Below are 57,671 nucleotides of genomic sequence, written 5' to 3'. Positions count from 1 at the left end.
TCATGGTAGTCAATCTTTACTCAAAAGTCGATTGTCCTTTATGCGAAAAAGCGAAAGCAGTCTTGCAAGAGTTGCAAAAAGAGTACGATTTTCAAATCAATGAAATTGATATTTACAGCGACGATGCATTATTAGAAAAATACCAGTTAATGATTCCGGTCGTCGAAATTGATGGGGAGGAAATCGACTATGGGATGATTCAAAAAGAAATTGTAAGAAAGCGTTTACTTCGGGAGTTGAATAGTTGAAGATTTATGTTACTCCTGTTACAATAAAAATGTAGCAGGAGTAATTTTTTTCACACAAGCGGGACATAATAAGTCATAGCGGGACATTTTAGGTCCATGTATATTCTGTGCAAGGAGAAGGGAATACATGCAGTCTTTAATTGAGGCCCAGAAGAAATTATTACCTGACCTTCTTGATGTTATGCAAAAACGGTACCGTATTTTGCAATACATTCGTCTTATGCAACCGATCGGTAGAAGAGTGTTATCCAATAGTTTGGGGATCAGTGAGCGCGTGCTTCGCTCCGAAGTGCAGTTTTTAAAAGAGCAAAACCTGTTGATCATGAGTTCCGCTGGCATGAGCGTGACGTCGGAAGGAAACGAATTGTTGCATATTCTTGAAGACGTCATGAGAGAAGTTTTAGGTCTAAAAGATTTAGAAAAAAAATTAAAGCACACACTTCATATTGAAGATGTCATTGTAGTCGCTGGTGATAGTGACCTTTCTCCTTGGGTGAAAAAAGAAATGGGAAGAGCTTGTGTGGCCTGTATGAAAGAAAGATTGACAGACAAAAACATTGTCGCTGTTACAGGGGGAACGACGCTCGCTGCTGTAGCGGAGATGATGACTCCTGATTCCAAACAAAGCGATGTTTTATTCGTTCCAGCACGAGGCGGCTTAGGAGAAGATGTAAAAAACCAAGCGAACACCATTTGTGCCAAAATGGCAGAAAAAACGATGGGAAATTATCGGCTTCTTCATGTTCCTGATCATCTCAGCAATGAAGCGTATCAGTCACTCATTGAAGAGCCGACGGTAAAAGAAGTGCTTCAGCTCATTAAATCATCGAGTATGGTTATTCATGGAATCGGGGATGCTATAACAATGGCAGAACGTCGAAAAACTCCTGAAGAGGATATGGAAAAAATCAAAGCACGTTATGCTGTGGCCGAAGCATTTGGTTATTACTTTAACCAAGAAGGCGAAGTTGTGCATAAAGTCAAAACAGTTGGCATTCAGCTTGAGGACCTAGAGCATGTCCAACATGTCATTGCTGTTGCTGGCGGTGCTTCAAAGGCAAAAGCGATTAAGGCGTATATGAAACAAGCTCCTCATTCCATTTTAATTACCGATGAAGGAGCAGCCCGAGCGTTAATAAGGGAGTAACATCCCTGAAAATATAACATTTTTATCATTAAAGGAGGAACTAAACATGGCAGTGAAAATTGGTATTAACGGTTTTGGTCGTATCGGTCGTAACGTTTTCCGCGCTGCGTTAAAAAATCCTAACGTCGAAGTTGTTGCTGTCAACGACTTAACAGACGCAAAAACATTAGCACATCTTTTAAAATATGACTCTGTTCATGGCACATTAGATGCCGAAGTGTCTGTAAACGGCAATAATCTTGTCGTCAACGGAAAAGAAATCGTTGTAAAAGCAGAGCGTGACCCAGCTCAATTAGCTTGGGGCGAATTAGGCGTTGAAATCGTTGTTGAATCAACTGGTCGCTTCACAAACCGTGAAGATGCTGCGAAACATTTAGAAGCAGGTGCGAAAAAAGTAATTATCTCTGCACCAGCTAAAAATGAAGACATCACAATCGTTATGGGCGTAAACCAAGATAAATACGACCCAGCAAACCATCATGTGATTTCAAACGCTTCTTGTACAACAAACTGCTTAGCACCATTTGCAAAAGTATTACATGAAAAATTTGGTATCGTTCGCGGTATGATGACAACCGTTCACTCATACACAAACGACCAACAAATTCTTGATTTACCTCACAAAGATTTACGTCGTGCTCGTGCAGCGGCTGAGTCTATCATTCCAACAACAACAGGTGCGGCAAAAGCAGTAGCTCTTGTATTACCTGAGTTAAAAGGAAAATTAAACGGTATGGCAATGCGCGTACCAACTCCAAACGTATCTGTTGTTGACCTTGTTGCAGAGCTAGAAAAAGAAGTTACAGTCGAAGAAGTAAACGCAGCATTAAAAGCAGCAGCAGAAGGCGAATTAAAAGGCATTTTAGCATATAACGAAGAGCCATTAGTATCTCGTGACTACAATGGCAACACAGCTTCTTCTACAATCGATGCACTTTCTACAATGGTCATGGAAGGAAAAATGGTGAAAGTTATTTCTTGGTACGATAACGAAACAGGTTACTCTCACCGTGTTGTTGACCTTGCTGCATATATCGCATCAAAAGGTTTATAATCATTGTCTTAGTCGCTCAATCAAGTCTATAATAGAGAAATGGAGAGGGGAGCGGGGGTCATCCCCACTCCCTTTCGTATGGCGAAGACGATATTGTCTAAAAAGGAGGCGTTTTGCCATGAACAAAAAAACTGTCCGTGACGTTGATGTCAAAGGAAAACGTGTGTTTTGCCGCGTTGACTTCAACGTGCCGATGCAAGATGGCAAAGTCACAGATGACACGCGCATTCGCGCAGCTTTACCAACGATTCAATATTTAGTCGAACAAGGGGCAAAAGTCATTTTAGCGAGCCATCTTGGTCGTCCGAAAGGAAAAGTCGTTGAAGAAATGCGTCTCAATGCTGTTGCTGAGCGCTTAAGTGAGCTTCTTGGCAAAAATGTTGTGAAAACGGATGAAGCGTATGGCGATGCGGTCAAAGCAGCGATTGCAGAAATGAACGAAGGCGACGTATTGCTTCTTGAAAACGTTCGTTTCTATCCTGGTGAAGAGAAAAATGACCCAGAATTGGCTAAAGCATTTGCAGAGTTAGCGGATATTTATGTAAACGATGCATTTGGTGCAGCTCACCGCGCTCATGCTTCTACAGAAGGAATTGCTCACTATTTACCAGCGGTTGCGGGCTTTTTAATGGAAAAAGAAATTGAAGTATTAGGAAAAGCTCTTTCTAACCCAGATCGTCCATTCACTGCAATCATCGGTGGAGCGAAAGTAAAAGACAAAATTGGCGTTATTGAAAACTTATTAGATAAAGTCGATAACTTAATTATTGGCGGCGGTCTTGCTTACACATTCGTGAAAGCACTAGGCCATGAAATTGGTAAGTCTTTGCTTGAGGAAGACAAAATTGAGCTTGCAAAATCGTTTATGGAGAAGGCAAAGGAAAAGGGCGTAAACTTCTACATGCCTGTGGACGTTGTTGTAGCTGATGACTTCTCAAACGATGCGAATAAAAAAGTCGTTGATATTGATGCAATTCCAAGCGATTGGGAAGCATTGGATATTGGTCCGAAAACGCGTGAGCTTTATCGCGATATTATTATGAAGTCAAAACTCGTTGTTTGGAACGGACCAATGGGCGTATTCGAAATGGATGCGTTTGCTGAAGGAACAAAAGCTGTCGCTCAAGCGTTAGCGGATGCGAAAGATACATATTCCGTCATCGGCGGCGGTGATTCAGCGGCTGCAGTTGAAAAGTTTGGTCTTGCTGATCGAATGGATCACATTTCAACTGGCGGAGGAGCTTCGCTTGAGTTTATGGAAGGAAAGCAACTTCCTGGGGTTGTCGCTTTAAATGATAAATAAATGACTCAATTCCCTATAGAAAGGAAGGGATCAACAGATGCGAAAACGAATTATTGCAGGAAACTGGAAAATGCATAAAACGCTGGCGGAAGCCGTGAGCTTTGTCGAGGAAGTAAAAGGGCTTGTCCCTTCTGCTGATAAAGTGGATTCCGTTATATGCGCACCAGCGTTATTTTTAGAACGTTTAGTACAAAACACACAAGGCTCTGATTTGAAAATTGGAGCGCAAAATATGCATTTCCAAGAAAGCGGTGCGTATACGGGAGAAATCAGCCCAGTGGCATTAAAAGATATCGGTGTTACTTATGTCATTATCGGGCACTCTGAACGCCGCGAAATGTTTGCAGAGACGGACGAAACGGTAAACAAAAAAACCATTTCTGCATTTAAACACGGCTTAATTCCAATTGTTTGCTGCGGTGAAACGTTAGAGGAACGAGAAAGCGGAAAAACAAATGAAGTAGTTGGTTCTCAAGTTGAAAAGGCGCTTGAAGGCTTGACCGAAGCGGATGCAAAACAAGTAGTAATCGCGTATGAGCCGATTTGGGCCATCGGTACGGGCAAATCTTCAACTGCGGAAGATGCTAACGAAGTGTGCGGGCATATTCGCTCTGTGATTGCGAAAAAATTCTCGCAGGAAGTGGCGGATGCTGTGCGTATCCAGTATGGGGGCAGCGTCAAGCCAGACAACATTAAAGAATTTTTGGCGCAAGAACACATTGACGGCGCCTTAGTGGGCGGCGCTAGCCTAGATCCAAAATCGTTTTTACAACTAGTGGAGGCAGGACGCCATGAGTAAACAACCTGTTGCATTAATTATTTTAGATGGTTTTGCCCTTCGTGAAGAAACGTATGGAAATGCTGTAGCGCAAGCGAAAAAACCGAATTTTGACCGTTACTGGAATGAATATCCTCATGCGACATTAACGGCTTGCGGAGAAGCAGTTGGTCTACCGGAAGGCCAAATGGGAAACTCTGAGGTCGGTCATTTAAATATCGGGGCAGGTCGCATCGTTTACCAAAGCCTTACACGTGTGAATATCGCCATTCGCGAAGGCGAGTTTGAACGTAATGAAACGTTTTTAGCGGCGATGAATCATGTGAAAGAAAAGGGCACAAATTTACACATTTTTGGTCTTCTTTCTGACGGCGGTGTGCATAGTCATATTAACCATCTTTATGCATTGCTAAAATTAGCTGCAAAAGAAGGTGTGAAAAACGTTTACATTCACGGCTTCCTAGATGGTCGCGATGTCGGACCGCAAACTGCACCGAAATATATTAAAGAATTGCAAGAGAAAATCAAGGAGTACGGTGTTGGGGAAATCGCGACATTGTCCGGCCGCTATTATTCCATGGACCGTGATAAGCGTTGGGAGCGCGTCGAAAAAGCCTATCGTGCGATGGTTTATGCAGAAGGACCAACGTATCAAGATCCGCTTGAATGTATTGAAGACTCTTATAAAAACGGCATTTTTGACGAATTCGTTCTTCCGTCTGTCATCGTGCGAGAAGATGGTTCTCCAGTAGCAACCATTAAAGATGAAGACGCTGTGATTTTCTACAACTTCCGTCCAGACCGGGCGATTCAAATTTCAAATACATTTACAAACGATGATTTCCGTTCGTTTGACCGTGGACCGAAGCATCCAAAAAACTTGTTCTTTGTATGCTTAACGCATTTCAGTGAAACAGTAAAAGGGTATGTAGCGTTTAAACCAACAAATCTCGATAACACTCTTGGTGAAGTGTTATCGCAAAACGGCTTAAAGCAACTTCGTATTGCTGAAACGGAAAAATATCCGCACGTCACATTCTTTATGAGCGGCGGACGCGAAGAAAAATTTCCGGGTGAAGACCGCATTTTAATTAACTCGCCGAAAGTAGCGACATACGACTTAAAACCGGAAATGAGCGCTTACGAAGTAACGGATGCGCTATTAAAAGAAATTGAAGCTGATAAGTATGATGCGATTATTTTAAACTACGCAAACCCAGATATGGTTGGCCATTCCGGTAAATTGGAGCCAACGATTAAAGCGGTTGAAGCGGTAGACGAGTGTCTTGGAAAAGTTGTGGATGCGATCCTTGCTAAAGGCGGTATTGCGATTATTACCGCAGACCATGGAAACGCTGATGAAGTCATTACTCCAGATGGAAATCCACAAACTGCTCATACGACTAACCCGGTTCCTGTTATCGTGACAAAGAAAGGAATCGAGCTTCGTAAAGATGGAATCTTAGGTGATTTAGCGCCAACGATGCTTGATCTTCTTGGTTTAGAACAGCCAAAAGAGATGACAGGAAAAACGTTAATTGTTAAATAAAAAAGAAAAGGAGAGATTCATTATGCCAATTATCGTCGATGTATATGCACGTGAAGTATTAGATTCTCGTGGAAATCCAACAGTAGAAGTCGAAGTATATACGGAGTCTGGTGCCTTTGGCCGCGCGTTAGTACCAAGCGGTGCTTCCACAGGTGAATACGAAGCGGTAGAATTGCGCGATGGTGACAAAAGCCGCTATCTTGGCAAGGGAGTATTAAAAGCGGTTGAAAACGTGAACGAAATCATCGCTCCAGCCATTATCGGCTTTGATGTAACTGACCAAGTGGGTATCGATAAAACATTAATTGAGCTTGACGGAACAGAAAACAAAGGAAAATTAGGCGCAAACGCGATTTTAGGCGTTTCGATGGCCGTTGCTCGCGCTGCAGCTGATTACTTAGAAGTACCTTTATACCAATATCTCGGTGGATTTAACGCCAAAACACTTCCAGTTCCAATGATGAACATCTTAAACGGCGGCGCACACGCTGACAACAACGTCGACATTCAAGAATTTATGATCATGCCTGTTGGTGCTCCAACGTTCCGTGAAGCGCTTCGCATGGGTGCGGAAATTTTCCATAGCTTAAAAGCAGTATTAAAAGCAAAAGGTTACAACACAGCGGTTGGTGACGAAGGTGGATTCGCGCCAAACTTAAAATCAAACGAAGAAGCATTGCAAACCATCATCGAAGCGATTGAAAAAGCGGGTTACAAGCCAGGCGAAGAAGTCATGCTTGCAATGGACGTAGCATCTTCTGAGCTTTACAACAAAGAAGATGGCAAATATCATTTAGAAGGCGAAGGCGTTGTGAAAACGTCTGAAGAAATGGTTGCATGGTATGAAGAGCTTGTCTCTAAATATCCAATCATCTCTATTGAAGATGGTCTTGATGAAAACGACTGGGATGGACACAAACTATTAACAGAACGTCTTGGTAAAAAAGTTCAGCTTGTTGGTGACGACTTATTCGTAACAAATACGAAAAAACTTGCGGAAGGTATTGAAAAAGGCGTTGGCAACTCGATTCTAATCAAAGTCAACCAAATCGGTACGCTTACGGAAACATTTGACGCGATTGAAATGGCAAAACGTGCTGGCTATACAGCGGTGATCTCTCACCGTTCTGGTGAAACAGAAGACAGCACGATCGCTGATATTGCTGTTGCAACAAACGCTGGTCAAATCAAAACAGGTGCACCTTCTCGTACAGACCGCGTTGCTAAATACAATCAATTGCTTCGCATCGAAGATCAACTTGGCGATACAGCTATTTATAATGGCATCAAATCATTCTACAATTTGAAAAAATAATACTGCCATCTACAAAAAGGCCTAACCGGACAATCGGTTAGGCCTTTTTAACAAAATAAAAAACTCGAAAGCGCGCGCAATTATGACTCGGATGGTGTGGAAATACTTTCTTATTGCCAATAAAAAAACATATAATAAACATAGACAGTGTAAAAACACAGTCCCGGTCGGTAGTCCGGGCGCACTCGAGTGAAGAGTGTCAGTAACCTTCCCCTCCTTGGGATGTCCGCCGTTGTCGGTAATTTTTAAAGGAGCGTCCTTTCATGAAATTGACGGTTTTACGATGGGGAATTCTGGATGGATTTGGTTGAGCAACAGAAAGGAGAAGCTTTAAAAGCGGTTCGCTACGTGCTTGGTTCAGAACCGAAATCGGAAGAAGTGGTAGCGTTTGTCAATGGACCGATGCGATCGTTACTGTGCAGATGACACACACCAATCTCTGTGCCGCTTGAAATGCAAAAGCACAAAAAAACAAGGAAAACATTGTGGAAGGGAATACAGCGTTGGATATCTTGCTTTCAAGACATCTGCTTTCGTATTTCCTGAAGGGAAACGCTATTGTGTAATGAGCCAATTTATGATACATTAAAATTATTGCAATGTGCGTTTTTTTAGGAGGTGGAGTGGAACATGCATACTCTGCTTGTGACGTTATTAGTGATTGTATCAATTGCGATGATTGCTGTCGTGTTATTGCAATCAGGAAAAAGTGCAGGACTTTCCGGTGCAATTACAGGCGGTGCTGAGCAATTGTTTGGAAAGCAAAAAGCACGTGGATTAGATGCGGTATTACAGCGCATTACGATTGTGTTAGCCATTTTATTTTTTGCTTTATCCATTGCCGTGACGTATTTGCAATTTTAACCTTAAAAAGGGGGCGGTCCATCGATAAAAGGGGCTGCCTTTTCTGTTTCATGAAAAAGAAAGGGGTTATACATCATGAAATTAGTTTCACCTAAGCCGTTTACATTTGAAGCAGGAGAACGAGCGGTTTTATTGCTCCATGGATTTACTGGAAACTCATCAGACGTGCGAATGTTAGGGCGCTTTCTTGAATCAAAAGGATATACATGCCATGCGCCGATTTATAAAGGACATGGTGTTCCGCCGGAAGAACTTGTACATACCGGTCCTAATGATTGGTGGCAAGATGTGATGAACGCCTATGAATTTTTAAAAAATAAGGGCTACGAAAAAATTGCTGTTGTTGGATTATCGCTTGGTGGCGTATTTTCCCTCAAATTAGGTTACACTGTACCTGTAGTAGGGATCGTTCCGATGTGTGCACCAATGTATATTAAAAGTGAGGAAACGATGTACCAGGGAGTTTTACAATATGCGCGCGAATATAAAAAACGTGAAGGAAAAACCCCTGAGCAAATTGAAAAAGAAATGGAAGAGTTTAAACAGACGCCGATGAAAACGTTAAAAGCACTGCAACAGCTCATTGCCGAAGTCCGCGACCATATCGATTTAATCTATGCGCCGACATTTGTCGTTCAAGCGCGCCATGATGACATGATTAATACTGATAGTGCAAATATTATTTATAACGGTGTTGAATCACCGGTGAAAAAAATCAAATGGTACGAACAATCAGGGCATGTCATTACATTAGATAAGGAGAAAGATCAGCTTCACGAAGATATTTATGAGTTTTTAGAGTCATTAGATTGGTAATCCCCGAAAGGAGGGAACAGGATGGAACAATCGCTAGTCGATCGAATTTTAGCTTTTATGAGAGATGAAGCGTACAAGCCGCTAACGGTTCAAGAATTGGAAGAAGTATTCGGTATCACAGACGCAGCTGAATTTAAAGAATTCGTTAAAGCGCTTGTTGCGATGGAAGAACAAGGGCTTGTCGTACGCACGAGGAGCAATCGTTACGGCGTGCCGGAAAAAATGAATTTAGTGCGCGGAAAAGTCACTGGTCACGCTAAAGGATTTGCGTTCGTTGTTCCCGAAGACCCGACACTTGATGATATTTTTATCCCGCCTTCCGAGTTGAAAAACGCGATGCATGGAGATACGGTGTTAGTGCGCGTGAGCTCACAAGCGTCCGGTGCACGCAAGGAAGGAACAATTGTTCGTATTTTAGAACGCGGCGTGACGGAAGTCGTGGGCACATACACGGAAAGCAGACATTTTGGTTTTGTCATTCCTGACGACAAAAAAATCGTCAATGACATTTTTATTCCGAAGCATGCGGCAAATGGCGCGGTAGAAGGACATAAAGTTGTCGTAAGATTAACGACATACCCAGAAGGGCGGATCAGTGCCGAAGGGGAAGTCATCAAAATCCTCGGCCATAAAAACGACCCCGGTGTCGATATTTTATCGATCATTCATAAACATGGTCTGCCGCTTCAATTTCCGGAGGATGTCCTTGCTCATGCTAACAGCATTCCGGATACGATTTCGGAAGAAGATTTACAAGGCCGCCGCGATTTGCGCGACCAAATGATTGTCACCATCGACGGAGAAGACGCAAAAGACTTAGACGATGCCGTCACTGTGACGAAGCTAGACAACGGTCACTATAAATTAGGGGTTCATATCGCCGATGTGAGCCATTATGTAAAAGAAGGCTCGCCGATTGACCGAGAAGCATATGAACGAGGTACAAGCGTCTATTTAGTCGACCGCGTTATTCCAATGATTCCTCACCGTCTATCGAACGGCATTTGTTCACTCAACCCGAAAGTGGATCGGTTGACGCTTTCATGCGAAATGGAAGTTAATGAACATGGCGAAGTCGTCAGCCATGAAATTTTTCAAAGTGTCATTCGTACAACTGAACGCATGACGTATTCGGATGTTAACAAAATTCTTGTCGATAAAGACGAAGAATTGCGCAAAAAATACGAACCGCTTGTACCAATGTTTGAACTGATGGCCGAACTTGCGGAAATTTTACGCAATAAGCGGATGAAACGCGGCGCGATCGATTTTGATTTTAAAGAAGCAAAAGTATTAGTTGACGAAGATGGAAAACCGTACGACGTTGTGTTGCGTGAACGTTCGGTGGCTGAACGCCTTATTGAGGAATTTATGCTGCTTGCGAATGAAACGGTCGCAGAGCACTTCCATTGGCTGAACGTCCCGTTTATTTACCGAGTTCATGAAGATCCAAAACCGGAAAAATTGCAGCGTTTCCTTGAATTTATTACGAATTTCGGCTATATCGTTAAAGGAACAGGAAATCAAATCCATCCGCGTGCACTGCAAGAAATTTTAGAAGCCGTACGCGGCGAACCGGAAGAAATGGTTGTATCGACCGTCATGCTTCGCTCGATGAAACAAGCGCGTTACGATGCAGAGAGTCTCGGTCACTATGGACTATCCACCGACTTTTATACACATTTTACGTCACCGATCCGCCGTTACCCGGATTTAATTGTCCACCGTCTCATTCGCACGTATTTAATTAACGGACAATTAGACGAACAGACACAACAAAAATGGGCGGAAAAGCTTCCTGATATTGCTGAACATGCTTCAAATATGGAACGCCGTGCTGTTGAGGCAGAGCGTGAAACGGATGACTTGAAGAAAACAGAATTTATGGAAGACAAAATCGGCATGGAGTTTGACGGAATCATTAGCTCAGTGACGAATTTCGGTTTATTTGTCGAGCTGCCGAATACGATTGAAGGTCTTGTCCATGTCAGCTACTTAACAGATGACTACTACCGCTATGACGAGCGCCATTACGCCATGATCGGCGAACGAACAGGAAAAGTATACCGCATCGGCGACGAAATCACTGTTCGTGTCATTAATGTCAACAAAGATGAACGTATTGTTGATTTTGAAATCGTCGGCATGAAAGGTCGTCGCCCCAAAGAAGCAAAACGAACTCCACTTGTGATTGAGGGGAAAAAAGAACGGAAAAAATCGAAGAACAAAAAATTTTACGAAGACGTTCCGCATTTGAAAGCGAAAAAGAAGAAAAAGAAGAAGAAACGATAACGAAAGCCTCTTGCATTGAGAGGCTTTCTCCTTCATTGAGTTTTTTAAGGATTTTTGTTAAAATATCATTTGTCTTTACAAGGGGAGGAAGAGCGCGATGCCAAAAGGTGAAGGGAAACTTATTGCTCAAAATAAAAAAGCGCATCACGATTATTTCATCGAAGAAACGTATGAAGCAGGAATCGTTTTACAAGGAACAGAAATTAAATCAATTCGTGCCGGAAAGGTGAACTTAAAAGATTCATTTGCCAAAGTCGAAAAAGGCGAAGTATTTGTTCACAATATGCATATTAGTCCGTATGAACAAGGAAACCGCTATAACCATGATCCATTGCGGACAAGAAAGCTTCTTCTTCACCGCCGCGAAATCAATAAACTGATTGGCTATACGAAAGAACAAGGCTATACTCTTGTTCCGTTAAAATTATATATTAAGAATGGTTTTGCGAAGTTGTTGTTAGGAGTCGGCAAAGGGAAGAAGAAATACGACAAACGCGAAGATATGAAACGGAAAGAAGCACAACGCGAAGTTGAACGCGCCTTCCGTGAACGGCAAAAAATATAACACCAAAACTTTACAATTGAAAAATAAAGCTGCTGTGCTATAATAATTAGTGTCAATGCCAGTTCATCTAGGCTTAAGCTTGTCTCATGAACGTTTCTCCAACACGGGGACGTTACGGATTCGACAGGGGTAGATCGAGCTTAAGCTGCGAGCCGAGGGGATCGTCCTCGTAAAAACGTCACCTAAAGATAACTGGCAAAGAAAATTACGCTTTAGCTGCCTAATAACCGCAGCTAGCTCCTCCCGCCATCGCCCATGTGGTGGGTCAGGGGTTCATAACAAGTGGGCTACGCCCAAGTCCGCCGTCTGAGGACGAGGGAAGAGACGAATCAGACTAGCTGCTCGGAGGCCTGTCGGTAGGCGGAAGATGCAGCGAAGATAAAATATACCGACTACGCTCGTAGATGCTTAAGTGGCGATATCTCTGGACGTGGGTTCGACTCCCACCGTCTCCACCATACATAAAAAATGGGATGTAAAGCATATTGGCTTAAACCATAAATTTGTCACTTTGACAAGTTGATATTTAAAAAACTTACGGCAAATATATACTTCAACATGTAGTGAATAAAGAGGGTGTCCCATTTCTACTTTGGGGACACCCTCTTTTTTATGATTGAAATGACTTTCTGGTAAATGTGAAATCATATATTTATCATCCAATTGTGATTTTCACAATATATTTTCCTAAACGTTACGTATATGTACGCTTACATTATAAACTAATATGTACACGACTATCTTTTTAACACCAACCATTTGGTAAATTATTCTATGTTCTTGCAAAAACCCGGTTTTTGTAAACGGCAAAATCTTGTAACATTGTTCGCCTTCTTTCTAACTAACTTTATATCGTCACATCGAGACAGGATTCACTCATATATAAATCTACATTTTAGAGCTAATTCTAAGGTCAGGAGGTTCTTTGACAAAATGTCATAAACTTTATTCACGGCAGACCAAAAGAAGTTATTTACGAGTTGACAACACAAACTGTAATCATTATTATTACATTTAGGAGGAAGGTTCATTATGAATAGCGATTTTTCGATTGCCGTTCACTGCGTTGCTTATTTAGCCAAAAAGCAAAACCAACGAGTGACCAGTGAAGACATCGCTCAAAGTGTTTCTGTCCACCCAGTAAGGTTAAGGAAAATTTTGAGCATATTAAGGAAAGAAAATATTATTACTTCCAAAGAAGGGGCAAAAGGCGGATTCTCTTTAAACGCTCAGCCTGAACATATTACGTTAGACAAAATATTTAAAGTCACTAGTGAGGAAACGCTTGTACCGAAATGTCCCGATTCCAATGAGAATTGCCCAATAGGTAAACACCTATCAGATATACTCATTCGCGTTTGTCACAATGCGGAAGAGCACTTTTTAAACTATTTAAAAAGTGTCACGATCAAAGATATCATTGATGAAATCAATAATAGTTAGTTTTACAAGCACAACTAATCCTTTGTGTTAGTTGTGCACCATAAATTTTTTTTGAATATAACTGTAATAAAAAATATTTCAGTTAAAGAGAGGTGAATAAGGTTGAAGAAAAAACGAGTTGTCGTCGGAATGTCTGGCGGAGTAGATTCCTCTGTGGCTGCTTACCTTCTTAAAAAAGAAGGATACGACGTCATCGGTGTATTTATGAAAAACTGGGATGATACGAATGATGATGGTGTATGTACGGCAACGGAAGATTATGAAGATGTTAAGAGAGTAGCCAATCAACTTGGGATTCCTTACTATAGTGTGAACTTTGAAAAAGAATATTGGGATCGTGTATTTACGTACTTCATGGATGAGCTGAAGCGAGGGCGAACACCTAATCCAGATGTATTATGTAATACCGAAATTAAATTTAAAGCGTTCGTTGATTACGCCCTTTCACTAGATGCTGATTATATCGCGACTGGTCATTACGCAAGAATCAACAGAGAAAATGGACAAATCACCTTACTACGTGGAAAAGACTCCAATAAAGATCAAACTTATTTTCTTAGCCAATTAACGGCGGACCATTTGTCGAAAGTTCTGTTTCCACTAGGAGAATTAACGAAGGATGAGGTGCGAAAAATCGCTCAAGAATTGAACCTTATTACCGCCAATAAAAAAGATAGTACTGGAATCTGTTTTATTGGAGAAAGAAATTTCAAAAGCTTTTTAAAGAATTTTCTACCTGCACAGCCCGGAGAAATTCGTTCACTTAATGGGGAAGTGATAGGTACTCATGATGGATTAATGTATTACACAATTGGCCAACGAAAAGGACTTGGCATCGGTGGCAAAGGAACAGGTGAACCTTGGTATGTCGTCGATAAAGATTTAGAAAATAATGTTTTACTTGTCGCTCAAGGAAAAAATCATCCGGCATTGTTCTCGACCGGTCTTATTGCATCTAACCTTAACTTGATAAATGGGGATGCTCGTCCGGGTACGTTTGTATGTACAGCTAAATTCCGCTACCGTCAAGAAGATCAAAAGGTACGTGTTCATATTCGTCCGGATGGATCGGTCTTTGTAGAATTTGAAGAACCAGTTAAAGCTGTGACTCCAGGACAAGTAGCGGTATTTTATGACAATGAGGTTTGTCTTGGCAGTGCCATTATTGACAACGTGATAAAAGATGAGGCAGTCATTGCCGCTGTCGCATCGTAAAAGGAATAGTTATGGAAATTCAAGGTTTTTTCTATATATATTGTTTTTTTACAAAATATAAATATTGTTCATATCAGTGTTCAACAGGACTATATGTATCGGCTGGATCTAACAGAGGTTTTCAGCTTTCAAGTGTGGCATAACGAATTATTTTAAGCGGGAGTCATTCCTTTATGTATGGCTCACCTTTTCTTAAGGAGTGGTAACAATGGAAAAATTTAAAAATCATAAAGGGTATTCACGCATGTATCAAGAAAACAAACTGACTTTAGGGCTGTTCTTTCCAATTGAATCGTATATGGGTGACGTCCCTGAGATGAATATAGAAAAGCAAATGAAGTTAGCAAAGCGAGCAGAAGAACTCAACTTCGCTTCATTATTTGTCAGAGATGTACCGTTACGCGATCCAAATTTCGGTGATGTCGGGCAAATGTATGATCCGTTTGCGTATTTAGGGTATGTCGCTGCCCATACAAAAAAGATTGCCTTAGGAACGGGAAGTATTATTTTAACGTTGCGCCACCCTCTTCATGTCGCAAAAGCGGCAGCTTCTGTAGACAGACTATCTGGTGAAAGACTTATTCTCGGTGTCGCAACAGGTGACCGTCCAATCGAGTTCCCGGCATTCTCTGTGAATCCGGAAGATCGGAGCGAATTATTCCGGGAATCAGTGTCTGTCATGAGAAAAGTATGGCGCGAGCATTTTCCATCGATTGATTCTGCACGAGTGCATATGACAAGTGGAGATATGTTACCAAAACCAAAATTGTCGGACATACCATTAATGGTGACAGGTCACAGTGGACAGTCTCCAGAATGGATTGCTGAACATAGTGATGGTTGGATTTACTATCCACGTGGACTCAAATTTCAAAAAGCATTAATCGACAATTGGCGTTCGTTAACAGAGGAATTTAAGCCATTTACTCAATCGCTCTATATTGATTTAACGGAAGACCCAAACCATGTACCAATACCAATTCATCTTGGATTCCGTACGGGACGAAATTTTGTTATCGAATTTCTAGCAGCTTTACAAGATGCAGGTGTGAATCATGTCATTATCAACTTAAAATATGGACAACGCCCAGTAGAAGAAGTGATCGAAGAATTAGGTGAATATGTGCTTCCACATTTTCCAGCTTTATCATGATGAGAGACCAGCTTCAATCAATATGAAGAAAGGGAGGATATAAATGAAAGTTTTGGTCATTGGCGCCAATGGACAAGTAGGTCAACAAGTAGTAAACATGCTTCATGCGCATAAACAGCACACGGTTCGTGCGATGGTGAGAAAACAAGAGCAATTGGAGGCTTTTCAGCAAAAAGGAATTGAAGCGGTACTCGCTGATCTTGAAGGTACTGTCGATGAAATTGCCGAAGCAGCCAAAGGTTGTGACGCGATTGTATTCTCCGCTGGTTCAGGTGGACACACAGGAGCAGATAAAACATTGCTTGTCGATTTAGATGGTGCTGTAAAAGCGATGGAAGCGGCAGAAAAAATCGGAATGAAACGATTTGTCATGGTGAGCTCATTCCAAGCCCACAACCGTGAGAACTGGCCGGAAAACCTTAAGCCTTATTATGTCGCCAAACATTATGCTGACCGTATGTTAATGAATAGCGGTTTGAATTATACCATTATTCGTCCGGGTTATCTTCGTAATGAAAAAGGCACAGGATTGGTTACTGCAGCAGAGAACTTAAATGGCGGAAGCATCCCACGGGAAGATGTAGCAAGAACCATCGTTCAATCGCTTGATGAACCAAATACGTATAAAAAAGCATTTGATTTAATGTCAGGGGATACAGAGATTGCTGAAGCGTTGAAATCGCTGTAATGAACCTTTCGATGGAAGGAGGAAATTAGAAATAATGGGTTACCCGTTTTATGCAATGGACTTTGCTTTTTATAACTCAATGGGCATTTATAGCTTTGAAGCGCGGTGTGAAATGTTAAAAGAGATCGGGTATGATGCGACCCATTTATCTGTCTGGCACGGAGAGCGGTGGAGAGATGTAGAAAAGCTCAAAAATGTTAAGGAGAAATATGGGCTGGATATCGCTGGTGTGTACGTGGTGTTAGACCTTTCATTAGGTGAGGACCATCCAAGAAATACGGGCATTTTAAAAATGCTGGAGATCATGGAAGGTTGCTCAACGGTCGAGCTGGCGATTCAATCGGTCGGACATCATATCCGACCTTCAGACCCTAAAGGGGACGATATCGCCGTAAAGTGGCTGGAAAAGGCACTGAAGATTGCAGAGCAAAGAAACATTAACATCTTACTTTACACTCACCTCTCATTCTGGGTTGAACGCCATGAAGATGCAGTAAGACTTTGTAAGCGGCTCAATCATCCTAATCTCGGCATTGTTTTTTGTGGCTACCATTGGTATGCAGTCGATGGAACAAACCTATCAGCTACGCTTCAAGCGGTGGCTCCTTACTTGAAACAAGTGAACATTTCTGGTAGTCGCCGCAATCCGCACGGTTTTGGCGGAGTGGCGACAATCGAGCCATTGGACGTCGGAGAGTTAGATAATTTTGCGTTACTTGGGCAGTTAAAAAAGATCGGTTATAATGGAATGATTGGTTACCAAGGTTGGAGTGAAGGCGGCGACGCTTACAGTAAGCTAAGTCGTTCACTTAAAGCGTTCCGTGATATGGAACGCAGACTTGAGGAACACCCGCATTGGGCAGATTTAAAATTAACTCCATAATAGAAAAAAACTGTGGTACTAGCCGAACAATAAAGTTCGGCTAGTACCACGGGTATTAAGCAATGCACTCTGGTATTCACCAGAGTGTATTTTTGTACAAAATTATTAAAAACTTAAAGAGAAATTTATTCTTAGAGTTATTCTTATTTGTTTAGGAATTCTGGTTTTTATCGGATTTCCATCTGGCAGGTCAAAACGGCTGATATACGTCCGCAATTCTTTTTTATAACTAACAGTTTTCTATTGTTTTCACCTATTTCATATGCCTCCAAAAGCACGACGAAAACTTGTTTCTTTCACCATACTTTCTTCCTCAATCATTCACTGATCATTATATTTCAATATAAAACTGATAAATACCTTGTTTTCTACTAAACTTCTCTTAGTGAATAAACGTTTCCTCATTACTAATCCTTCTTCAATGAATTTGTCCATTGAAAGAGAGGGAAAGTGAATTGATTCCCGTCTTGGTTTTTGATAGTTTGTTAGATTTGTCTTCATTTTGTAACATAATTACTAATTCTATGAAACATAATTGTTATATTTTATTGCTATTCTATTGTTACGAAATTAAGCAAGGGGGAGTAGTACTTTGAAAAAATTACTATTGTATATTACTTCATCAGTCTTTTTAGTCTTCGGATTTTCAGGAGCTGCATCGGCGGCTGGTACATATCAGGTAAAAAGTGGCGACACTCTTTGGGGCATAGCTAAAAAGTATAAGGTGACTGTGAGCCAGCTAAAGAGCTGGAATAACCTTAAAAGCGATGTGATCAAACCAAAGCAGGTTTTAAAGATTTCAGGAACGGCAACGAAAGCGGCTGCTAAAACTACCGTAAAAAAGGTGACAGCCCAAGCAGCAGCGTACAAAACAATCACTGTTAAAGCATATGCTTATACAATTAACTGCAAAGGCTGCAGCGGAATAACGGCTACAGGCTTAAATTTAAAGAAAAACCCTTCGATTAAAGCAATTGCTGTTGATCCAAAGGTAATTCCGCTAGGTTCAAAGGTTTATGTGGACGGCTATGGCTATGCGGTTGCAGCTGATAAAGGAGGCGGAATCAGAGGCAACACAATTGACGTATTCATGCCTACAAAAGCAAAAGCTATCCAATGGGGTGTCAAAACAGTAAAAGTAAAAGTATATAAATAATCCAAAAGCCGGCAGGATGCCGGCTTTTTTTCATAATATAGCTCCTCTTCTTCCAAAAAACTTTGAATGTGTCGCAAAACGCATAATGCATAAAGGAGGCAAAAAATCCACCACCTTAGAAATCATATATAGTGATCAAACAAAATTGTTAAGGGGTGAACACTATCATAATTTCCAATTCTGTGTTCGAACATGCTTTAACTGTAGAAATAGCTCCTCTTTTAGAGGCATTATTTCGATACATCGACCAACTTTCTTTTCTTGAAAGAAACATCTTATGTGACCGAACGACCACCCGTGTCAAATGTTTTTCTTTTTGAAAGCATACGTTTCTATTGATTCCTTGCGACAGTTGGTGCACATTCTCCGTCAGTTTGGCTATTTTCGTCGTATTTGCGGACTTCAGGAGGTTCCTCATCTGTCCACGTTTTCATGAGCCAGTAAATGGTTCCAAGGGATGTTCTTCCTTTCATCACGGCTCTTAAACGACTTTTGGGTATTCGACTCCTAAAGAGGTTATCATCGATAGCACCGTCCTACGAAGCAGTCTCTACGATTCGCAAGCAAAGTGGGATATGTCGGCACGATATCACTGGTTCAAAGGATATAAACTGCACCTGTGTATCACTTACTGAAGGGATCATTTTATCTCATGTCTTGACTGCCGCCAACCGAAATGACACAGCAGTGGAACCGGAATGACTTTCGTCTTGCGGAGATGGAACATCGAGTTTGCACTTAGTGATACCGCGTACGACAGTGAAAAGATTCCTAAAGCGGTAAAACAAGTCGGAATATTTTTGTTCCTCCCATTAATCGTTGAAAGAATAAGGAAAGAAAAGATGCTTATGGTCGAGTCATTCCTATCCTTTTGAAAACCAGATTTGGAAAGTAGCTATTCGGTCTTCGAAGCTCCATCGAACGAGTGTTTAATTAATTGAAGAGCGATGGGTGTGAGCAACCACGATGGTATGGATTGAATCGGTATTTATTGCATGTGCAACTTTGCATGCTTATGCATAACTTTGAGTTTGTATTTTAGTTTTGCAACATCATCTGTGTTTTTAAAGGTTTATTTATCTTAAAAAGTATAGTATTTACTTATCTTAAAAAGTATAGTAGGATAATCCTCGGGTTTATTTTATATAAAACTAGTTGATCAATGCTTAACAAAAATGAATATTTGGCAAACTATCCGAAAGGGTAGGGCGCAAAACTAAAGGGGCTACATCTATTCATTCTTGAATAGACATGCCAGCCAGTTGCTCTTTGTTAGGAAGCAAACTTTCCTTCAAAGGATATGTAAAACACCTTCCTGGAACGTTTTTGATGGAAGGTGTTTTTGGCTGCCTCTTTAGCTTTTGAAGAGGTAGTTTTTTTATTTACATTCAAAAGTGATCCTTTGAACAATAGATCTGAAACGTGAAGTCGTTCGTTTGACATTGGAGGAAGGCTGGTCATACAGGTAGCTTCGTGAGCATTTTGGAATGAAGAGCGATGTGCGGATTGCTCAATGAGGCAAGAAAGTTCAAAATGGCGAATCTTTTGAAGATCAACGAGTAGTGCGGAATCGCAGACATTTTCCAAATTTTAGAAGAGGAAAGATGCTGATTTGACAGCGCAGGAGGGATACCTAAAAAGTGCGACCCAAATCTACACGGGAAGAAGAAGGGGCCTACAATTTGAAAGGCTTCATATGATGGATGAGCTACAAAGAAAACATTCACTGACATGGCTGCTAAACATTGAAGAAGGATAGGTTTTAAAGTCTGGATACTACAAGTAGAGGAAGAATCGATCGAAAATATTAAGGCGTCTGGAAGAAGAACTTTTGTTGAAAGAACATCTTATTGATGGAGGGAACAAGCTATGAGGATTACAGTAGGGAAAAAGCTTTTTGTTGGATTTTCTGTTGTATTATCCATTTTAGCCATAATAGTAGTCATTGGTAGCTACCAAATTACAAATGTCGATAACACTTACTCCAGTTTAATCGATGATCGTGTCAAAAAAGTTATGATTATTAAAGACTTAATCATAAGACTTAAACAAGAGCAAGTGAATGCTCGTGGCTATTTGCTTACAGGTGACGATGCAGCAGAGCAAAACTTTATAACGACGCATGAAGAGTACCAGCAGCTAAGCAGAGACTTAGAGAAGCAAATTACTCAGCCAAAACCCAAGGAGATTCTGAAAGAACTCAATCAATTGGAAGATAAATATTATCAGTTGGGTAGCTATGCGTTTCAATTGAAAAAAGAAAACAAAATGGAAGTATATACAAATCAAGTAGCCGAACAAGTTAACCAGACTGTCAAACAGTTTGAAGAAAAAGCAAAAGAGCTGAGCGATTATCAGCAAAAGCAATTAGAGGAAGGAAGTAAAGCTACTTCAGCAAAAGTGGCTTCGATTAAAAATTTAACCTTATTTCTAGGAATTGCAGCTATTATAGTGGGAATTAGCCTTGCATGGTATATAAGCCGCATTATTTCCCAACCGGTCATCAAGCTTGCGGGAGCTGCTGAAAAAATTGCCGCAGGAGATCTTACCGCGGATGATATTAACATTACAAACAAAGACGAAATCGGCGATTTAGCTCATTCGTTTAATCAAATGGCCAAAAGCTTGCGCGAACTGATTGAGCAAGTAAGCATCAATGCCGAACAAGTAGCTGCTTCTTCTGAGGAATTAACGGCGAGCGCGGAACAGACAACGAAAGCGAGCGAGCAAATCGCCTCTACAATGCAGGAAGTCGCAAGCGGAGTGGAGAAGCAAGTGCGAAGCGTGGAGGAGACTTCGCAAACTGTCAATGAAATGTCAATCGGCGTTCAGCAGGTTGCCAATAATGCGCAATCTGTTTCCGCGATTGCTATAGAGGCTTCAGAAAAGGCGTCCGAAGGAGGACAGGCGATTAATACGGCAGTTGAGCAGATGAATTCAATTAATGAAACGGTTAACGGCTTGGCGGATGCGATTAAAGGGTTAGGAGAACGCTCAAAAGAAATTGGACAAATTATTGAAGTCATTACAGGAATTGCTGAGCAAACAAATCTGTTGGCATTGAACGCGGCGATTGAAGCAGCGAGAGCGGGAGAACAGGGACGCGGCTTTGCGGTCGTCGCGGATGAAGTGCGGAAGCTGGCAGAGCAATCAGCTCAATCAGCGCAACAAATTTCTCAACTAATATCGGCCATTCAAGAAGAAACGAACAAAGCCGTGCAATCGATGGAAACAGCCACAAAAGAAGTCGCGGCCGGCATTGGAGTAGTAAATAGAGCGGGAGAATCATTCGAACAAATTCACCTTGCCATCAATGAAGTTACTTCGCAAATCCAAGAAGTTTCGTCTGCCGTTCAACAAATGGCAGCCGGAACGGAGCAGATGGTGCAATCGATGCAATTCATTACGCAAGTCGCAGAAACGACCTCATCAGGCACGCAAGAGGTATCAGCTGCGACGGAAGAGCAATTGGCATCGATGGAAGAGATCGCTTCATCTGCTACTTCGTTATCGAAAATGGCAACGGAACTGCAATCGCTTATCAGCAAATTTAAAGTTTGACAAAAGAATATGGAGCAACAGGTTAACTAATAAAAGGCCGACCTTAAAACAAAGTCAGATCTCACCATAATATAGTACAAAACGTTAGATGAGAACAATATATATTATGGATTTCGTGTGAGGTCAGACACGTTTTGGGTCAGCCTTTTTTCGTATTTTACGATAGATGCTGTTTTTCAAGGGATCCACTTTAGCAAAAGATTTCTGAATATCTTATAACGAAGCATTCCTAATCATTTGATGACATTTCATATCTTAAAAAATAGTAATATGCATTTTTCTACCGCGTTCGTCCATTCCGATTAAAGTAGAACGTGTTACAAAACACATAATCCATACATAAATGTACGCAAAAAATTCAACGTATTGGAAATAAAATATAGTGACCAAAAAACCAATCTCCAAGGGGTGGACATTATCGATTTCCAATTTTGTTATCGAATATGCACTGTCTAGCGAAATGAATCCGCTTTTAAAAGCTTTATTTCAATACATTGGTCAACCTTTGGTTATCAGAAGCACCTTATGTGGCAGGGTGACTATCAATTTTGAAAAATCATTATTTATTAATCTTTACGTCGGGTAGTGGACACACTGAATCGCCTCGTCTACTTCCAGCGAATTTATGAACTCAAAGAGATCCTACATCTTTCTACGTTTTCACGTGCGGGTAAGTAATTTCGAGAACAAGGATTTTCGGCTTTTAATGCCTAACTTCTCAAAGAGTCCGGTATCCGAAAGTTGTCATCATCGACTCCAAAGCCGTCTCTATGATTCTCAAGCTAGATGGGGAATTTCTACTCCATACAACTGGTTCAAAAGTTATAAGTTGCATCTTTGTGCAACGACTGAAGGAATCATCTTATCTTATGTCTTCACAACGTAACGTCAAATCGTAGCGATGCGGCCGTTGCACTCGAATTATTTCCATCTTTAAAGGAATGAGACATTTGAGTTTGCCCTTGGAGATGCCGCCTATGACAGCGAAAAAGTCCGTCAAATAGCGGAACAAACAGGAGTCTTTTTCGTTTCACCTATTACCGCCGAATAGTGTGGAACGAAAAGATGCTTATGGTCGCATGGTGTCTCCGCTTTTTAAAACAGAATTTGGAAAAAGGTTGCTTCATTTCCGTAACACGATTGAATAGACATTCAATCAGTTAAAGAATGATGGATTAGAGCAGCCACGCTGGTATGGGGTTCATTGTTATTTACTGTATGTACAATTGTGTATGATTATGCATAATTTTAAGTTTTCACTCTAGTTTTGCAACACCATCTATTAAATAAAGTAAGTTTTGATTTTTTATCTTCGCTGCAGAGGAAATCAAAAGAGATAAGCAGCGACCTTCCGCCTAGATGAATCGTGTACCACTCCTCAACAAACATACAGAACCAATCTCCGCGTTATTTTTCCAATTCATCAATAAGGTCTAAAGTCATAAGTCGTCTACATTTCCGCCCAAAATCGTACTGATTTCATAGTTCATTTTACTTAAATTTGGATACAATTACATTTTTTATTGAACGTTCTGTCGTCATATGATACGTATAGAGAGAATGGAGATAATTGGGAAAGGAGAGCGTCATTTGCTTAAGCGATGGAGGAATTGGCTGTTATTGACGTTGATATTGATCGGGGGGTGTGAGATGGATTCGAAAGCTCAACCGGAGAAATTGCCGGACACGATACCTTTTCAAGACGAGTTCACCCGAAAGCTTATGGTGTCTCCGAAAGAAGTGAAGAAAGGCTACTACTTGTTCAAGTCGAGGACCGGGGGGTTTACGATGTGGTTTCCGAAAGACGCGAAAATAAGTAACATGTTTTATGAAAAACATGATAAGTATTTTGAATCCTCACGTTTTGGAGGAGTGAGAAAGCAGGAGAATGTAACGTACGCTGTAGATCTAGTATACGAAAACAGATTAAGGACGGAAGATATTGAATCGGATCTATTTTTATTATCGGCTGATGTCGACTATAAGGGAGAATACACGAAGATAGAAGCCGACCGTAGTACCATTTATTTTGCGAAAAATGAACAACATATCTCCGTGAAAGATAAAAAAAATATTGTTTATTATTTTTTTGGTTATGTAAAATCTAAACACAGCCACCAAGGGGTACAATTTATATATTGGGTTAAATGTGAGGACGCTGCCCGTGGATGCCACATTGATATGGACAAAGAGGAAGAACGGTCGAAGATGTTGATGAAATCCATTGAATTTCACGATTGAGGGATATGGAGGTGGAAGTGCTATGTCGCAGGAAAAGGTGTTTAATACAGACGTTTTGCGTGCTCGGTTGTTGAACGTGGAATACAAACATTTGACCGTAGAGGAAATCAAACGCATTTACATCGAAGAGACAGGCAGTGAGTCTCCCGCCCAGATCCGTGTGTATCACTCGGACGACTTTAAAAATTTGAACGACATCGATTCAGGTTTTGACGGAACGGTAGTTCATCTGTACGATGAAGAAAAAGGAATCAACCAAATGTATACAATCACACGGGGAAGCGAAATGCGGGAGAACGATACATGGAAACCACTGGATTGGGCGTACAATGCTTTGGGGATTTTCGTTGGACAAAGCAGAAATCAATATAAAGATGCACTGGAATTTGACCGAAAAGTGACACAAATCATTACCGAAGAATTAAAGAGGAATGGTCAAACAATCGAACTGAAAAAAATTGGATTAGGTCATTCGCTGGGAGGGAACCACGTCGAAACGATCCAACTCACTGAACATCGATTTGACCAAGTTTATGTCAGGTTCCCCTTTCAAAAATCCCCTCAAAGGACATACAAGATAAGTCCCCTATTTGCTTTTCATTTCTCTGATTCATCAATAAGGTCTAAAGTCATAAATAACCTGCATTTCCTCTTAAAGCCATAGTTCCTTTTTTTTAAAATTGGATATAATTACATTTTTTGTTGCTTAAACAGTGATCATATGATACGTATAGAGAGAATGGAGATAATTAGGAAAGGAGAGTATCCTTTGCTTAAGCGATGGAGGAACTTGTTGCTATTGACATTGATATTGATCGGAGGGTGTGAGATGGATTCGAAGGCTCATCCGGAGAAGTTGCCGGACACGGTAGCGTTTCAAGACAAGTTTACTCGGGAATTTATGGTTTCGCCAAAAGAAGTGAAAGAAGGATATTACTTATTCAAGTCAAAAACCGGCGGCTTTACGATGTTGTATCCGAAAAATGCAAAAATAGACCGCATGTTTTATGAAAAGCATGGGAAATATTTTGAAGCCTTGCATTTTGGAGGTGGAAGGGGGGAAGAAAATATATCTAACTATATTAGAATGATATATGAAAATAGGAAAATAACAGAAGACATTGATGTAAACGTCAGTTTGCTATCTGATGATGTTCACTATAATGGAAAATATACGAAGCTTGAACTAAATGACAAAACTATTTACTTTGGTAAGAATGAACAACATATTTCCAATAATAATAATGATATTATTTATTACTTTTTCAGTTATGTAAAGTCGAAACACAGTCATCAAGCAGTTCAATTTATATATGCAGTCACTTGTAAGGATGCAAACCATAAGTGTAGCATAGATGTACAAAAAGAAGAAGAACGAGCAAAAATGCTTATGAAATCAATCAAATTTCAGTATTGATGGAGAGAGGGGGACGAAAAGTTTGTGTCAAATGAAGAAGTGTTAAATACGGATATATTGCGTGCTAGGATTATGAATGTAGAATATCAAGATCTCAGAAATCAAAAGAATTTATATCGAAGAGACGGGAAAAGAGCCTCCTGCACATATCACAATTTACAGTTTTGATGATTTTAAGAATTTCAAGATTGCGATTCAGGCTTGGATGACACGGTGAATTATCCCCCTTATCAAAAATAGAACTAATCTCCTCTTTATTTTTCTACTTTACAATTCTTCAATTAAATCTAAAGTTATAAGTTGCCTATCTTCCTTCCAAACTCGTATTAATCTTCTAGTTCGAATTATCTAAATTTTGATAAAATTACAATTTTTATTGATAAACAGTAATCCATATGATACGAATAGAGAGAATGGAGATAATTGGGAAAGGAGACCGTCATTTGCGAAAGCGCTGGAGGAACTTATTACTATTGACTTTGATATTGATCGGAGGATGTGAGATGGATTCGAAGGCTCATCCGGAGAAATTGCCGGACACGATACCTTTTCAAGACGAGTTCACCCGAAAGTTTATGGTGTCTCCGAAAGAAGTGAAGGAAGGATATTATTTGTTCCGGTCGAAAACCGGAGGTTTTACGATGTTGTTTCCGAAAGACGCGAAAGTAAACAATGGATTTTATGAAAAGCATGACAAGTATTATGAATCTTCTGTTATTGCAGGGGTGAGAGAAGAAGAAAATATAACATATTCTGTTGACTTAACTTACGAAAAAAGAAACATAACGAATGAAATCGATATAAATCTTAATTTGTTATCTGGTTATGCCAACTATAACGGGAAATATACGAAGATAGAGGCTGATCGCAATACCATTTATTTTGCGAAAAATGAAAACGATATTTCGGTTGATAACAAAAAAAATATTGATTACAAATTTTTTGCCTATATAAAATCCAATCACAGTCCCCAAGCAGTGCGATTTATATACAAGGTCAAATGTGAGGATGCCACCAGGGGGTGCCACATCGATGTAGATAGAGAGGAAGAACTGGCGAAAATGTTGATGAAATCCATCGAATTTCACGATTAAGGGATAAGGAGGTGGAAGTGCCATGTCTCAGGAACTGGTTTTGGATACAGATCTCTTGCGGGCAAGAGTGATGAATTTGGAATACAAACATTTGACCGTAGAAGAAATCAAGCGCATCTACATTGAAGAAACAGGAAGTAATCCCCCTACCCAAATCCATGTTTATCATTCAGAAGACTTTAAAAGTGTAAACGTCAACGATTCCGGCTTTGACGGTACGATTATTCATTTTTATGATGAAGAAAAAGGAATCAATCAAATGTATAACATCGCACGGGGAAGCGAAATACAAGAAAAAGATACATGGAAACCGCTTGATTGGGCTTACAATGCTTTGGGGATTTTCGTCGGACAAAGTAAAAATCAATATGATGATGCATTACGGTTTGAAGAGATTGTGGCGCAAAAAATTACCGAAGAATTAAAACAAAAGGGAGCTACAATCGAACTGAAAAAAATCGGATTGGGTCATTCGCAAGGTGGGAACCACTCTGAAATGATCCAACTCACAAAACATCGATTTGACCAAGTGTATGTCAGGTCCCCCTTTCAAAAAACCCCTCAAAGGAGTCCCCATTTGCTTTTCTCATTTCTCTGATTCATTAATAAGTCTAAAGTTATAAGTCGCTTACAATCTCGCCCGAAATTGTAGTGACCTTATAGTTCTTTTTATCCAAATTTAGATAAAATTACATTTTTATTGATTAAACAGTGATCATATGATACGAATAGAGAGAATGGAGATAATTGGGAAAGGAGACCGTCATTTGCGAAAGCGCTGGAGGAACTTATTACTATTGACTTTGATATTGATCGGAGGGTGTGAGATGGATTCGAAGGCTCATCCAGAGAAGTTGCCGAACACGGTGGCATTTCAAGACGAGTTTACTCGGGAATTTATGGTTTCGCCAAAAGAAGTAAAAGAAGGGTATTATTTGTTCAAGTCGAAAACCGGCGGCTTTACGATGTGGTTTCCGAAAGATGCAAAAATAAACAGAGGATTGTATGAAAAGCATGACAAATATTATGAATCTTCCGTTATTGCGGGAGTGAGAGAGCAGGAGAATATCATATACGATATTGATATGGTATACGAAAACAGACACATAACAGATGATATTGATACAAATCTTTTTTTGTTATCTTCATCTGCTTATGCCAACTATGACGGGGAATACACGAAGATAAAGGCTGACCGCAGTACCATTTATTTTGCAAAAAATGAACAGCATATATCTGTAGATAACAAGAAAGATATTGTTTATAAATTTTTTGCCTATATCAAATCCAATCACAGCCACCAAGCAGTGCGGTTTATATACGGGGTCAGTTGCAAGGATGCCGACCGGGGATGCCATATCGATGTGGACAAAGAGGAAGAAAGGGCAAAAATGTTGATGAAATCCATTGAATTTCACGATTGAGGGATATGGAGGTGAAAGCGCCATGTCTCAGAAACTGGTTTTGGATACAGATCTCTTGCGGGCAAGAGTGATGAATTTGGAATACGAACATTTGACCGCAGAGGAAATCAGGCGCATCTACATTGAAGAGACAGGGAGCGATCCCCCTGACCAAATCCATGTTTATCATTCGCAAGACTTTAAAAATATAAACATCAACGATTCCGGTTTTGACGGTACGATTATTCATTTTTATGATGAAGAAAAAAGAATCAATCAAATGTATACCATTGCACGGGGAAGCGAAATACAAGAAAAAGATACATGGAAACCGCTGGATTGGGCGTACAATACTTTTGGAATTTTTGTCGGACAAAACAAAAATCAATATGATGATGCATTACGGTTTGATGAGATGGTGACGCAAAAAATTACCGAAGAATTAAAGAGGAACGGTCAAACAATCGAACTGAAAAAAATCGGATTGGGTCATTCGCTGGGCGGGAACCATGTCCAAGTGATCCAACTCACTGCACATCGATTTGACCAAGTGTATGTCATTAACGATGCGCCGCCCAGTGCGTATCAACTGGCATATATAGATAAAAGATTTCGATATGAATTAGCTAAAAAATTTACTCCAAATATATTGTCAGATTACAACTTAATCTACTCCATCCCCCCTTCCGAGCTCAAGGCCTTTGCGGAAGAATACTATAAAAAGCAAATCGACGAGCGTTCGATTCATCATCTGACCGCTCAAGAGGATCTATTGTATGCGGTAAGCGGAGTGCGGGGATTCATCGATATCGGAAGCCGCCAGGTCATTGATACGAACAAGGATTTTACTAGTATCAAAGATTTGATTGCGAAAATATCCGATAAAGATGTAAAAGCTATTCAAGTGTATTTATCGCAATATTCGTATATTTACAACGAAAAGGGATTTGATGGGGTCGTTCAGGCGATGACGGGGGTTGATATCGCCTTTATTGAGTCCCTTCAAGATTATGATACCATGGACTATGTGTTGCATGCAGAAGACATTCTTTCTAAAATCGATCATATGTACGATGAAATGAGTGAAAAGATTCCGGTGCTGCTCAAGCACATCGGAATACTATATAAAAATCTGGACCCGATGTTGAGTGTATTCGTGCAATTAGGTTACATGACGGTAGAGGAAAAGAACACAGTGTTGAGCGAAGTCAAGGGAATTGAAAAAGATGTCACATCGATTCAACAGCTGCTTCATGAACTATTGAATCGTGAAAGATTGATCGGGATCGTTTTCTTAAACCCTGTTGATATTCTTCAATGCATTGAGACGTTATTCCAGATTCGGGATAAGGTATTGGACATTGAAAAACGTCTTCAAATCATCCAAGAAAATACGATGAATCTTCAAAATGCTATCACCATGAGCGTGAATGCCCATTCCTTGAACGAAGTCATCATGGCCCTCGCCCGTTCCAAAGGCAGAACGTATGATGAGTATGGGAATTTGATTTTAATCAAAAAAATGGGGGCACACGAAATCCGGATGAATCTTTCCTCCGCCGTAAGAGTATATCAGAAGGGACTGCAAATCTTGGAAGAAAAAGAAACGGTATTGCATAAGATGAAGCAGCGTTATTTCGATGAATATGTAGAGGATTTTGAAATACAAAAACGAAAACTGATGAACAAAATCGAGGACATGGAACAAAATCCGTGGGCCTATCAGCGTTTATTGGGTCATTTTACCTATGATGCCGAACGAGTATATGTGTTACGCCGCATTGAGGTTCATGAGTCGATTCCGCCGATGGATCCGATGATTCCGCATATCTTTGAAACAATGTTTTCGTATTATGAACAGGAAATTTCTAAAGGAAAAGAACTCATTGCAACTATCAAAAAATCATTTGAAGAGTTTTTTGAGCAGGACCAAAATGTGGCCAAGATATTTGATTTACGATATTGATAAAGAGGGATATTCTGTATGGGACAATTGAATATGTTCTATTATTTTGATGTAGAACAGGATTTCATGTATAAAGCGAATGCTTTTATTCAGCAGTTGAATCGAATGAGTGAATTGGATGCGGAATTGGTTCATTTGATTCATCATGAAATGAAATATGGCAGGGGGCAAATCATCGACAAAACCAATGAAGCGATTGAGCAGTATCAAAAAACCAATCAATCATACAATGATATGTATAAAAACTCCATGAATACCGCCGCTCAGCGATACACAAACATGATTAATGACATGAGAGGACAAAATATCACTCTGTATTATGATATCATCATTCGGGAAAAGAAAAGGTGAGCTAGAGGGCTAATGAAAATCAGCACCGACTATTCTCCTATCCTCCATTTTCTTTTGATCCCATAAATAGTAAGAAAGTATTTCTTATAATGAGGATAATGGCACAAAAGCGTAAAGTAACCAAGTAAAAAAACGGTACTTTTTCCTTATTTTAAAAGAAATGGTTATATATTGTTGACTGCTGCTTGGCATCTCTATTAAAATAAAAAGGGAAATTATGGATAAAGGGGGAGGAAATATGTCAGGAGTTATTCGTTTAACGCCAGAAGAATTACGCGCAGTGGCAAGGCAATATAATAACGAGAGTTCTAATGTGACAGAATTAATATCCCGTTTGGATAACATGAGCAGCCATTTGCAGGAAATATGGGAAGGTGCTTCTAGCCAAGCGTTTGTTCAACAGTATCATGAATTGCGTCCGTCATTTGAAAAAATGGCTGTTTTATTGAATGAAATTTCCCAACAATTGCACAATTCAGCTACTATTCTCGAAAGTACCGACCAACAAATTGCAAGCCAAATTCGTGGATAAAGAGTTACATGTTCGGAAAGAAGCGCTACAAATCTATGAAAGATTATGGCGCTTTTTTCTGTATTGGAGGGCGTAATCATGTATATCCAGATTACTGTTGATTTACAGCATTATACAGGAGATGTGTTTGATCTCCGCTTATCGGATTTTTACTCCGTCAAAAAGGTCGTAGATATTGTTTGGCAGTTGAAAAATATATCGGTACAACCGAGAGAAGGTTATTGGGTAAGGGTGGAAAACAAAGCAGTTGTATGCCCAGGTTACCTGACATTAAAAGATAGCGGAATTACGAACGGAGACCGCATCGTTATATTGTAGCCATGGAGAAAGAGAAAAGGAGTTCTATTTTATATGGAAGAAAAAAAGACGTATTTGGAAACAAAAATCGATGCCGTCCTTACACAAGACAAGCATGATACGATTGTCTTTCAGAGAGCGAAATTGAAGGTGCAGCATCCGTTAGAATTAGAGCTATTGAAAGAAATAGATTCATTTTTGTTAAGAGAAATTGCTGTATCTGAAGATGAAGTGAAAATTACGGTAACCCCGCCTTCATCGTTCATCAGATTTCGAGATGTACGGAAGAAATCCATGCTTTCGCGGTTATCAGCGGCGCACCAACTCGTCAAAAAGGTGAAAAATCATCGTCTTAGCCGCTTTATTCTTATTATATGTCCCGAAAATATCCTGTTTGACCATGATTTGGAACCGTTTTTTCTCCACGTTGGGATAAAAGAAAGCCTGCCGCCGTATGAGGCGGATGCGGAACAGCTACTTCAAGAGGTGAAAGCGACCGTACTTGTGCTGATTGACGGACAATATCGTTTTGAAGAATACATGAAGTTTCACGAAACATTAAAGTTTTCTGCTGTAGCTGAGAAAATTTTGCAGGCAGAACATCTCGAAGCAGTGCTGTCTGTTCTGGAAAGATGTATTGATGAGGAAGAAGCAAAAGAGCGAACAATGATACATATTCCGAAACGGAAATGGAATGTTCAACGTTATATATTCTTTTCGTCGCTTCTTCTGTTGATTCCTGCTATGATTTATACTTTTTATTCGTTCTTTTTTTTACAGCCAAAACAGGAAGCGTATGTAAAAAGCGCGGAATTGTTTTTAAATGACAAGTATAGTGAAGTGATTACGACATTAGAAAATTATCCGCCGGAAAAAATGCCGTATGTGGTGCAGTACGAATTAGCTTCTTCATATGTTATGACGGAGTCGTTAACAGAGGAACAACGTCAGAACGTGCAAAATAACATTACGTTGAAAACCGATCCACAATATTTGCTGTATTGGATTTATATCGGAAGGGGAAGAAACGAAGAAGCCATTGACCTTGCGAGAGCGATGGAAGATAGAGAGCTGATCATGTACGGATTGTTAAAATATCGTGAAGAGATAAAGGCAGATGATAGTTTGACAGGAGAAGAAAGACAGAAAAAATTAGAATCGATTGAAAGAGAAATAGAAGAATATCAGAAAGAGCAAGAAGAGCAAAAGCAAGCCGAACAAACCGAACAACAAACCCAGCCTGTTCAGCAACAGACGCCGCAAGTGACTGAACCGCCTTCTGCGGGGGAAAAGCAGCAGCCAAATGCACCGAGCGACGTTCCAAACGCTTCGGACAATAAAAAGTAAACCGAGAAAGAAGTAGAGTAGTGAGCATCGTAGGAGAGGATTATATGAGCCAATTATGGATTTTTTATGAAGATACTTGTCAACAGTTCCCTTTACAAGAACAGACGGCTTCCATTTTTATTGGAAATAAGCTAGAGCATCATGTAACCATTCCGTCCTTTGCTTTTCATAAAGGATATGTGGAATTAAGAAAGCAAAAGGAAGCGTCCGCTTTGACGGTAGTGCGAGGAAATGAAATGATGGGGGAACTGAAACCGCATATCCCCTTTACCATAGAAGAAGACGGACAAACCGTGGTAATCGTATGGCTCGATAAGCCGATCAGTGAACATATATATTATGTTGGAAATCAAACCGAACTTGTCATTGCGCCGCAACACGGAGCGGCTATTCAAGCGGGAAGCGCAAACGTATCGTTCATCAGAAAGAAAGGAGACTGGTTTCTCGTTCCTGACAAACAAGGAGCCGTTTTTCTTAACGGAAAGAAGGTAAATGAGGTTACCCGTTTACAAAATGGCGATATGATATTGTGTCCGTATATTACGCTTAGTTTTTTGGAGGACGATTTGTTATCGGTGGCAAGCGATCAAGAAGTGGTATCTTCATTGACCAAAACACTGCCACCCGCTTCGGAAATGAAAAAGAAATATCCTTTATATCATCGGACACCGAGAATGATTTACGAATTACCGAATGAAAAGATAACGATTTCGTTTCCAAGCCAAGACGGAGAAGGAGACCAACGCGGTTTTTGGCTTATGATTTTGCCGCCGCTGATGATGCTTCTTGTCATGGGAGTCGTCGCACTAATTCAGCCGCGAGGGATTTTTATTCTTATTTCCATCGTGATGTTCGCTACGACATTAGTGACATCGACCGTGCAATATTTTAAGGAAAAAAAGAATCGGAAAACGCGGCAAGAAAAGCGTCGTCACATTTACATGAATTATCTTGAACAAAAGCGGAAAGAACTTCAAGAGTTGTCGGAGAAGCAAAAAAGCGTACTTTATTATCATTTTCCGTCATTTGAAAAAATGAAATCGTTAACTTTGCAAATCAGTGACCGCATTTGGGAACGGACGATGGAAAGCGAAGATTTTCTCCATCTTCGCATCGGAAAAGCAAATGTTCCGTCCACATATGAAGTGTCTGTAAACATGAACGATTTGGCAAACCGAGAAATTGACGATTTGTTGGAACAGTCACAACAGATGGTGCAAGCGTATAAAACCGTAAAAAACGTTCCGCTGACGATTGAATTGTCGCGCGGAGCAATCGGAATGGTCGGGAAAGATTCCATCGTCAATCACGAAATTCAGCAGTTTGTTGGCCAAATGGCTTTTTTCCATAGCTATCATGATGTGCGGTTTGTCGCTATTTTTCATGAAAAAGACTACAAACATTGGGAGTGGATGAAATGGCTCCCGCATTTTCAACTGCCAAATTCTTTCGCGAAAGGATTTATTTATAACGAACAGACACGTGACCAATTGTTGTCATCCATTTACGAAATGTTGAGGGAGCGCGACTTGGACGAAGAAAAAGAGAAGAAACGGTTTTCCCCGCATTTCGTGTTTATCGTCGCCAACCGCTCTTTAATTGCGGAACATGTCATTTTGGAATATTTAGAGGAAAAAAACGAAGAAGTCGGTATTTCCGTGATTTTTGCTTCGGATACGAAAGAAAGTTTAACAGAAAACATTCATACGCTCGTGCAATATATCAACGAGCGGGATGGAGAAATTTTAATCCAGCACCGGAAAGCAGCGCATATTCCGTTTACGCTCGATGAACATACTCGGGAAGGGAACGAGCGGTTCGCACGTTTATTGCGCTCTTTAGATCATCAAAGGGGAATGCATAATTCTATTCCAGAAAAAGTCACGTTTCTCAAGTTACTTCAAGTGAAGAAAGCGGAAGAGATAAATATGAAGGAAAATTGGATGATTCATCAACCTTCGCGCTCGTTGGCCGTTCCAATTGGACTAAAAGGCAAAAAAGACATCGTAGAACTGAACTTGCATGAAAAAGCGCATGGCCCGCACGGGCTTGTCGCGGGGACGACAGGGTCGGGGAAAAGTGAACTTCTGCAAACGTACATTTTGTCATTGGCGGTGCATTTTCACCCTCATGAAGTCGCGTTTTTGCTCATTGACTATAAGGGAGGCGGAATGGCGCAACCGTTTAAAAACATTCCGCATTTATTAGGCACCATTACGAATATTCATGGCAGCAAAAACTTCAGCGCACGCGCGTTGGCATCCATTAACAGTGAACTGAAAAAACGGCAGCGCCTGTTTGATCGATATGAAGTAAACCATATCAATGATTATATGGAGTTATATAAAAAGGGGAAGGCGAAAGAGCCTCTTCCGCATCTTTTTTTAATCGCGGATGAGTTTGCAGAATTGAAAAGCGAGGAACCGGATTTTATTCGCGAATTAGTGAGTGCGGCGCGAATTGGCCGCAGCTTAGGAGTTCATCTTATTTTAGCGACGCAAAAGCCGCGAGGGGTAATTGATGAGCAAATTTGGAGCAATGCCCGCTTCCGCATTAGTTTAAAAATGCAAGATGCAAACGACAGTAAGGAAATTTTGAAAAACGGAGATGCGGCAACAATTACTGTCACGGGACGGGCGTATCTTCAAGTCGGAAATAATGAAGTATACGAATTGTTTCAATCCGCATGGAGCGGTGCGCCATATATGGAAGAGGGCTTTGAATCAGAAGATGAGATTTATATTGTCACAGACTTAGGACTTGTCCCGGTTTCAAATATTGACGCGAAAATGAAGAAAAACAAGAAAAAACAAAAAACAGAAATCGAAATGGTTGTTCAAGAAATTATCAAAACGCAGCAGCAACTCGGGATCGAAAAGCTGCCGAGTCCATGGTTGCCGCCGCTATCTTCTCGCTTGCATCGCCCTGCTTTGCTAGAACGAGACACCGTTTATTTTCCGATTGGTCTAAAAGATGAACCGGAGCTGCAGCGGCAATCGGACTACTTATATCAATGGATGGAAGACGGAAATATCGGCATTTTTGGTTCTGCGGGATATGGGAAATCGACAACGGCGATGACATTATTAATGAGCTTTGCGTCCGTCTATAGTCCAGAACAGCTTCATTATTACATTTTCGATTTCGGAAACAGCGCGTTGCTGCCGCTGCGGCAATTGCCGCATACGGCTGATTACTTTCGGCTTGATGATGAAAAGAAAATTGAGAAAATTATAAAGTTAATGAAAGAAGAAATCGAACAGCGAAAACAGCGTTTTATGGAAAAAGAAGTAAGCACGATTAAATTGTATAACACGCTTTCTGAAGAACAACTTCCGATTATCTTTATCACGATTGACAACTTTGATCTTGTCAAAGAAGAAATGCCCGATTTTGAAACACAGCTCATTCAATATGCTCGAGACGGGCAATCGCTTGGAATATTTTTGATGATAACGGCAACAAGAGTTAGCGGAGTTCGCCCGCCGCTCATGAACAATTTAAAAACAAAAATCGTTCATTATTTCCTTGACAGTTCGGAACGATTTTCTATCATTGGACGAACTCCGTACGAGGTCGAGCCGATTCCGGGAAGAGCGCTGGTGAAAAAAGATCAAGCGGTTTTAACGCAAATTTATCTTCCGGCTGATGGGGAAGATGATATAGCAGTGCTTGAAAACGTGAAGGAAGAGATAGCAAGGTTGAAAGAAAAATATAAAGGCATGCGCAAGCCGCAACCGATTCCAATGCTTCCAACACAATTACCATTTGCGCTCTTTGCGAAAACGTATATAGTTCAGCCGCATCCTGGCTTGATTCCGATTGGTCTTGATGAAGAGACGGTTCGTCCGGTTTCCCTTCATATACAAACCAATCCGCATTGTCTTGTAGTAGGGCAGTCGCGCAAAGGGAAGACAAATGCGATTAAAGTGATATTGGAATCATTGCTCGTCCAGCCGACGGCAGGTATCGGGTTGTTTGATGGAGTTGATCGCGGCCTTGCTTTATACGCTAATAAAGAAAACGTCACCTATATAGAAACAAAAGAGCAAATGCACCATTGGCTTGATGAGGCAAATGAAATATTGCAAACGAGAGAGGAAGAGTATTTAGCGGCAATTGGGAAAGCGGATGTTCATGTACAAGCTTTTTCACCTGTTGTTTTCGTCGCAGATAGTCTTTCTAGGCTTCAGCAGTCAGCCGATGGTAAAATTCACGAGCAAATCGCGATGATGATGAAGCGGTACAGCCATCTGGGGTTTAGTGTCATTGTCGCAGGAAATGCAAATGAATTTATGAAGGGCTTTGATGCGCTGACAACTGAACTGAAACAAATTCGGCAAGCGATCCTCGTCATGAAAAAATCAGAGCAAAGCTTGTTTGCACTGCCATTTACGCGACACGAACCAGAAGTGGACCCAGGGTTTGGCTATTTTGTCTTAAATGGAAAAGAAAAGAAAATACAAATTCCAAAAGTAGAATAAAGGAAATCAGGTGAATCATATGACGGAAAAATGGAAAATCGTCAAGTTGATTGCGAAGATTGTGTTTATTGTTGCTCTTCCTGTGCTGTTCTTTACGTTCATTGGCCATAACCCGATGAAGGTAACAGAGAGGACAACAAACCGAATCGCGGTAGTCAACGAAGATGTAGGAGCCGATTATGATAAGAAAACATACGACTTCGGCAAAGAAATTGTACCAGCTCTTGATGATCACTCTAGTTATCAATGGTCTGTCGTCAATCGCAGCCAAGCGGAAAAAGGGCTGGCGGACGGCCAATATGACGCTGTCGTTTATTTGCCATCCGATTTTTCCAGAAACATTTTGACCTTTAATGAAAAAAAGCCGCTTAAGGCAACTGTCCAATATAAAATCCAGCCGAATCTTGAGGCGAAAAACCGGGAGCGGGTACAGAGAGAGTTAGAAACAGCTAAAAATACGATCAACCAAAAGATGTCTACGCTGTATTGGAGCTATGTCGGCCAAGCGATAGAAGATATTCGCAAAAAATTTAGTGCTATTTTGGAAAAAGAAATCGCTTTTCAAAAGACGATGTACGATTTTTACACCCCTAGCTCTGCCAAATTAACAAAAGAGATCGAGAGTCAAAAAAAGATGCTTGAACAGCTGCTTTCGTCTTCGAAAAACGCCGAAAGCTCCTCCAACGATACGTTAAAAGGTTTGGAGCAGGCAGAAGCGGAAATTGCTTCGTTTATCGAGGATATTCAGGCGTATAAAGAATATCAGCAACAGCAGCATGACCTTATCCAAGAAGGAATTCATCAGTATGAAACGATGGTGAGCGGAGGAATACGTTCCATTGTAGAACGGCCATGGAATGTCAAACCGGAGTTAGAATTAAATGGCCAAACATTGCTGCAATCTGTGTCTACACTGCGCAATACAGTGGCGAACAACCATACGGCATTGACGAATCTCCATGACCAGCTGGAAAATTCAAACGTTGATGAACGACTGTTGGAGTCACAAAAAGATCTCATCCGTCAATATCAACAACAAATAGGTACAAAGATATTGGACGAAGTGCAGCAAAAACTCATTCCGCTACGGCAGCAGTTGCAATCTGCCACCACTCTGTCAGCACCGAATGAACAGCCGGTGCCGGGAGAGCTGCCACAGACATCAGAAAATGGGCAATGGCTGGATGGGGTTGAGCAGCAGCTGGCGTCTTTAAAGACCGAGCTGCAAACAGTAAAGCCGAAACAGCCACAAGAGACGCAGGAAGGGCAAGGTACATCGGGAAGCTGGGGGGATATTGATAATGACATGAAGCAGCTGGAAATGGAAATACAAAAGGCAAAAGAAGCATGGCAAAAGCAGTTATCCCTCCAGCAGCAATGGCAGGAAAAATATACGCAATTGGCAAAGCAATTAGCCGTGCAGGCGAGTGACAGCAATGGGCAATCGGAAGAAACAGTGGTTCAGCAAATTATCGCAAAAGAACAAGCTATTCTTCAGTCTCCGTCGTTATCTGAAGAGCGAAAGCAACAATTGTCAGCGTACTTTCAGCCGGCTATTCAAAGCAGAAACATGAATGGTCTTCTCGCCTATTTTGCTTGGTTAGCAATTTTTGAGGATACGTTAAAGCGAACGGGGAATTTTGACGAAGCACTTGTGGAGCAGCTGATTGTAAATTGGAAGGAAAAAGCGGAGATTTTTCAAACTTTATCGAAGATTCATAGCGGAATTCAGCAGTTGCAGGGCGACTCAGCCGCTTCTTTGCAAGGTGCAGAAACGGCCGAAAATAACGTTCATTCTTTTGTTGAAGCAACGCTTGAATATATACGGCAATATGATGAAAATGTGGAAAAAGTGCAAGCAGAGCTGATGGAACAGCTGCAATCGTTAAATGACGCCACGAATGAAGTAACAGCACAGCTTCAGCAAACCATGGATGAAGAAGGAACCATACAATCGACGGTAGGAGCTAACGATGGTGAATTTGTTATTACCATCCAGCAAAATACGCTGCAAGACATCGCACAAATTTCTGATTTAGTCACCTCCATTGCCGAAGGGCAAGACCGGATTATCGATTACACAAATGAGATGCATGAAAAAGTGGCATCGGTCCAAGATCGGGCAGATGAGTTAAACAGCAAATGGGCAACCAATGTCAATACAACCAAACAAATTAAAAATGATGTATATCATCTGTTAGACAATACGATGGTAGACCAACAAGCAAACGGATATGTGTATGATTACTTAACCAATCCGGTACAAGTAAGTGGAGATATTCCGAAAGAGAAAACAACGTACACGCCGCCTGTCGTGATGCTTGTCATTGTTTTGCTCTGCGGCATGCTTATTGGGTTCTTCCTGCATTATTATTCTTCCATTCCGCTTATGATGCAGCTGGCATTGCTGGTCATGATGAACTTGCTTGTCGGTTTCGTCATCAGCACATATGGATTGCGAATTTATCCGATGCAAGATATACAGGCGCTCAAGTGGAGCATTTTTACCATTATCTTATTATTCTTCTGTTCCGCCATTGTTCGCTTGGCCTTTTTTATCGGACCATTTACCGGCTGGGTGCTTGGAGTCGGCTTAATCCTGTTTTTTATTACTCCATTACTCGACTTAGTATTGCCAAACTTTAGCTTTGACCATCCGATATCAGAAACGTACATGTCGATTCAATATGGAGACCAGCAAGCATTTTATCCAGCTGTTATTACGTTAGGAGTTGTCACACTGCTCATGTCTGTTGTTCCGTTTTTGAAGCAGCGCCTGGACGCTCTGCAGAAGGAGGCGGAAACATATGAAGGGTAAAGGACGTCTTGTGATGTTCTTTTTCCTCTTCTTCTGCTCTGTATTGGTTGCGATGGGAGTGACGGTTTACGCGAAAACGGATGAGTGGCCGGAAATTGAACCAAATCAATATCAACGGCAGGACATCAAATTACGTACTGATTACCTTCATGAAGAGTCGCTGCTCGATGAAAAGGGAGATTTACCAGAGGTGCAAACATCACTGACATTTCAAAGACCGACATCTTCTTTCTTCAAACAAACAAAAGCGCAGTTGTTTTTATCGGGAGAAAAAGAAACGAATACGATTGCCGCTAAAGCAGAAAAATTGCGATTGTTTTCTTATAATCCAACACAATCGGTTCCGTCTCGTCAACAATGGGATGAGACGGAACGAACATCATCATCATTTCTGCCATGGCTGTTCGGCTTTTTTAGTCTCGGCTTTCTTATCGTCATCTTCACGGTAATCGTTCCACGTATGAAAAAATTTGTTCCGTAAAACAGGTTATTTTCGAAGGAACTTTGACATGTTTCACATGGCCGAATCATAGATAAGGAAAAAAGTCTTGGTTGTCATTTAAAAAAAGGAACATATTATGATTTATCCTTATTTTACTTATATTACCATTTAAATAGCGTATAAATGGGGGAGGAGGAAATCAAGGTGTCGTCTTTATTGGAGTCGATCGAAAAAGAATTGAAACGCAGGGCCTACGAGGCGATGATTCATTGCCTGCAGTCCTATCAGGGGCAGGTCGAAGAGGCGATCGAGGAATTTCAACATGGTACTCGCGCATTTTATCGCGCAAATGACGAGTATGTTCCGCATTGGCAGGGAGAGTCGAGGGAAGCGTATGAATGGGTATACGGGGACTTGCGGCAAATCGAGACACGTATTTATGCGACCGCAGACGAGCTTCTTCATGAAATCAGCAGGGAAATCGCCCAAATTCGTCGAAAGATAGAGGAGCTATAATGACTACAATTCGAGTCAAGCCGGAAGAGCTGGAAACGGTAGCGAAGCATGTCCCCGATGCAGAAGACGCTTGCCAGCGTGCGCGAACCTCACTTTCCTGGGAACTGCCCTCTTTAGTGATGGAGATTCCGGGCATCGGTTCTGCCGCCATCCACGAACTTACAGACGAACTGCTTCATTGGCTCCACCGCTATGAAGAAAAGCTGAATGAAGCGGAGGAATTGCTGTATCGAACAGCCGCGGCAATCAGACAGGCAGACCAAACGCTTGCCGACAACATGTCAGAATTCGGTCTGGAGCTCCTTGGCTGGTACGATGTGCAGCGATTGTTTGGAGAATACGATCCGATCACCGGAGAACGGATTTCAGGATGGGACCGCCTGTTTGCGGGAGGAATGCTATTGGCTTCTTTTATTCCTCCCGTCAAAGGGGTGGGAATCGCCGGCAAAGCTGTGGTTAAAGGATCGAAAGCGGCGGGAATAGCAGCGGATGTTTCCAAATTGGTCTCGAAAACGAAAAACGTCCTCAATTATGATAAAATCAAATTGTTCTTTCAAACGATCTATCACCAAGTCATCAAAGGACCAATCACCAAAACAATCCGGTCGTTCAAAAAGCAATGGGAGAACTTTCTCGAAAATGTTGGCTCTGTCCTACAGGGACCGCAGCCAGCCTTGGCAGGAATCGGTCCGGCCCGCGGTGTGTGGATGAGCGGAGCCGAGAGGGAAGTAAAAGAAACGACGATGAATATGATTGGCAAAACTGGGGATGAGGTGGTTGGTAAGGGCACGGGTAAATCTACACCAACGAATACTCATACTAAGGTTAACTATGGAGAGCATTACACCAGAGACGGACGGAGAAAGGTACTTAAACCAAATGTAGAGTATACAACTCCTGCAGGATACACTTATAGAACCGATGACAAAGGACGTATTGTCAATGCTGAAGGTAAACTTAACTTGGGGGAGGCCAAACGAAATAATCATGCCCAGAAGGTGGCGGGTAGAGAAGATAGACTACTAGATGATGAAGGTGGACATTTGATAGCAACTATATTTAAAGGTTCGGGTAGCCTTGACAATCTTGTACCTATGAATGGTAACCTGAATAAAGGTGAGTGGAAGAAACTCGAGAACATGTGGAGGAAACAACTTGAAAAAGGAAAACTGGTTGAAGTGAAGATAAAACCTGTTTATAAAGGTGAGTCACAAAGACCGGTAAGTTTTGACATAGAATATAAAATAGGAAAGGGTAAGTGGCAATACAAAGAATTCCAAAATAAACCTGGAGGTTAAATATATGGATGATTTGAAACTAAATAATATTTATCAAAAAATCGCACATACAATTATTGAAACAATACCAGAGGAATGGTCAAAGGTTTTTGTGTATGGTGAAATCACAGAGGATGTTCGGACGGCGTTCTTTTATTATTATCCGGCTAATGGAAGTACTCCAATTTATAGCCACGATATTCCAAATATATTTGCAATAGAAAAAGAGGATTACAAAAAGCTTTGGAGACAATTACTTGATAATTTAGAAGAACTATGGCGTGAGTTTAAGAACAACGGACAAGATCCGTGGACAAATCTTACTTTGATTTTTGACAATCAGGGTAATTTTAAAATTGAGTATGATTATGAAGATTTATCGGATGCAGATGATCATGAAAGAAGTATTATTTGGGAGTACAAATATCTGGGTCTTACTCCTGAGGATGAAGATGATAAGAAATTCTTAGAAGAATATTTAAACAGCATTAAAGAGAACGATCAATAATTTTTTTACCAAGTTTACATTTTGTAAAAGCAGGATCGTATAATACACCAATAAGCCATATACTTACAAACCTGGGGAACGCACTAGATAAAACTGGATTGCGTCCCTGTGTATTGTGAGCCGAAAAGTATACAGTATAAATTCAGTTAACGTGAAGGAATCAGGACTACAAAACTCTGATTCCTTTTCTTTGATGATATAAATGCTTATGCTAAAGGAAGATATTTATTTGAAACTTTTACAGAACAGATAAATCGCAAGTATTTAGCATTACCTCCTGAGTGGAACCAAATGACAAAAATACAGCAATGGAAAGTTAGACCTGGTTCTATAATTATAAAAAGTAGTGCTGCAACACAGTTGCAAATGGGAGATAGATATATTGGAGGGGGAAAGCAATGGTATATAACCAATCTGGACGATCTGATAAAACCATAGAATTTTTAGAGTTAGCAGAAAAAATTAAAAATTAGGTCATAAAAGAAATAACTACACATAATAATGGTGAAGGAAAGGATGGTAATATTCCGCAATTGAGAAAAATACTAGATGAAGTAGAAAAAATGAGTATTATCCTTTGTCCAAATAATTATACGCCATCGTATCCACATATAATTGTCGACTCATGGGATTACAACAGTAAGCTAGGTGAATTGCTATTAGATGTTTATGAACTATATAAGAAATTAAACTAGGTTAGGGTTAGCTATCATAGTTTTCTAAAATATGAAGCCTTGGTTGAGTTGAACAACTGTTTCAAGGCTCACTTTTTTCTAGGATGAGGATCACAAGTGTTTATCACCCATTATTTTACTGTTATAAAGACGTAATAGCAAGCCAATAAGCCTATGACCAGTTAAAATAGTTGAATGAAGCAGAAGAAACTGCTGTACCGGACTGCCGCGGCAATAAGCCAGGCAGACCAAACGCTTGCCGACAACATGAAAGAATTCGGTCTAGAGCTTCTTGGCTGGTATGACTTGCAGCGAGTGTTTGGAGAATACGACCCGATCACTGGAGAACGGATTTCGGCAGGAGACCGCCTGCTTGCGGGAGGAATGTTATTGTTGACCGTCATTCCTCCAGCCAAAGGGGCAGGCATTGCCGGAAAAGCGGCGGTGAAAGGAGCGAAAGCGGCCGGAACCGCAGCCGATGTTTCGAAATGGATCTCGAAAACGAAAAACGTCCTGAATGTTGATAAAATCAAAGGGGCTTTACAAACGATCTATCACCAAGTCATCAAAGGACCAATCACCGAAACAATCCGTTCGTTCAAGAAGCAATGGGAGAACTTTCTCAAAAATGTTGGCTCTGTCCTGCGGGGGCCGCAGCCAGCCTTGGCAGGAGTGGGCCCGGCGCCCCGCATGTGGATGAGCGGAGCCGAAAAAGAAGTAAAAGAAACGACGATAAACATAATTGGCAAGACTGGGGATAAGGTGATTGGTAAGGGTGTTGGAAAAGGTGAGCAAATACTTGATAAGGTAAGAACGTATGAACAAGCTAGAAATAAAGCGCTTGAATTAGTAGGGGATTTAGGTCCAAATTCAAAGCCATATATAGGTACTCTTAAATCTAGTGCAGGGTACGGAAAAGTTGTGGGTAGGCAATCTGCTGATGGAAAGGTTAGATGGAGATTAGATTGCGACCCTAATAAAGGACCACATATTAATGTAGAAGATTTCCGCAATGGTAAAGGTCTTAAAGCTAAAAAATATGTAATACCTTTTGAAGGTAATGAAAGTACTTTTAGAGCTTATTTAAAACATTTGAATAGATAAGGGTGAATTTGAATGACTTTATTAGATGAATGTATTGAAGCTTTAGGTGAAGATGCTGAAATTTTAACTGATAGTGAAAAAAAGAAAATTCTTGATACCTTAGAAAGCGCTTTTCCGTTTACTGAATGGGGGCGTATTGATTGGGACAAGGTTAGTAGAAAAGAAAATGTAAATACCGTAAATGATATAACTGCTTATCTAGGAAAATGTTTCCGAAATTTTGATGCAGTTGTTTATGTAATTTGGGATGAGGGGACTTTACCTATTATAAAGTCTAATTTAAAAAAGGTTCTAGAAGTAATTGATGATGTTACTGCGGTTAGTTTTGATACTTGGATCTTTTCACCAGCTTCAGGATATGTAATAGAAATATACCATGAAGGGGAAGTATGGGTTGGTATAAGATAAAAGAAGCTGATGATATGGTAATATGAAGCCTCAAAGGAGATATTAAATCTCTTTTGAGGCATTTTATTATAGAATAATTATCCAATAGGAAAAGGGGTTCTTAGAGATAAAAAACATGTTATTTATAACGTAACAGATTTTAGAGTAGTATTGATAGGGATTCAACTCAGGAACTAGGATTCCGAATATTAATTGTATTTCCTATTGTTAAATAAAAATAGAGGGTGATATCATTGAATGAAGATTTGAAATACGATACTTTCAGATATTTTCTTGAATGTTATTTTAACCAAAGTGCTAACTATGAGGAATTAGAAACACTAGTCAAAGAATTTAATTTAACTGAAGAGAGTAAATATCGACAAAAACTTCAGCAAGAATTAGAACAAATTCTTCAACTTGATAATTGGGATGATATTCGAGAGTTTGTTAGAAAACATGCTATGAGAAAAATGAACAGTGATAGACTCGCGTGGTTCACACGTACTATTTTACATAACTTAAATCAAAGTTAAAGTGTTGTAACGAATTAGAGAGTAAGGTACGCTTTATTGTTATAGAGTGCCGTAAATTTAAGAATTCAACTTTTTAAATTGGTGTTAGTCACGAAAACGGATAGGTTAAACAGAGAGAAAAGCTCTTGTTTATGCAGCTATTTTTCGCTCGTAAACGTAATATTCAGCAAACACAATCGGTTCTGTCTCGTTAACAATAGGATGAGACGGAACAATATTATCATCGTTTTTACCACAGCTGTTCCGCTTTTTTATTTTGGACTTTCTAATCTTTCACTTCACGGTAATCGTTCCACGTATGAAAAAATTTGTTCCGTAAAACAGGTTATTTTCGAAGGAACTTTGACATGTTTCACATGGCCGAATCATAGATAAGGAAAAAAGTCTTGGTTGTCATTTGAAAAAAATCGAGGGAAGCGTATGAATGGGTATACGGGGACTTGCGGCAAATCGAGGCACGTATTTATGCGACCGCAGACGAGCTTCTTCATGAAATCAGCAGGGAAATCGCCCAAATTCGTCGAAAGATAGAGGAGCTGCAATGACGACGATTCGAGTCAAGCCGGAAGAGCTGGAAACGGTAGCGAAGCATGTCCCCGATGCAGAAGACGCCTGCCAGCGTGCGCGAACCTCTCTTTCCTGGGAACTTCCCTCTCTAGCCATGGAGATTCCCGGTATCGGCTCTGCCGCCATCCATGAGCTTACAGACGAACTGCTTCATTGGCTCCAGCAATTATGAAGAAAAGCTGAATGAAGCGGAGGAACTGCTGTATCGGACGGCAGCGGCAATGCGCCAAGTAGATCAAACGCTTGCCGACAACATGAAAGAATTCGGTCTGGAGCTCCTTGGCTGGTATGACTTGCAGCGAGTGTTTGGAGAATACGACCCGATCACTGGGGAACGGATTTCGGCAGGAGACCGCCTGCTTGCGGGAGGGATGTTATTGTTGACCATTATTCCTCCAGCCAAAGGGGCAGGCATTGCCGGAAAAGTGGCGGTGAAAGGAGCAAAAGCGGCAGAAACAGCAGCAGATGTTTCCAAATTGGTCTCGCAAATGAAACATGTTCTCCGCTATGATAAAATGATGTCTGTCTTTCAAGCGGTGTACCGCCAAGTGGTAAAAGCACCGATTAGCAAAACGCTGCAATATTTTAAGAAGCAATGGAACGATCTTCTCGCCAGTGTTCCATCTGTCCAATGGCAACCGGCATTGGACGGGATAGGGCCAAGGGATACAGAAGACAATGGAAGAAGCCGACAGCTCTGTCCGCTTTTAGTCGGAGGTGAAGCGGGGGAAAGGAGCGTGTGGCTGCTGTATATAAAATAACAATGGAGAAACAGGATAATTTTGTGGGAAGAAAACGGAAAAATTTATAGCAAAAAAGTTGCTTCTATAGCGGGCTAGGCTGAAAGAGCAACTTTTTTATCTTTATTTGCCCCTCTCTGGAAATGGAGAAGCAAGTGTAAAGAGATGAGGATTACGCTTCTAATTTTTGTATTTTGCCATTATAGATACTCGAATCTAGTTCCCCAATGGCACGACTAGTGATGACACCAGCTGTCATGCTTCCGCTTACGTTCAAGGCAGTTCTTCCCATGTCAATCAGCGGCTCTACAGAGATGAGCAACCCTGCCAACGCGACTGGCAAGTTCATCGTGGATAGTACTAAGATTGACGCGAACGTAGCGCCCCCACCGACGCTTGCCACACCAAACGAGCTGATGGTGACGATGAGAATGAGTGTCAAAATAAAGGACGGTGACATTGGATTTATTCCTACTGTGGGAGCGATCATGACTGCAAGCATAGCCGGATATATGCCTGCGCAGCCATTTTGTCCGATGGATAGTCCGAAGGAGCCGGAAAAGTTGGCAATTCCTTCAGGAACACCGAGAGCAGTCGTTTGTGCCTTGATGTTCAATGGCAGCGTGCCTGCGCTTGAACGGGATGTAAACGCAAAGGATAATACCGGCAATGCTTTTTTTACGTAAGTAATCGGATTTAATCCGGCGATTGCCAAAATAATTAAATGAACAATGAACATGATGATAAGAGCAACATACGAAGCGATGACGAATTTTCCAAGTTTGACAATCGCACCGAGATCACTTGTCGCAATGGTCCGGGACATGATGGCCAAAATTCCGTAAGGTGTTAAGCGGAGCACTAGTGTAACTATGCGCATAATAATCGCGTAAATAGCATCTACTATTTTTTTGAACATCTCCGCCTGTTCAGGCTGTTTTCTTCTTACTCCTAAATAGGCAATGCCGATGAACGCGGCAAAAATAACAACGGCAATCGTAGACGCGCTGCGCTGCCCTGTCAAATCTAAAAATGGATTCGCTGGGAGTAATTCAACGATTTTTTGTGGAAAGGTTTGATCTTGAATTTGTGTATATTTTTGTTCGATTTCCTGCCCACGGGCTGTTTCTGCGCTGCCGGAATGAATTTGAAAGGTCTCTAATTGAAAACCGAGTGCTGCCGCAATGCCGATGGAAGCGGCAATTGCCGTTGTTCCTAGCAATAATCCAATAATGAGCGTAGCGATTTTTCCTAAGTTATTTGAAATAGTTAATTTTGTAAACGATGTAACAATTGAAATGAATACTAACGGCATTACAATCATTTGTAATAGTTTTACATAGCCGGTTCCGATGATATCAAATCATTGTGCTGATTGCTGAACAATGGCTGAATTTGCCCTGTACGCCCATTGCAGCACGAGCCCAAATACAATCCCGATTCCAAGGGCAGCAAACACCTGTTTTGAAAACGAGATACGCTTCTTTTGCATATAAGCTAATATCCCTGTGAACAGAAGCAACACTGCAATGTTTAAAATAACTAAATAAATATTCATCAAAGATCCCCCCTTAATAAATATGATGAACTTTAATAAATAAAAACCGATATGTAAAGTAAGTTTTATTTATCGTATGCCATTAATTCAGATTACTTGTTACCACTGACATAAAAAATTTCATTTTTTACAACACCTCATTCTCTGAAATAAAGAAGCGCTTTATAACTATTTCTGTAAAAATGGAACAAAAGTCTGTGAGAATAGAACTGTTATGGTGAATGATCATGAAAAAATAATTGTCTTCTATGCTTCTCATTGCCGCATGGAACAATTTAAGAAAATGAAAAGGTTTCAAACACATTTTTGATTTCTCTCAATCTTTCATCACATTTCCTAGATATACTGTCCTTGTTCGTTACTTAGTTTGAATCAAGTGAGGGGGAAAACATGGAAAATGTAGTTAGGCATTACGTGCCAAATGGGGAGCAAGAACGAAAAAAGAAAACAGGACTGTCCTTCTATCAAACAATATGGCGCTGGCATTTTTATGCGGGCATTATTTTTGCGCCTTTTCTCATTATTCTTGCCTTTAGCGGTGCAGTGTATTTGTTTAAACCGCAAATAGAATCCATATTATATAAAAATTTATATTATGTACAAGAAACCAAAGAGAAACCGCTTCCGCTTTCGCAAATGGCGGCGAACGTTCAGAAAAAGTATCCAAAGGCAGCGATGATTTCGGTAACGTTAGAAAAAGACCGTAACCGCACTGTCCAAGTGGGAATGATCGAGAACGGCAATATGTTCACCGTTTATGTCAATCCGTATACGGAGAAAATTGTCGGGAAATTAAATGCAAGCGAAGATATAATGGAGATTTTCAAAAAAATCCACAGTGAATTGCTTATTGGGGGAACCGTAGCCAATCGGATTGTAGAGCTTGCCGCTTGCTGGGCCTTGATTTTATTATTAACTGGATTGTATATTTGGTGGCCAAGAAATAAGAGTTCCATTTGGGGAACATTTTTTCCGCGCCTTCGAAAAAAAGGACGGCCATTTTGGCGTGACATGCATGCTGTCTTAGGATTTTGGCTAACCGGAGGCATTTTGCTTTTGATTCTCACCGGCCTTCCATGGACAGGAGTAATGGGTGAAGGGATTAACTGGTTAGCGACATCCACGAAGACAGGATATCCTCCTTTTTCCTTTAGCTTTGGACCAAAGCCAGAATCTGTCACAGTTACGAAAGAGGTTGCACAAGATGTGCCTTGGGCGGCAGAAAATTTACCAGTCCCAGCCTCGAAAATTAACGGTTATGTTCCGTTGTCTATTGATGACGTTGACAAGATTGCTGAGAAGGAACACATTATAAAGCCATTTACGATATCGATGCCACAAGGACCAACAGGCGTGTTTACGATCGCAACGTCAAAGACGAGCCCAAAAGATAATGCTACGTTGCATGTTGATCAATATACAGGACAAGTCCTAAGCGATGTTCGCTTTAGTGATTATGGCATCATGGCTAAAGCAATCACAATTGGAATTGCGCTGCATGAAGGCCGTTTATTCGGATTAGTGAATCAAATGATAAATCTTATTGCATGTCTCGGCTTAATTTTGATTGCAGTTAGCTCTTTTGTTATGTGGCGTAAACGCAAGCCGCAAGGTAAACTAGGTGCTCCTGCAAAGGCACAAGACAAGAAAGTGATAAGAGCGGTTACGGTGATGATGTTCGTCATGGGATGCATCATGCCGTTAGTCGGCATCTCGATTATTGCCGTCCTGTTATTAGATAAATTAGTAATTCCTCGAATTAAACCTTTGAATGAATGGTTGACAATGTAAGGAGGAATTTTAATGAGGAGAAGAGGACTAGGCTTATTGATTATGTTATTAGCAGGGCTTTTGGCGGGATGTACAGCGAACGCACAAACGTTGCCAAAGCTAAACGAGCGAATAACAGTTGATATTCAAGTACCAAAAGAAATTTCTATTAATCAAGAGAGTGCATTAAAAGTCCAAGTCAAACAAGGAGATAAGCCAGTTAAAAATGCGGAAGAAGTCCGCTTAGAAATATGGAATGGCAATGATAGAGAACATAGTCAAACTATTAATGCCCATCATGGGAAAAATGGGGTATATAGCATAAAGAAAACATTTGATAAAGACGGGATTTACTATGTACAGGCTCATGTAAAAATGGGCGATGAATGGGTAATGCCTAAAAAGCGATTTGCGGTAGGAAACGTATTCAATGAACAATTGCAACAAATCGAAGAAAACGCTTCAGAGAACGGACAACCTCATCACCCTGCGGGACATCACCATTAATTTCATAACTCCAAAAGAAGCTGTGTTCCTAAAAGGAGGAGCATAGCTTTTTCTTTTGTAATTATTCATCCTTTTACTAGCTAATGGGAAAGGGAATGTTTTTCTGAGGAAAGATTTGGACGTTTACATGTTTTGCCCCGAATTTGACCGTTTGCTTTCGCTAAATTTGGATTTGTGTCTTCCATGTTCGTTCGTTTTGTCATACTTTTGTTGTCCCAGTACTGTTTACGATAAAATAGCAGCACTGGTTCCAGCTAAGATGGCATCACATCCTGAACGTGTAGAAACTACGTACAGATGCCAGAAATGTACCTTCGGTTACCGTCCAACAATCCTGCTGATTCCAAAGAAATCATCTTGTCTTTAGGAGAGTGTTTAAAAAAGGTATCCGTTATAAAAAACGGATACCTTCTCATTGCTCATTTTTTAAGAATTGGTTGTTAAATCTTCCGACGGAACTGTTAGACCAAGTCCTTCTGCTACACGTCTTCCATACTCCGGATCTGCTTTATAGAAATGACGAATTTGACGAAGTTTGATTTCTTCTTTTGTTACTTGTTTCATAGACTCAACGATATTTTTAATTAAACGCTCTCGCTCTTCTTCACTCATAAGACGATATAAGTCACCTGCTTGAGTATAGTGGTCATCCCGATCATATGGTACGCTTTCCGCTACACCAGATACTGGGAATGGCGTTGTTTTATGTTCAGGAACTTCTGTTGGTCCGCCGAAGCTGTTTGGTTCGTAGTATACAGAACCTCCACCGTTATTGTCAAAACGCATAAAGCCGTCACGTTGATAGTTATTCACTTCTACTCTTGGACGGTTGATTGGTAGTAGGTTATGGTTTACGCCAACACGATAGCGATGCGCATCTGCGTAGGCAAATAGACGCGCTTGCAGCATTTTATCTGGAGATGGCTCAATACCAGGCACTAGGGTTCCAGGGGAGAATGTTGCTTGTTCTACTTCAGCAAAATAGTTTTCTGGGTTTCGATTCAATACCATGCGACCTACTTCAATTAATGGATAGTCTTTATGTGACCATACTTTTGTCACATCAAACGGATCGAAACGATACGTATAAGCATCTTCTAAAGGCATGATTTGTACGTAGAGTGTCCATGATGGATAATCGCCGTTTTCAATTGCATTAAATAAATCTTCTGTATGATAGTCTGGATTTTCACCAGCAATTTTTGCCGCGAGCTCTGGGTCCATGTTTTTCACGCCTTGATCTGTTTTAAAGTGATATTTTACCCATACAGCTTCGCCTTCAGCGTTAACCCATTTGAATGTATGGCTTCCGTAGCCGTTCATATGCCGATAAGTAGCAGGGATGCCACGGTCGCCGAATAAATAGGTTACTTGGTGTAACGATTCAGGGGATAAAGACCAGAAATCCCATACGGCCGTTGGATTTTTTAAGTGAGTCCTTGGATCTCTTTTTTGTGTATGGATAAAATCAGGGAATTTAATGGCGTCGCGAATGAAGAAAATCGGCGTATTGTTCCCAACGATGTCGTAGTTTCCTTCTTCTGTATAGAATTTCACTGCAAATCCACGCGGGTCACGAACTGTATCGGCAGACCCCAATTCACCGGCTACCGTAGAGAAGCGGACAAATACCGGTGTACGCTTACCAACACCATTGAAAACTTTTGCTTTTGTATATTTGGACATGTCATTGGTTACTTCAAAATATCCGTGTGCGCCTGCTCCTTTTGCGTGTACGACGCGTTCTGGAATACGCTCTCTGTTGAAGTGTGCCAATTTTTCAAGAAGGTGAACATCTTGAATTAAAGTGGGACCAGGGGAACCGGCTGTTATCGAGTTTTGGTTATCACCAACTGGAGCACCCCAACTAGTAGTAAGTTTCTTTGTCATAACAAAACCACCTCGCCACATTTTTATAGGATTAATTAACTTAAATAATAACATTTATCAATAAAAAGTCAATACTTTTTTATAATAATTATAATTAAATAAATATATCAAATTAATAACAAAACTTAAAAAACGTAAACGGTGTAAGTCTGCCTTGATCTTTCAATATGTTGAAAACCTGAAGTGTGAAGTGATCGGAATTTGTGATCAGTTTTGTATTACGATGGGCGACATAATTACGGATAAAATCATCTTGTTTTTGGAGGATTTTACAATGGTAATTATGAATTCTTCTTTGAAGTAACCCAATCTCCTATAAAAAACTTGAGTTACACTGCCTGTTTTAGAGGTTCTATATCAGCATTTTCTTTTGTGTTTACTTAATGTAACTAATGAATTCTGATCCTTAACATGGCCAAGAAAATGGGAAGCACTTTTCGACAGATACCGATTTTTTTCAAAAATACTAGCCGCTTTGGCTTTGACTGACGAATCTTCAATTTCTAGCACAGTGATCTCGAGGATTTGAAAGATTATAACACATGCCAGAAAAAGTACTCCAGCGGGTCGTGGGTTTATATAGAACCTATGGCAGGACGAAACCCGCAAGAATCTAAAAAACTAATGGATGTTTTATTGGAGATGCAAAACAACAGCATCACCTTTTTATTTGTCAAACATGATATGGAAACCGTTATGTCTATCGCTGATAAAATTGTTATAAAAAACGCGGAAGGCAGTCCTAAAGAAATTGCAAATAATCTAGATGTCATTAAAGCTTACTTAGGGGAAGAGGAGGCTGTATAGATATTAAAAATTCATAACCTCCATACGTATCACGGTGATTTGCATGTATTAAAAGGGGAAATCTTTGCTATTGTTGGACCGAATGGTGCTGCATAGCAGGTGGATATACTCCTAAAGAAGGAGAAATCATATTGAAAATGAGTCTATTCCATATGGAAATGTTGAACAGATTGTTAAAAAAGGAATTTGCCTTGTTCCTGAGCGTCAGACAATTTTTGATGATTTGTCTGTAAAGGATAGTATATTGCTAGGTGCGTATCATCGATACAAAAAGTATTGATAAAGATTGTAAGAAAGTATAGAGTTGCTTCCCAAGTTAAAAACAATGCTTAACAGGCCAGGAGGATTGCTAAGTGGTGGAGAACAGCAGATGTTAGCCATTGGAAAACCAAAAATGAATGATGATGGATGAATTATCTTTAGGACTTGCTCTGTTCATTGTGAAAGATATGATGAAATTATTAAAACAAATGTGTGATCAATTTGGAACGACCATTCTTTTCATTGAACAAAACGTTCGAGCAGCTCTTCAAATTGCCGATCATGCATGTGTTATTGATCGTGGCGAAATAGTCATTTACGGGAAAGCATAAGATTTGCTAAATGATGAAAGCGTCAAAAATACGTATCCTAGGTATTGGTAAAGAACAAAAAATCGTCCAATGAGTAGTCTCGGGCATTTTTTAAATCCCGTATATCAACACAGATCGATGTTTTGACATATATAAAACGTTTCTATCACTGCTTTGTCTTAGCTGGATTTATTATAGATAAAATCACCGTCCAAATACTGTTCAAACGGTGTCTTTTTTATTTGTGCCAAGTTTTGTTTTACTTAATAATGGACCGTTATGGAAAAAATCTAACCTTTTAAATATGAAGTCTTCAAAGTACTAAACATGAGAACGTTCTTAACTGAAAAGATGTCCGTTTTTAAGGCTGCCCTAAAGATCTACTCTTAGGGACAGCCTCTTTTTGATCGTTTACGATTTTAACACGTCATGGTCGACATACCGTTCGCCGTTGAGCTCGCTGATAACGTTAATCGCTACTTTCGCGCCATCGCCGGCTGTGATAATCGTATGTACACTTACGCCAGCGACTGTACCGGCTGCCCAGATTCCTTCGATATTAGTGCGTCCAGCGGCATCGACGTCGATGACCGCTTTAATGCGCGGTTCTGTACCTTGTTTTGTTTTCACGCCAATTTTTTCAGCGAGATCGGTCGCTACGCCGGTTGCTAAGATGACATGTTTGGCTTCAAAAGATTGGTTTTCTGTTTCTACTTGAAAACCTGCTTCTGATTTTTGGATGTTGACAACTTGACCGTTCACGAGCTCTGCTCCGAATTTGACCGCTTGTTTTTTCCCTGTTTCCACCAAATCTGGACCGGTGGCTTCTATGACCCCATAGTGGTTTTCAATCCAAGCTCGTTTTGTAATGCTTTTGTCGTTATCAATCAGCACTGTTTTCTTTCCGGCTTTTGCGGTAAAAATAGCAGCGCTTGCTCCAGCAGGACCGGCTCCAATAATCGCTACATCATACATCGTCCCATACCCCTTTCAGAAAAATTCAAAAATATTATACCATTCCCTTATGTTTACGTCATATCATATGCTTGTTATTAAATTAAAATTATTTTAATTTGATATTGATTTTAAATATAAAATATATATAATAAAAATTGCAAAGTTATTTCTTTTTTAATTGAAAAAGTTTAGCTATCGCTTTATAGCTAAAATGGGCAGCCATATGGCTATACTTGTCTGGCTATTTAAGAGATGGGGTAAAGCCTGAATAACAAAAGAGAATATTTATTTTCAAATTGAAGGGAGAATCGTGTATGCGGAAACAAAACATTTGTGAGCAGTGCCAACAACCGGTGCGCCGATTAAAACATTCTATCCTTTGCCAATGCGGAACGAAAATTTTACAAGGAAGAAAACACGCTTGATGATATATCAGGCGTTTTCTTTTATCGTGTATTTTCCTAAATAACGTGTTAGGTTCATTTTATTAGTTAGCAACGAATATATATAAACATATTTCCCTACTTCACAATTGAGGTGAGGATTCGTGAATGAATTCACTAACAACGAACGTATATTACTAGGGAATATGTTATTTAACATATATCAGTCAATGGTCGAATCGATCGAGCGAACAAGAACACAGTTTCCGCTTTTGTGTCATGAAGAAAGCCGAGATAATTTGCTGGCGTATTTATACGTAAAAGAAATAATGTCCGCCGATCTTATTCAAGCCATTGAAGATGAAGGCCTATCGTCGATCTATGGACACGAGTCCCATATCATTTCAAACCTTGCACTTTTATTAAGACATTTACAGGTTGCTGCATTTCAGGGCACAGATGCAAAAAAAATCACTCGACAACAGGCACAGCGGTTGGTAGCTGAGAGAGCACGAACTGTGTTGGGAGAAGGCCGTCACTCTCGACAAACACGCATTATGGTGACGCTGGATGAGCAACTGATCAATGAGCCTGAAACGATTGAACAATTGTTGCTGTATGGCATGGATATTGCCAGAATTAACTGCGCTCATAATTCACCAGAAATATGGAAAAAAATCATTGAAAGCGTTCGTCAAGCGGAAGGACGGCTTCAAGAAAAACAACAATGGGAAAAAAGATGTTATATTTATATGGATTTGCCGGGTCCCAAAATTCGCATTCACAACATTGTATCTAATGTCCATCCGGTAAAACTGTCAGTTCGAAAAGATGAATACGGCCAACCAATCCAGCCTGTTACGGGTTTCCTCTATCTTCATACGCCGTCGTGTCTTCCGCCAGAACAGAGTGATGTGTCGTTTGTTTTAGAAGCAGCAACGAATGAGAATGTTAGGCTGGTAAGCGGGGATGAACTGTCGTTTATCGATGCTCGCGGACGAAAGAGAAGATTGAAGGTAATCGATGTCATTACTCCTTCTTGTTTCAAAGTGGAGCTTTCAAACACGGCATACATTCAAGAGGGGACTTGGTTCAAACATAAACGTTTTTCTTTGCTGTTACAATCAGTTGCACCGATTCCAATGAAAGCGTTCGTCAAAAAAGGAACGCGCCTTCAAATTTACTTCGATCAAGCTCATTTAGAAGCGGCAAAGACGGACGATGCGGTGAAGCTTACGACAACACTTCCAAAAGCGTTACGCAATGTTCGAGTTGGACATCGTCTTTATCTCGATGACGGGAAAATTTTCGCTACGATTCAAAACGTGACGAGCAAATATATAGAGGCAAAAGTCATTTCAACAGGAAGAAAAACCAAAACGATTAAACAAGGGATCGGAATTAATCTTCCTGATTCATTGATTCATTTAACCGTTTCGTCGCTGACAGAGCGAGATTTAAAATATATTCCTTTTATTAGTAAGCACGCAGATATGATTGGCTTATCATTTGTTCATGTCCCTCATGATGTAGAGAAACTGCATCATGCTTTAACAGAGCATGGTGCGCCTCACCTGACCATCATTGCCAAAATTGAAACAAGAGCGGCACTCCACAATCTTGCTCGCATTTTACTTGAAGGATTAAAGCTTCCTTCATTTGGAGTGATGATTGCCCGCGGAGATTTAGCGATTGAGGTTGGATTTGAAAACATGTCTGTTGTACAGCATGAGATTCTCGCATTATGCCAAGCAGCACACCTTCCGGTGATTTGGGCAACGCAAGTGCTTGAAAATCTAGCGAAGAAAGGGATGCCTGCCCGCTCCGAAATATCAGACGTATCGCTAGGGCAAAAGGCGCAGTGCGTCATGCTGAACAAAGGACCGTATATTGTAGAAGCCGTAAAAATGCTAGCTAACGTGTTAGAAAGGGAAGAAGCTCATCCACAAAAACGTGCGAAAGCGATTGCCCGTTATATGGATCAACATGGAGTCTTTCGTTACTAGTGCCATCCTGAAATGATGATATCGAATATAATCGAGAAAGCCGCCGCTAGTTCAGCGAGAAAACTAGCGGTTTTTATAATATATATGTTAACTATAAATTAAAAATAGTTGACAATAAAGGTGTTGTCAGGCAGAATAAAAACAAAATATTGGGATTGGAGGGAAACAATGAAAACACGCTCAATGGTTTTAGTCGCTCTTTTTGCTGCGTTCACGGTAATTGGCGGGTTTATTAAAATTCCGGTTCCTTACGTTCCGTTTACGCTGCAAATTGTTTCTGTTTATTTAGCAGGATGTTTATTAGGTCCGAAACTGGGCATGTTTAGCCAACTTGTGTATGTGCTAATGGGGCTGGCAGGGGCACCGGTATTTGCTGAGGGAGGTGGGCCCAGCTATGTACTCAAGCCGACGTTTGGCTATTTAATTGGGTTTGTAGTAGGTGCCTATATGAACGGCTGGTTCATGAAAACATTTCAATTTAAGAAAGCAG

At 40.6% G+C, this 57,671-nt stretch carries 46 protein-coding genes, 1 other RNA gene, 8 pseudogenes and 1 riboswitch (1 of these 56 cut by a window edge); of the genes and pseudogenes, 52 read left to right on the top strand and 3 right to left on the bottom strand.

The window, feature by feature from the left end; translation table 11 throughout:
• Window positions 1-2: 2 nt before the first annotated feature.
• The 46 genes and pseudogenes from ISX45_RS13750 to ISX45_RS13540 all read left to right on the top strand — a co-directional run.
• A complete protein-coding gene (locus ISX45_RS13750; RefSeq protein WP_194519213.1) occupies window positions 3-248 on the top strand; it encodes a glutaredoxin family protein in 246 nt (81 codons plus the stop codon).
• A gap of 127 nt (window positions 249-375) precedes the next feature.
• Complete coding sequence (locus ISX45_RS13745) at window positions 376-1,395, top strand: sugar-binding transcriptional regulator (RefSeq protein WP_181556507.1); 1,020 nt, start codon at window positions 376-378, stop codon at window positions 1,393-1,395.
• Between the two features lie 46 nt (window positions 1,396-1,441).
• Window positions 1,442-2,449 (top strand): type I glyceraldehyde-3-phosphate dehydrogenase, encoded by a 1,008-nt coding sequence (gap, locus tag ISX45_RS13740; RefSeq protein WP_181556506.1) that lies wholly within the window; start codon window positions 1,442-1,444, stop codon window positions 2,447-2,449.
• 118 nt (window positions 2,450-2,567) lie between these two features.
• Window positions 2,568-3,752: a phosphoglycerate kinase gene (locus ISX45_RS13735; protein ID WP_181556505.1), complete on the top strand. Its 1,185-nt coding sequence runs from the start codon at window positions 2,568-2,570 to the stop codon at window positions 3,750-3,752.
• A gap of 37 nt (window positions 3,753-3,789) precedes the next feature.
• On the top strand, window positions 3,790-4,551 hold the full coding sequence (gene tpiA / locus ISX45_RS13730) for a triose-phosphate isomerase (protein WP_194519212.1): 762 nt from the start codon (window positions 3,790-3,792) through the stop codon (window positions 4,549-4,551).
• Entirely contained in the window at window positions 4,544-6,079 is a 1,536-nt protein-coding gene (gene gpmI / locus ISX45_RS13725; protein WP_181556503.1) for a 2,3-bisphosphoglycerate-independent phosphoglycerate mutase, read from the top strand. The genes tpiA and gpmI overlap by 8 nt, the downstream gene beginning before the upstream one ends.
• Before the next feature lie 22 nt (window positions 6,080-6,101).
• Window positions 6,102-7,394, top strand: a complete 1,293-nt coding sequence (eno, locus tag ISX45_RS13720; protein WP_194519211.1) for a phosphopyruvate hydratase — start codon at window positions 6,102-6,104, stop codon at window positions 7,392-7,394.
• Window positions 7,395-7,691: 297 nt separating this feature from the next.
• Window positions 7,692-7,820, top strand: coding sequence for a DUF2992 family protein (locus ISX45_RS13715; protein ID WP_194519210.1), 129 nt, complete (start codon window positions 7,692-7,694; stop codon window positions 7,818-7,820).
• Window positions 7,821-8,024: 204 nt separating this feature from the next.
• On the top strand, window positions 8,025-8,258 hold the full coding sequence (secG, locus tag ISX45_RS13710; RefSeq protein ID WP_181556500.1) for a preprotein translocase subunit SecG: 234 nt from the start codon (window positions 8,025-8,027) through the stop codon (window positions 8,256-8,258).
• Window positions 8,259-8,333: 75 nt separating this feature from the next.
• Window positions 8,334-9,074, top strand: coding sequence for an alpha/beta hydrolase (locus ISX45_RS13705; protein WP_181556499.1), 741 nt, complete (start codon window positions 8,334-8,336; stop codon window positions 9,072-9,074).
• Between the two features lie 21 nt (window positions 9,075-9,095).
• Window positions 9,096-11,366: a ribonuclease R gene (gene rnr, locus ISX45_RS13700; RefSeq protein ID WP_194519209.1), complete on the top strand. Its 2,271-nt coding sequence runs from the start codon at window positions 9,096-9,098 to the stop codon at window positions 11,364-11,366.
• 97 nt (window positions 11,367-11,463) lie between these two features.
• Window positions 11,464-11,931 carry an SsrA-binding protein SmpB gene (gene smpB / locus ISX45_RS13695; protein ID WP_181556497.1) on the top strand — a complete coding sequence of 156 codons (468 nt, stop codon included), beginning with the start codon at window positions 11,464-11,466 and terminating at the stop codon, window positions 11,929-11,931.
• A 105-nt stretch (window positions 11,932-12,036) separates the two neighbouring features.
• Window positions 12,037-12,389, top strand: a transfer-messenger RNA (tmRNA) gene (gene ssrA, locus ISX45_RS13690).
• Window positions 12,390-12,963: 574 nt separating this feature from the next.
• Window positions 12,964-13,374 (top strand): RrF2 family transcriptional regulator, encoded by a 411-nt coding sequence (locus tag ISX45_RS13685; protein ID WP_181556496.1) that lies wholly within the window; start codon window positions 12,964-12,966, stop codon window positions 13,372-13,374.
• 102 nt (window positions 13,375-13,476) lie between these two features.
• Window positions 13,477-14,589: a tRNA 2-thiouridine(34) synthase MnmA gene (mnmA, locus tag ISX45_RS13680; protein WP_194519208.1), complete on the top strand. Its 1,113-nt coding sequence runs from the start codon at window positions 13,477-13,479 to the stop codon at window positions 14,587-14,589.
• Between the two features lie 208 nt (window positions 14,590-14,797).
• Window positions 14,798-15,742 (top strand): LLM class oxidoreductase, encoded by a 945-nt coding sequence (locus ISX45_RS13675; RefSeq protein ID WP_194519207.1) that lies wholly within the window; start codon window positions 14,798-14,800, stop codon window positions 15,740-15,742.
• Between the two features lie 43 nt (window positions 15,743-15,785).
• A complete protein-coding gene (locus ISX45_RS13670) occupies window positions 15,786-16,430 on the top strand; it encodes an SDR family oxidoreductase (protein ID WP_194519206.1) in 645 nt (214 codons plus the stop codon).
• Window positions 16,431-16,464: 34 nt separating this feature from the next.
• Window positions 16,465-17,313: a sugar phosphate isomerase/epimerase family protein gene (locus ISX45_RS13665; protein ID WP_194519205.1), complete on the top strand. Its 849-nt coding sequence runs from the start codon at window positions 16,465-16,467 to the stop codon at window positions 17,311-17,313.
• 592 nt (window positions 17,314-17,905) lie between these two features.
• Window positions 17,906-18,469, top strand: a complete 564-nt coding sequence (locus ISX45_RS13660; RefSeq protein WP_181556491.1) for a 3D domain-containing protein — start codon at window positions 17,906-17,908, stop codon at window positions 18,467-18,469.
• Window positions 18,470-18,636: 167 nt separating this feature from the next.
• A pseudogene (locus ISX45_RS20420) lies at window positions 18,637-19,511 on the top strand (transposase).
• 133 nt (window positions 19,512-19,644) lie between these two features.
• Window positions 19,645-19,739: riboswitch (cyclic di-GMP riboswitch) on the top strand.
• 139 nt (window positions 19,740-19,878) lie between these two features.
• Window positions 19,879-20,321: pseudogene (locus ISX45_RS20335) on the top strand (IS3-like element ISBth8 family transposase); the annotation flags it as partial.
• Window positions 20,322-20,338: 17 nt separating this feature from the next.
• Window positions 20,339-22,030 carry a methyl-accepting chemotaxis protein gene (locus tag ISX45_RS13650; RefSeq protein WP_194519204.1) on the top strand — a complete coding sequence of 564 codons (1,692 nt, stop codon included), beginning with the start codon at window positions 20,339-20,341 and terminating at the stop codon, window positions 22,028-22,030.
• A gap of 460 nt (window positions 22,031-22,490) precedes the next feature.
• Window positions 22,491-23,295, top strand: a pseudogene (locus tag ISX45_RS20415) (transposase).
• A 385-nt stretch (window positions 23,296-23,680) separates the two neighbouring features.
• Complete coding sequence (locus ISX45_RS13645) at window positions 23,681-24,271, top strand: hypothetical protein (protein ID WP_194519203.1); 591 nt, start codon at window positions 23,681-23,683, stop codon at window positions 24,269-24,271.
• Window positions 24,272-24,347: 76 nt separating this feature from the next.
• Window positions 24,348-24,935, top strand: a complete 588-nt coding sequence (locus ISX45_RS13640) for a DUF6792 domain-containing protein (RefSeq protein WP_228485556.1) — start codon at window positions 24,348-24,350, stop codon at window positions 24,933-24,935.
• A gap of 165 nt (window positions 24,936-25,100) precedes the next feature.
• A complete protein-coding gene (locus ISX45_RS13635) occupies window positions 25,101-25,688 on the top strand; it encodes a hypothetical protein (protein ID WP_194519202.1) in 588 nt (195 codons plus the stop codon).
• 85 nt (window positions 25,689-25,773) lie between these two features.
• Complete coding sequence (locus ISX45_RS20100; RefSeq protein WP_323744675.1) at window positions 25,774-25,905, top strand: DUF6792 domain-containing protein; 132 nt, start codon at window positions 25,774-25,776, stop codon at window positions 25,903-25,905.
• 286 nt (window positions 25,906-26,191) lie between these two features.
• Window positions 26,192-26,782: a hypothetical protein gene (locus ISX45_RS13630; RefSeq protein ID WP_194519201.1), complete on the top strand. Its 591-nt coding sequence runs from the start codon at window positions 26,192-26,194 to the stop codon at window positions 26,780-26,782.
• Between the two features lie 22 nt (window positions 26,783-26,804).
• Window positions 26,805-27,380 (top strand): DUF6792 domain-containing protein, encoded by a 576-nt coding sequence (locus ISX45_RS19700; protein WP_228485555.1) that lies wholly within the window; start codon window positions 26,805-26,807, stop codon window positions 27,378-27,380.
• Between the two features lie 229 nt (window positions 27,381-27,609).
• Entirely contained in the window at window positions 27,610-28,206 is a 597-nt protein-coding gene (locus tag ISX45_RS13620; protein ID WP_194519200.1) for a hypothetical protein, read from the top strand.
• 22 nt (window positions 28,207-28,228) lie between these two features.
• Window positions 28,229-30,151: a DUF6792 domain-containing protein gene (locus tag ISX45_RS13615; protein WP_194519199.1), complete on the top strand. Its 1,923-nt coding sequence runs from the start codon at window positions 28,229-28,231 to the stop codon at window positions 30,149-30,151.
• 18 nt (window positions 30,152-30,169) lie between these two features.
• Window positions 30,170-30,502, top strand: a complete 333-nt coding sequence (locus ISX45_RS13610) for a hypothetical protein (protein ID WP_181556487.1) — start codon at window positions 30,170-30,172, stop codon at window positions 30,500-30,502.
• A gap of 238 nt (window positions 30,503-30,740) precedes the next feature.
• Complete coding sequence (locus ISX45_RS13605; RefSeq protein WP_181556486.1) at window positions 30,741-31,034, top strand: WXG100 family type VII secretion target; 294 nt, start codon at window positions 30,741-30,743, stop codon at window positions 31,032-31,034.
• 78 nt (window positions 31,035-31,112) lie between these two features.
• Window positions 31,113-31,352 carry an ESX secretion system protein YukD gene (locus tag ISX45_RS13600; RefSeq protein ID WP_194519198.1) on the top strand — a complete coding sequence of 80 codons (240 nt, stop codon included), beginning with the start codon at window positions 31,113-31,115 and terminating at the stop codon, window positions 31,350-31,352.
• Between the two features lie 33 nt (window positions 31,353-31,385).
• The gene (gene essB, locus ISX45_RS13595) at window positions 31,386-32,678 is read left to right on the top strand and encodes a type VII secretion protein EssB (RefSeq protein ID WP_194519197.1); all 1,293 of its coding nucleotides are present in this window, start codon (window positions 31,386-31,388) and stop codon (window positions 32,676-32,678) included.
• Between the two features lie 44 nt (window positions 32,679-32,722).
• Entirely contained in the window at window positions 32,723-37,162 is a 4,440-nt protein-coding gene (gene essC / locus ISX45_RS13590; RefSeq protein WP_194519196.1) for a type VII secretion protein EssC, read from the top strand.
• Between the two features lie 19 nt (window positions 37,163-37,181).
• Window positions 37,182-39,980 carry a type VII secretion protein EsaA gene (gene esaA / locus ISX45_RS13585; RefSeq protein WP_194520709.1) on the top strand — a complete coding sequence of 933 codons (2,799 nt, stop codon included), beginning with the start codon at window positions 37,182-37,184 and terminating at the stop codon, window positions 39,978-39,980.
• Complete coding sequence (gene essA / locus ISX45_RS13580; RefSeq protein WP_194519195.1) at window positions 39,970-40,461, top strand: type VII secretion protein EssA; 492 nt, start codon at window positions 39,970-39,972, stop codon at window positions 40,459-40,461. The genes esaA and essA overlap by 11 nt, the downstream gene beginning before the upstream one ends.
• 165 nt (window positions 40,462-40,626) lie before the next feature.
• On the top strand, window positions 40,627-40,938 hold the full coding sequence (locus ISX45_RS13575) for a DUF5082 domain-containing protein (protein WP_194519194.1): 312 nt from the start codon (window positions 40,627-40,629) through the stop codon (window positions 40,936-40,938).
• Window positions 40,938-42,236 (top strand): DNA/RNA non-specific endonuclease, encoded by a 1,299-nt coding sequence (locus ISX45_RS19695; protein WP_228485554.1) that lies wholly within the window; start codon window positions 40,938-40,940, stop codon window positions 42,234-42,236. The genes ISX45_RS13575 and ISX45_RS19695 overlap by 1 nt, the downstream gene beginning before the upstream one ends.
• Window positions 42,237-42,240: 4 nt before the next feature.
• Window positions 42,241-42,723, top strand: coding sequence for an antitoxin YezG family protein (locus ISX45_RS13565; protein WP_013400033.1), 483 nt, complete (start codon window positions 42,241-42,243; stop codon window positions 42,721-42,723).
• Between the two features lie 865 nt (window positions 42,724-43,588).
• Window positions 43,589-44,183: pseudogene (locus ISX45_RS13560) on the top strand (pre-toxin TG domain-containing protein); the annotation flags it as partial.
• A 330-nt stretch (window positions 44,184-44,513) separates the two neighbouring features.
• Complete coding sequence (locus ISX45_RS13555; RefSeq protein WP_194519193.1) at window positions 44,514-44,909, top strand: CDI toxin immunity protein; 396 nt, start codon at window positions 44,514-44,516, stop codon at window positions 44,907-44,909.
• A gap of 233 nt (window positions 44,910-45,142) precedes the next feature.
• Window positions 45,143-45,424, top strand: a complete 282-nt coding sequence (locus tag ISX45_RS13550) for a contact-dependent growth inhibition system immunity protein (protein ID WP_194519192.1) — start codon at window positions 45,143-45,145, stop codon at window positions 45,422-45,424.
• A gap of 404 nt (window positions 45,425-45,828) precedes the next feature.
• Window positions 45,829-45,969 (top strand): annotated as a pseudogene (locus ISX45_RS13545) (DUF5082 domain-containing protein); the annotation flags it as partial.
• Window positions 45,966-46,653 (top strand): annotated as a pseudogene (locus ISX45_RS13540) (pre-toxin TG domain-containing protein); the annotation flags it as partial. The pseudogenes ISX45_RS13545 and ISX45_RS13540, both read left to right, overlap by 4 nt.
• Before the next feature lie 250 nt (window positions 46,654-46,903).
• On the opposite strand, the pseudogene ISX45_RS13535 reads toward ISX45_RS13540, so the two are convergent.
• Window positions 46,904-48,289, bottom strand: a pseudogene (locus ISX45_RS13535) (L-cystine transporter).
• Window positions 48,290-48,679: 390 nt separating this feature from the next.
• Between ISX45_RS13535 and ISX45_RS13530 the strand changes: the two are divergent.
• Together ISX45_RS13530 and ISX45_RS13525 are read left to right on the top strand one after the other, a co-directional pair.
• Entirely contained in the window at window positions 48,680-50,080 is a 1,401-nt protein-coding gene (locus tag ISX45_RS13530) for a PepSY-associated TM helix domain-containing protein (protein ID WP_194519191.1), read from the top strand.
• A 12-nt stretch (window positions 50,081-50,092) separates the two neighbouring features.
• Complete coding sequence (locus ISX45_RS13525; protein WP_194519190.1) at window positions 50,093-50,566, top strand: FixH family protein; 474 nt, start codon at window positions 50,093-50,095, stop codon at window positions 50,564-50,566.
• 426 nt (window positions 50,567-50,992) lie between these two features.
• On the opposite strand, the gene katA is transcribed toward ISX45_RS13525, so the two are convergent.
• Window positions 50,993-52,456: a catalase KatA gene (gene katA / locus ISX45_RS13520; RefSeq protein WP_181556473.1), complete on the bottom strand. Its 1,464-nt coding sequence runs from the start codon at window positions 52,454-52,456 to the stop codon at window positions 50,993-50,995.
• Window positions 52,457-53,038: 582 nt separating this feature from the next.
• Between katA and ISX45_RS13515 the strand changes: the two are divergent.
• Both ISX45_RS13515 and ISX45_RS19685 read left to right on the top strand, forming a co-directional pair.
• Window positions 53,039-53,263 (top strand): annotated as a pseudogene (locus ISX45_RS13515) (ABC transporter ATP-binding protein C-terminal domain-containing protein); the annotation flags it as partial.
• Between the two features lie 398 nt (window positions 53,264-53,661).
• On the top strand, window positions 53,662-53,856 hold the full coding sequence (locus ISX45_RS19685; RefSeq protein ID WP_228485553.1) for a P-loop NTPase family protein: 195 nt from the start codon (window positions 53,662-53,664) through the stop codon (window positions 53,854-53,856).
• 390 nt (window positions 53,857-54,246) lie between these two features.
• Here the strand turns inward: ISX45_RS19685 and ISX45_RS13505 are convergent, their stop codons facing one another.
• A complete protein-coding gene (locus ISX45_RS13505; RefSeq protein WP_194519189.1) occupies window positions 54,247-54,810 on the bottom strand; it encodes an FAD-dependent oxidoreductase in 564 nt (187 codons plus the stop codon).
• A gap of 529 nt (window positions 54,811-55,339) precedes the next feature.
• Here ISX45_RS13505 and ISX45_RS13500 point away from each other — a divergent pair.
• Together ISX45_RS13500 and ISX45_RS13495 are read left to right on the top strand one after the other, a co-directional pair.
• Window positions 55,340-57,181, top strand: coding sequence for a pyruvate kinase (locus ISX45_RS13500; protein ID WP_194519188.1), 1,842 nt, complete (start codon window positions 55,340-55,342; stop codon window positions 57,179-57,181).
• A 168-nt stretch (window positions 57,182-57,349) separates the two neighbouring features.
• On the top strand, window positions 57,350-57,671 hold the 5' portion of the coding sequence (locus ISX45_RS13495; protein ID WP_194519187.1) for a biotin transporter BioY. Its footprint extends 242 nt past the window's final position; the window shows 322 of its 564 coding nt (coding positions 1-322); the start codon lies at window positions 57,350-57,352; its stop codon lies beyond the right edge, outside the window.

It is taken from the genome of Thermaerobacillus caldiproteolyticus (genome assembly GCF_015326725.1).
In the GTDB taxonomy this organism is placed as follows: Bacteria; Bacillota; Bacilli; order Bacillales; family Anoxybacillaceae; genus Thermaerobacillus; species Thermaerobacillus caldiproteolyticus.
This window is presented reverse-complemented; position numbering and strand designations above follow the sequence as displayed.

Bases quoted from the DNA above. Each gene is read 5' to 3' on its own strand.
- katA (WP_181556473.1), bottom strand. From the start codon at position 52,456: ATGACAAAGAAACTTACTACTAGTTGGGGTGCTCCAGTTGGTGATAAC.
- ISX45_RS19685 (WP_228485553.1), top strand. From the start codon at position 53,662: ATGATGATGGATGAATTATCTTTAGGACTTGCTCTGTTCATTGTGAAA.
- essC (WP_194519196.1), top strand. From the start codon at position 32,723: ATGAGCCAATTATGGATTTTTTATGAAGATACTTGTCAACAGTTCCCT.
- ISX45_RS13530 (WP_194519191.1), top strand. From the start codon at position 48,680: ATGGAAAATGTAGTTAGGCATTACGTGCCAAATGGGGAGCAAGAACGA.
- rnr (WP_194519209.1), top strand. From the start codon at position 9,096: ATGGAACAATCGCTAGTCGATCGAATTTTAGCTTTTATGAGAGATGAA.
- ISX45_RS13565 (WP_013400033.1), top strand. From the start codon at position 42,241: ATGGATGATTTGAAACTAAATAATATTTATCAAAAAATCGCACATACA.
- esaA (WP_194520709.1), top strand. From the start codon at position 37,182: ATGACGGAAAAATGGAAAATCGTCAAGTTGATTGCGAAGATTGTGTTT.
- ISX45_RS13630 (WP_194519201.1), top strand. From the start codon at position 26,192: ATGGATTCGAAGGCTCATCCGGAGAAATTGCCGGACACGATACCTTTT.
- ISX45_RS19700 (WP_228485555.1), top strand. From the start codon at position 26,805: ATGTCTCAGGAACTGGTTTTGGATACAGATCTCTTGCGGGCAAGAGTG.
- ISX45_RS13645 (WP_194519203.1), top strand. From the start codon at position 23,681: ATGGATTCGAAAGCTCAACCGGAGAAATTGCCGGACACGATACCTTTT.
- ISX45_RS13610 (WP_181556487.1), top strand. From the start codon at position 30,170: ATGGGACAATTGAATATGTTCTATTATTTTGATGTAGAACAGGATTTC.
- ISX45_RS13505 (WP_194519189.1), bottom strand. From the start codon at position 54,810: ATGTATGATGTAGCGATTATTGGAGCCGGTCCTGCTGGAGCAAGCGCT.
- ISX45_RS13685 (WP_181556496.1), top strand. From the start codon at position 12,964: ATGAATAGCGATTTTTCGATTGCCGTTCACTGCGTTGCTTATTTAGCC.
- eno (WP_194519211.1), top strand. From the start codon at position 6,102: ATGCCAATTATCGTCGATGTATATGCACGTGAAGTATTAGATTCTCGT.
- ISX45_RS13665 (WP_194519205.1), top strand. From the start codon at position 16,465: ATGGGTTACCCGTTTTATGCAATGGACTTTGCTTTTTATAACTCAATG.
- ISX45_RS13675 (WP_194519207.1), top strand. From the start codon at position 14,798: ATGGAAAAATTTAAAAATCATAAAGGGTATTCACGCATGTATCAAGAA.
- ISX45_RS13555 (WP_194519193.1), top strand. From the start codon at position 44,514: ATGACTTTATTAGATGAATGTATTGAAGCTTTAGGTGAAGATGCTGAA.
- ISX45_RS13620 (WP_194519200.1), top strand. From the start codon at position 27,610: ATGGATTCGAAGGCTCATCCAGAGAAGTTGCCGAACACGGTGGCATTT.
- ISX45_RS13735 (WP_181556505.1), top strand. From the start codon at position 2,568: ATGAACAAAAAAACTGTCCGTGACGTTGATGTCAAAGGAAAACGTGTG.
- essA (WP_194519195.1), top strand. From the start codon at position 39,970: ATGAAGGGTAAAGGACGTCTTGTGATGTTCTTTTTCCTCTTCTTCTGC.
- ISX45_RS13650 (WP_194519204.1), top strand. From the start codon at position 20,339: ATGAGGATTACAGTAGGGAAAAAGCTTTTTGTTGGATTTTCTGTTGTA.
- ISX45_RS13600 (WP_194519198.1), top strand. From the start codon at position 31,113: ATGTATATCCAGATTACTGTTGATTTACAGCATTATACAGGAGATGTG.
- ISX45_RS13705 (WP_181556499.1), top strand. From the start codon at position 8,334: ATGAAATTAGTTTCACCTAAGCCGTTTACATTTGAAGCAGGAGAACGA.
- ISX45_RS13750 (WP_194519213.1), top strand. From the start codon at position 3: ATGGTAGTCAATCTTTACTCAAAAGTCGATTGTCCTTTATGCGAAAAA.
- ISX45_RS13615 (WP_194519199.1), top strand. From the start codon at position 28,229: ATGTCTCAGAAACTGGTTTTGGATACAGATCTCTTGCGGGCAAGAGTG.
- secG (WP_181556500.1), top strand. From the start codon at position 8,025: ATGCATACTCTGCTTGTGACGTTATTAGTGATTGTATCAATTGCGATG.
- smpB (WP_181556497.1), top strand. From the start codon at position 11,464: ATGCCAAAAGGTGAAGGGAAACTTATTGCTCAAAATAAAAAAGCGCAT.
- tpiA (WP_194519212.1), top strand. From the start codon at position 3,790: ATGCGAAAACGAATTATTGCAGGAAACTGGAAAATGCATAAAACGCTG.
- ISX45_RS13525 (WP_194519190.1), top strand. From the start codon at position 50,093: ATGAGGAGAAGAGGACTAGGCTTATTGATTATGTTATTAGCAGGGCTT.
- gpmI (WP_181556503.1), top strand. From the start codon at position 4,544: ATGAGTAAACAACCTGTTGCATTAATTATTTTAGATGGTTTTGCCCTT.
- ISX45_RS13715 (WP_194519210.1), top strand. From the start codon at position 7,692: ATGGATTTGGTTGAGCAACAGAAAGGAGAAGCTTTAAAAGCGGTTCGC.
- ISX45_RS19695 (WP_228485554.1), top strand. From the start codon at position 40,938: ATGACTACAATTCGAGTCAAGCCGGAAGAGCTGGAAACGGTAGCGAAG.
- ISX45_RS13605 (WP_181556486.1), top strand. From the start codon at position 30,741: ATGTCAGGAGTTATTCGTTTAACGCCAGAAGAATTACGCGCAGTGGCA.
- essB (WP_194519197.1), top strand. From the start codon at position 31,386: ATGGAAGAAAAAAAGACGTATTTGGAAACAAAAATCGATGCCGTCCTT.
- ISX45_RS13635 (WP_194519202.1), top strand. From the start codon at position 25,101: ATGGATTCGAAGGCTCATCCGGAGAAGTTGCCGGACACGGTAGCGTTT.
- gap (WP_181556506.1), top strand. From the start codon at position 1,442: ATGGCAGTGAAAATTGGTATTAACGGTTTTGGTCGTATCGGTCGTAAC.
- ISX45_RS13670 (WP_194519206.1), top strand. From the start codon at position 15,786: ATGAAAGTTTTGGTCATTGGCGCCAATGGACAAGTAGGTCAACAAGTA.
- ISX45_RS13745 (WP_181556507.1), top strand. From the start codon at position 376: ATGCAGTCTTTAATTGAGGCCCAGAAGAAATTATTACCTGACCTTCTT.